This window comes from Achromobacter kerstersii (assembly GCF_902859595.1).
GTDB classification, from domain to species: Bacteria; Pseudomonadota; Gammaproteobacteria; order Burkholderiales; family Burkholderiaceae_B; genus Achromobacter; species Achromobacter kerstersii.
In genome coordinates this window covers 56,323-112,169 of record NZ_CADIJQ010000004.1, presented here as the reverse complement: position 1 = coordinate 112,169, position 55,847 = coordinate 56,323, and the positions used below count along the sequence as shown (strand labels likewise).

Genomic DNA, 55,847 nt, shown 5'->3' with positions numbered 1-55,847 from the left:
TGAACGCATGAAGATCCCGGTTTTCCACGATGACCAGCACGGCACCGCCATCACCGTGTCGGCGGCCTTCATCAACGGCCTGAAGGTCGTGGGTAAAGACATCAAGAAGGTCAAGGTTGTGACCTCGGGCGCGGGCGCCGCTGCCTTGGCTTGCCTGGACCTGATGGTGGACCTGGGTCTGCCGCTGGAAAACATCTGGGTGACGGACATCGAAGGCGTGGTCTATGAAGGCCGCACCGTGCTGATGGACCCGGACAAAGCGCGCTTTGCGCAGAAAACCGACGCCCGCAAGCTGGCCGAAGTGATCCAGGACGCCGACGTGTTCCTGGGCCTGTCGGCAGGCGGCGTGCTGAAACCCGAGATGGTTGCCGCCATGGGCACGCGCCCGCTGATTCTGGCGCTGGCCAACCCCACGCCGGAAATCCTGCCGGAAGTGGCGCACGGCGTGCGCGACGACGTGGTCATGGCCACGGGCCGTTCGGACTACCCGAACCAGGTCAACAACGTGCTGTGCTTCCCGTACATTTTCCGTGGCGCGCTGGACGTGGGCGCCACCACCATCACGCGTGAAATGGAAATGGCGGCGGTGTACGCCATTGCGCAACTGGCCGAAGAGGAACAGAACGAAGTCGTGGCGGCCGCTTACGGCACCTATGACATCTCGTTCGGCCCCGAATACCTGATCCCCAAGCCGTTCGACCCGCGCCTGATCGTGCGCATCGCCCCGGCCGTGGCCAAGGCCGCCATGGACGGTGGTGTCGCCACGCGCCCGCTGGCCGACTTGGAAGCCTACGCAGAGCAGTTGCAGCAGTTCGTGTACCACTCGGGCGCGTTCATGAAGCCGCTGTTCTCGGCTGCCAAGCGCATCGTGCGCGGTGGCGGCAAGTCGCGCATCGTGTTCACCGAAGGCGAAGACGAACGCGTGCTGCGTGCGGTGCAAGTGATTGTGGACGAAGGCCTGGCGCGTCCCATCCTGGTCGGCCGCCCCGCGGTGTTGCTGTCGCGCATCGAGAAATTCGGCCTGCGCCTGCGTCTGGGCGAAGACGTCGAAGTCACCAACCCGGAATACGACGAACGCTTCCATCAATACTGGACGACGTACTGGGAACTGATGTGCCGTCGTGGCATCACCAAGGAAATGGCGCGCGTGGAAATGCGCCGCCGTCTGACCTTGATTGGCGCGATGATGGTGCACCTGGGCGACGCCGACGGCATGGTCTGCGGCACGGTGGGCGCGTATCACGACCACCTGCGCTTCGTGGATGAAGTGATCGGCCGCCGCCCGGGCCACAACGTGTACGCCGCCATGAACATCCTGCTGCTCAACGAGCGCACGGTGGTGCTGGTGGACACGCACGTGAACGACGAGCCCACGGCTGAGCAGATCGCTGAATTCACCGTGATGGCCGCGCACGAAATGGCCCGCATGAATCTGGCGCCGAAGGTGGCGTTGCTGTCGCGGTCGAACTTCGGTTCGGGCAGCTCGGCCTCGGGCGCCAAGATGCGCCGTGCGCTGGAACTGGTGCGCGAAGCGGCGCCCGAAATCGAGATCGACGGCGAAATGCACGGCGACTGCGCGCTGGACGAAGCGCTGCGCATGCGCATCCTGCCGTCGTCCACGTTGAAGGGCGAAGCGAATCTGCTGGTGTGCCCGAACGTGGACTCCGGCAACATCGCCTACAACCTGCTCAAGACGGCAGCGGGCGGCAACGTGGCGGTGGGCCCGTTCCTGCTGGGCGCGAATGCGCCGGTGCACATTTTGACGTCGAGCTCGACGGTGCGCCGCATCATCAACATGACGGCCATGACCGTGCTGGACGCCAACCGGGTGGACGCTGCCGTCTAAGACCCAGGCACGCGGCGCGCAACGCGCCCGCCAGGCATCAACGCCCCGACAAGCCGCACACGCGTGCCGCTTGCCGGGGCGTTTCTTCATGCGCGCGCCGATGCGGCGGGCGCTAGTATTCAGGGCAGGTGGGGCAGCAGCCGCTGGGGCAGCGAATAGTTGTCGATATGGTCGCGGAACGCGGTAATGAACAGGTCCTCGGCCGCGCTGCGGTGCGCATCCCCGTGCCAAAGCAGATGCAGGTCGGCGGCGCACACGCCTTCGCCCGGCGGCAAACGCCATAGGCGGCCTTCCGCCAGATCGGCCTGCACGCTGTGTTCGGGCAGGCAGCCGATGCCGAAGCCCGCCACCAGCAGGCGCTTCACCTCGTCATGCTGTGAGGACGTGGCGATGATGCTGCCCGAAAACCCGCGCTGATCGCGAAAGATGGTCAAGGGCGACAGGCTGTCGCCCAAGGCGTCGCTGGCGAACGAGACAAAATTCTCGTTCAGCAGATCTTCCATGCGGATGTCCGTGCGCCCGAACAGCGGATGGTGCTTGCCGCAGAACATGGCGTAGCGCTGTTGCAGGAATAGCTTGTGTTCCAGCCGCTTTGGAATTTGCCGGCATAGCGCGATGCCGGCCGTCGCGCCCCGCTGTTGCAGCACGTTCGCGATCTCGCTGCTGGGCAGCACGTCCAGCTGGACTTCAATGCGCGGGTGCGCGCGATGAAAGCGCACCCAGAACTCGTCATACACCGCCGAATGGATGCGGCTGGCCACCAGCAGATGGATTCGGCCCACCGTTTCTTCTTCCGCCTGCGCCACGTCGCTGACCAGCTGCGACACGTTTCCATGGATGGCCAAGGCGGCTTGGCGCACCTCTTCTCCGGCCGGGGTGATGGCGAATTTGGAGTGATGCCGCTCGATCAGCCTGCGGTCCAGCTGTTGTTCAAGCCGGCGCAGCGCCTGGCTGACCGCCGACTGGGTCAGGTGCAGCTTGATAGCAGCGCCGCTAATGCTGCGCTCTTGAGCGATCACCAGAAACGTCCGCAGAAGATTCCAGTCCAGGCGGTCGCCCACGCGTGCAATCGTCGTTGGGGCAATCAATGGTTCCTTCATAACACCTTGATCGATAAAGAATTGGTGGGCGGCGGGCGGCCGGCAAGGGCACCGCCGGCCATCATAGCGCAACATTAATTTAATTTAAGTCGATGATAAGAAATCAGAAATTGACCACCCCCACGGGCCCGGGCGATAAAGCCGCCATCAAATCCAAAAATCCAAGGAGAAAACATGTCGGCCCCCGCCCGCTCATCCGCCACCAGGCAGCCCGTGCGCGCCGCTGCCGCGGCATTCATCGGCACCACCATCGAGTGGTACGACTTCTACATTTACGCCACGGCCGCCGCGCTGGTGTTCGGCAAGGTGTTCTTTCCCACCGCCGATCCGTTTGTCAGCACGATGGCGTCCTTTGGCACGTTCGCGGCGGGCTTTCTTGCGCGGCCATTGGGCGGCCTGGTGTTCGGCCATCTGGGCGACCGTGTCGGACGCAAGAATGCGCTGATGGCCACGTTGATCATCATGGGTGTGGCCACCGTGGGTATCGGCCTGTTGCCCAGCTATGCGCAGGCCGGCATGCTCGCGCCCGCGCTGTTGTTGTTGCTGCGTCTGGCGCAAGGCCTGGCCGTGGGCGGCGAATGGGGCGGCGCAGTGCTGATGGCGGGCGAACACGCATCACAGCGTCGACGCACCTTCGCCGCGTCCTTCGCACAGTTGGGCAGCCCGGCGGGTTTGATTCTGTCGCTGGTGGCGTTTCGTCTGATCACGACCCTGGACGAAGCCGACTTTCTGGCCTGGGGCTGGCGTATCCCGTTCCTGGTCAGCGCTGTGCTGCTGGGGGTGGGCTATTTCATCCGCGTCGGGGTCAGCGAATCGCCTGACTTCGCCAAGGTGCTGGCGCAGCAGGAAACGTCCGAAGTCCCGGCGCGTGAAGTTTTGCGCACCGCCTGGCGAACGGTGTTGCTGTGCATGGGCGTGTGCACCGTGGCGATCGGCGGCATCTACTTCACCAACACATTCATGCTGGCCTACACCACGCAGACGCTGGGCCTGGACCGCGCGATGATCCTGGACTGCCTGTTCGCCGTGGCCATCATCCAGCTGATCGTGCAACCGCTGGCCGCCTGGTTCGCTGAATCGCTGGGCACGTCGCGTGTGTTGATGATCGCGGCGGCGTGCTCGGTAGTGGCGCCGTATCCGATGTTCGTGTTGGTCAGCCACGCCACGCCGCTCAGCATCGTTGCCGGCATCGCGATCGTGCTGGTGTTCATGGCGACCATCTATTCAGCCATGGCCGGCTTCATCAGCGCGGCTTTCGAGACCCACGTGCGCTACTCGGGAATTTCGCTGTCGTATCAGCTGTGCGGCGCTGTCGCGGGCGGCTTCACGCCGTTGATCGGCACCTGGCTGTCGCATCAGTATCCCGGCCAATGGCTGCCGCTGGCGCTGTTCTATTCCGCGCTGTCGGCCATCACGCTCGTTTCGATATGGGGCCTGGCCAACCACAAGCCGCGCCACGCTACTACCCCTCGCGCCGTGACGCCCGCCGCCTGAGGCCGCGCCCGACGTTCACTTCAAGGAGACATCATGGATACCGCTCACCCCCCCGCCGCACTGACGGCCGAACAGACGCGCCGCATTTTGCAGGCGGTGGATGACCGCTTCGATGCGCAGTTGGCTTTCACGCAGGATCTGGTGCGCTTTCCCTCGCTGCGCGAGCAGGAGCACACCGCGCAGGACTTCTTGTACGAGGCGATGCGCCAACGCGGCTTTGCGATGGACCGCTGGAAGATCGACGTCAAGGACATCGAGTCCCATCCGGGCTTTGGTCCCGTCACGGTCTCATACGAGAACGCATTCAATGTGGTCGGCACCTACCGGCCCGACGTGCAGACCGGGCGGTCGCTGATCTTGAACGGGCATGTGGACGTGGTGCCCACGGGGCCGCAGGACATGTGGAGCCGTTCACCCTGGGACCCGGCCATCATCGACGGCTGGATGTATGGCCGCGGCGCCGCCGACATGAAGGCCGGCCTGGCCGCCAATCTGTTCGCCTACGACGCCCTGCGCGCGGCGGGCTACGCACCGGCAGCGCCGATCTATTTCCAATCGGTGGTCGAAGAGGAATGCACGGGTAACGGCGCGCTGGCTGCGCTGTTGCGCGGTTACAAGGCCGATGCGGTCATCATTCCCGAACCCGAAGAAAACATGCTGGTGCGCGCCAACGTGGGCGTGTTGTGGTTCAAGGTCCGCGTGCAAGGCCACCCCACGCACACACGCGAAATGGCCAACGGTTTCAACGCCATCGACGCCGCCTACGCCACCATCGAAGCGCTGCGCAAGCTGGAAACCAAGTGGAACGGGCAGCACCACTGCCACCGCCATTTTGAACACCTGGACCACCCCATCAACTTCAACATCGGCAAGATCGAAGGCGGCGACTGGCCCTCCACCGTGCCGCCGTGGTGCGAATTCGATGTGCGTGCCGCCATCTACCCCGGCACGACGGCGGACGAAGCGCGCGCCGAGATCGACGCCTGCCTGCGAGACGCCGTATCCGACCCCCGCCTGGGCGGAACGCCACCCACCGTCACATACACCGGCTTCTACGCCGAAGGCTACGTGCTGGAAGAAGGCTCCGACGCAGAAAACACGCTACGCGAGTGCCACCGCCAGGCGTTTCAAAGCGAACTGCAAAGCTTCACCACGCCAGGCTATCTGGACGCCCGCGTCTTCGTCATCTATGGCGATATGCCCACCTTGGTTTACGGCCCCAAGTCACTGGACATCCACGGCTTTGACGAACGCGTGCATCTTGAATCGGTACGCCTCATCACCAAGACCATCGCGCTGTTCATCGCGCAATGGTGCGGCGTGCAGGGTTGAGGTAAGCGGGGACACTTCGTGTGGCCCTTTCGCGTTGCAGTAATAAAAATGGCCCCGCTGGGGGCCATTTTCTTGGCGAACGATTCGCGTCAACACCTTATCAAGTGCTGCTGGCCTTCCAGGTGCCGTCGGGCATTTTGCAGAACCAGAATTGCCATTTTTCCGTGGTGCTGGTGCGCGCGAAATCTGCCACCAGGAAGCGGCACGTGCGGTTGTCCTTGACCGTCGACGTTTGCGTCGGCGTGAGCTGCACGGTGATCGGCGCGGCCCGCTTGGGCTGAGTCTTGCTGGCCCATTCGGTGCGCTGGCCGTCGGCCGAGCTGTTCAACGCTTGCGCGATAGCTTCGTGGAACGAGGTCCGGTCGCCCTTGGGAATCTGAGTGATGAGCGAGTTGTTCAGCATCACCGGCGGCGCGGCGACCGCCGCTGCCGACATACCGCCTGCGACGAGCAGGGCGGCAAGAACGTGGGTATATCTCAAGATAGGCTCCCTTCTTATTGACCAGATTGTTATGCGTGCAATGGAGCCGATAGTACGCCAAGCCATGCGCCACGTAAAAAAAAGGCCGCCAGATTGCCGGCGGCCAAGGTACAACAAGGGGAGGGTAAATCGCGGTAATCGTGAGGCCGGGGCGCGTGGCCCCGGGGCAGATCAGTTGCTGTGATAGACGCCCGCGAATGGCATGTCGTTCGGTTCAACGTTGGACACTTGGCCTGCGGCCTTGGCGGCGGCGAGTTCAGCCTGCACATCGGCGCGGGTCTTGCCCGATTGGGGCGCGCCGTAAACGCCTTGGAAGGGCACGTTGTTCGGTTCGACGTTGGTGACCAGGCCAGCGGCCTTGGCGGCAGCCAGTTCGGCTTGCACCTGGGCGCGGGTCGGGCCTTCGTACTGGGTGCCGTAAACGCCTTGGAACGGCACGTTGTTGGGTTCGATGTTTTGCGATGCGTAGGCGCCAGCGCTCAGGGCGGCCAAGGACAACATCAGTGCGGTAGCGAGGGTCTTCTTCATGGTAAATCTCCGATTTCAAGAGCCTGGGGGCGAATCCGGCGGCCTATCCGTCGTGGTTCGTTGCTGTTTCCCGATGACTGAATTCTGCGCCGAGTCAGGCTAGGGATAAACCCGGATATCGGTAAAAGATATTTCCATCAATGGAAAGATATCGTTCGATTTATTCGATAGTCTCCATTCATGGAATCGATAGCGTGCCCTCTGTCTCCTGGAAACTGGCATGGAAAAGGTCCATCTGACACGTGAAAAAGCCACGCTGCTGATCACGCTGTTTGCCAAGGCAGAAGAAAGCCGCCTGCCCGATTCCCTGTTGCAAGACCGCTACGCGGCCGACGCTGTGGCGCGGATCGACCACGACTTTTCCGCGTTGCGCATGCGCCGCGACGAGATGATTGGCTTGGCGATGCGGGCGTATTCGCTGGACGGCTGGGTGCGCGAGTTCATCGCCGCCCACAACGGCGCCACGGTGCTGCATCTGGGATGCGGGCTGGACAGCCGGGTGTTTCGGGTGGACCCGCCGGCAGACGTCAACTGGTTCGACGTGGACTACCCCGACGTCATCGCCCTGCGGCGTGCGCTGTACCCGTCGCGCCCCGGTTACGCGCTGATTGGTTCGCCACTGTCGGATCTGGGCTGGCTCGCGCAGATTCCCACCGACAAGCCGGCGCTGGTGGTGGCCGAAGGCCTGTTCCTGTACTTACAAGAGGAAGAGGTGCTGCAACTGATGCGTGTGGTGACCACGCAATTTCCCACCGGCGAGATCGCGTTCGACGCCTATAACCGGCTGGGCTTGGCGCTGGCGCGGCGCAACCGCATGTTCCGGGCGACGGGCGCCGTGATGCGCTGGAGCCTGGAAAATCCGCAGAACCTGGAGGCCCAGGTGCCGGGCATGCGCCTGCGCATCGAGCAGGGGATGGAAGAAGCCAGCGATAGCAGGCAGCTGGCCAGGCTGAGCTGGCGTGCGCGCATGGGGTTGTGGTTGATGCGGCGGGTATTGCCGCTGCGCCGCTTGGGGCGGTTGCTGCGGTACCGTTACTAGCGTGGCGTCAGGCGTGCAGGGGCAGCAGCGTGACGTCGGCGTTGGAACGTCGGCGTTTGAACGTCAGCGTCGGAACGTCGGCGTCAGAACGTCTGCGTCTGAACGTCAGCGTCAGAACGTCAATAATGCGGCGGCAGTTCGTCGCGCAGGCTGCGAAAAGGCGCTGCGCCTTCCGGGGCCTGCTGGCGCAGGTCTGCCACTTCGCGCTGTAGACGGTCAATTTGCTGTTGCTGCCGCACGATGATCTGGTTCAGCTGTTCCAGCAGGTCGTCCGAGAAGCTGGACTTGACCTCCAGTTCGAGCAGGCGGCGTTCGATGTCTTGCATGGGTTCCATGGCGGCTATTAGAACCTATTCCCGCCCGGGATTTCCAATGGGGCGGGCCAGACTTTTTGAGTACGGGAGAAGGATTTGACGGAGCGGGCGGATCGGCGCGCGGCATTGCGGCCGAGGAAGGTGCACCAAGGGCTGCGATGGCTCGCGCGCGGGTCGCTGGCGGTGGGGATGGTTAACGGCGCCTGGGCGCAAGAGGCCGAGTCCACGCTGTCCCCGGTAGTCGTTACCGGTACGCGCCTGGATACATCGGTACTGGATACGCCCGCCTCGGTGGATGTGGTCGACGGCGTGGCGATGCGTCGCGGGCAGCCTCAGATCAATCTGTCGGAAGGGTTGGCCGGCGTGCCGGGGTTGCAGATCCAGAACCGGCAGAACTACGCGCAGGACTTGCAGATTTCCAGCCGGGGATTCGGCGCGCGCTCGACCTTTGGCGTGCGCGGGGTGCGGCTGTACGTGGACGGCATCCCCGCGACGATGCCGGACGGGCAGGGGCAGACCTCCAATATCGACATCGGCTCCATCGACCGCGTTGAAGTGTTGCGCGGCCCGTTTTCCGCGCTGTATGGCAATTCCTCGGGTGGCGTCATTCAGGTCTATACGGAAGACGGCGCGGCGCCGCCATCGCTTGCGGCCAGCGCGTGGGCGGGCAGTTTCGGCACGTGGCGTTACGGCGCGAAAGCCAGTGGCGTCACCGGGACGGGCGCAGGGGAACTGGATTACGTGGTGGACCTGACACGCTTTACGACAGACGGCTATCGCGACCACAGCGCCGCCCGCAAGAACCTGGCCAATGCCAAGCTGGGCCTGCAACTGGACGACGCCAGCCGCCTGACCATCGTCGCCAACAGCGTGGACCTGAAGGCGCAGGACCCCTTGGGCCTGACGTATCAGCAGTTTCAAGACGACCCGCGGGCCGCGCCCCTGGCGCAGCAATACGACACCCGTAAAACGGTGCGGCAGACGCAGGGCGGCGTGGTCTACGAACGGCAGGTGGATGGCCGCAACACCTTGCGCGTGATGGCGTATTACGGCCAGCGCGACACCACGCAGTACCAATCGATTCCCCCGGCCGCGCAATTGGCGCCCACGCAGGCGGGCGGCGTCATTGATCTGGCGCGCCAATACGGCGGCGCGGACGTGCGCTGGACGTCGGAACTGGACATGGCGGGCCGGCCGCTGACGCTCATCGGCGGCTTCTCTTACGATTCCCTGCGGGAAGACCGCAAGGGCTATCAGAATTTCACCGGCACAGGCGCCAATCAACAGCTGGGCGTGCAGGGCGCGTTGCGGCGCGACGAGACCAACACCGTCTACAGCGCCGACCCGTATGTGCAGGCCTCATGGAAGGTGTCGCCGCGCTGGACCTTGGATGCCGGGCTGCGGTACAGCACCGTGCGCTTCGATTCCAACGATCATTACATCGTGCCCGGCAACGGCGATGACAGCGGCGACGCCCGCTATCGCAAAGCCTTGCCCGTGGCCGCCGTGCGCTATGCGGTCAGTTCCGATGTGAGTGTTTATGCCTCGTATGGCCGGGGCTTTGAAACCCCGACACTTAACGAGATCTCGTACCGGCCCGGCGGCCAGCCTGGCTTGAACTTCGGCTTGTCGCCCGCGCTCAGCACCAATCTGGAGGGTGGCGTCAAAGCGAGGTTGGCCGGTGGGCTGGCGACGGCAGCGGTGTTCCACACCCGTACCGACGACGAAATCGTGTCGGCGGGCAGCTCGGGCGGGCGCACCAGTTACCAGAACGCTGGGCGCACCCGGCGCGACGGCGTGGAGCTTGGGTGGACGGGCGAATTCGCGCCGCATTGGCGCACGCAGTTTGCCTATACGTGGCTGAACGCGCGCTACGCCGACGATAGCGGGGCAGACATCCGCGCCGGCAACAAAATCCCTGGCATCGCGCGCCAGGCCGTGTTCGCGTCGTTGGCCTGGGCGCCGCCCGAAGGCTGGCAGGCGTCGGTGGAAGGGCGCGCGCTTAGCAAGATCTATGTGAACGATGCCAATGATCAAGACGCGCCCGGCTACTTCGTGGCGGCGGTGAGCGCGGGTTACGTGAAGCGGCTGGGGCCGTGGGAGCTCAACGCCTACGCGCGTGTGGATAACCTGTTCGACAAACGCTACGCGGGTTCGGTGATCGTCAATGAAAGCAATGGACGCTATTACGAACCGGCCGCCGGGCGCAGCGCCGGGATCGGGGTGGGCGCGGCCTACCGGTTCTAGCTGCGCGGTGGGCGTGAGCGCGGCCTACCGGTTCTAGCTATGGGGCGGGCGTGAGCGCCCCGTACTGGTTCTAGCTGCGGGCAGCTCAGTCCGGCGTGTCCGTGTAGCAGACGTCGTAGTCTTCGCAGTTGGGGCAGCCGGGCGCGGCCGATGGCGGCAAGCCCGCATGTTCGCAGGCGGAATAGGCCAGGAATTTCTTCCAGCGCAGGTTGCGCACGTTGCGCACGACCAGCCCGGGGTAGTGGCGCGCCAGCAGAAACGTGACGTCTTCGCGGCCAGACAAACCCAGGTCGCGCCACAGATGATCGGGCCGCAGGCAGGCATGCACCAGCACGCCCGTGACCCACGGCGTGGTTTCCGGTTCTGGCGCGCGATAGGCATCCAGCAGCACCCGCAACAGCAAGGTAAAGCCAGGTTTCGGATCGCCCCGGCCATACGTGACATAGCCCGCGTATTGCTCGGCCAGCGCGGCCAGCCGGTCTTCGCCCGAGGCCAACGCGCCGGGGAACAGGTGGCCTAGCAGCTCGGTCAGCTCTTGCGGGCACAGGCCGCTGCGCGATAAATCCTGATGCGCCAGGCTCGTGCCGATGACGGTGGCGAAGAATCCCGCATCGGGGTGGCCGGGCGGTGCGTGATGCAGCAGGGCGCGCGCAAACCGTTGGGCCGGCTTGACAAGGTCAGCCTGGGCGGGGGATGGGGTCAGCACGGCGTCCATGGGGGTAGCGGCAGTCGCGAAATGGTTAAGCTGTTAATGAAGTCGTTATGTTTCGAAATATATAACGGAACACAGACCATTCTGGCGATATTGTGGACAAAATTTACTCAGGACATACCCGGGGATATTTGGCGCGAGGGGTATCATCAGCGTCCCCGATTCCCTGGTATTCCCGCCCCGCATGCAGCGCTTTCATCCCACAGTTTCCCGTTTGTTCGGCGCCGTTCTGGTCGCGCTGGCTGGCATGGCGGCCACGCCGCAACCCGCCGTGGCGTCCGATATCGGCGCCGTGATCGAGTCCGTTCGGTTGTCGCGCTACCCGCTGCGCGAACCGGAACGCCGTGCCTGGGGTACCGAGAACGTCAAGGACGCCGTCGTGGTCGGGCAGATGGAAAACCGGTTGTACCTGTACCGGTATACGCGCGGCGCGGGCAAGGAATTCAGCCTGGATTTCCGTTCGCAGCCGCTTGCGATCGACCCGGCCAAGTGGAGCGCTTCGCGGGAAGAACGGGTGGTGGTCCGCACCCCGCGCAACGCCGAAACGGTTTACTGGGTGGGCTATTCCTATAGCGGTTCCGACGACACGCAGGCCGATGGCTTCCTGGTGGATGCCCAGGGCGTTGCCGCCTCGGTCCATGCCGATGCGGGGTTGGCCGTCGTGACCGCTGATCGGCCCTGGGACGAGGCCAGGAAGGCGCAGGCGCTTGTCACCTTGCGCGCGGCCCTGACCGATTACCCCGTGCGCATGAAGGCGTTTCCTGCCGAAGTCCGTTTCGAATATCAGACGCCCGTCGACATAACCGCCACGTTCCGCACGCTGCATCAAGTTGCGCGCGCCATCCCGCGCGCGAAGACGGCCGAGTTCAATCGCGCGCTGGCAGACTTGCGCCGCTTCGTCATGGAACAGGACTACCGCGAGATCGATCCCACCGGCAAGGATGCCGACCTGCTCACTGCGTTGAACGACTATGGTTTCTGGCTGGCCGAATCGGGCGACACGGCGCAAGCCGACCGCATCTTGACCGAGGTGCTGCGCCGTGACCCGTCGCGCACGGCGGCGTACCTGAACCGTGCCGACGCACGCTGGAAGCACGGCGAAAAGACGCGTGACAAGCGTGACTATTTTCAAGCCCTGGCTCGCGAGGACTACCGCCTGTACTGCTCGCGCCGCCTGACGGCCAAGGAACCCATTCCCGCCAACATCGCGACCCGCATCGGTGTTGCCTTGAACGAAGCGACGCTTACCGCCGACGTCTGCCGGCCGCGGCTTGCGATCTTCAAGGCGATCCAGGCCGACGACCTGAACGCCGTGCGCGCCGAACTCTCAAGCGGGCAAGACCCGAACGGCGTGAACGAGAACGGCACGTCGGCGCTGGCGGTGGCCGTATCGCGCAAGCAGCTGGATACGGTGCAGCTGTTGTTGGCGGCGGGCGCGCGCGCCGACGGCGCGAACAACGGCTATGTGCTCTTGGCCAGCGCGCTGCCCGATGGCCGCGACACGCGTCCCGCCGCAGAACGCTATGCGCTGGCCGATGCCTTGATCGCAGCGGGCGCGCCGATGGATGTGCTGGATTCCAGTGGCACGCCGCTGCTGATACGGCGCATTTCGTACTACAGCGAAGACAAGGACGCGCTGAACTATCTGCTGGCCAAGGGCGCCAACCCGAACGTGCGCGAAAAGAATGGGCGAACTGCGCTGCATGCGGCCATGCAAAGCCCCAAGACCCTGTGGTTTGCCGACGCGCTGCTGGCCAAGGGCGCCGACATCAACGCCGCCTACATCCGCATGTACTACGGCAACCAGGGCATGTGGGAAACGCCATTGCTGGAAGCGTTGCGCGGGGCTATCAACGGCGAGTTCACGCCGACGGTCGTGTATCCCATACCGGAACGGGTTACTTACGCGCTGGCCCATGGCGTGGACCCGGCGGTGGGCGGCTACAGCGCCAGCAAGACGCCGGAACGCAATGGCCTGAACGAAGCGCTGACGCTAGCCGCGCGCATGATGCAGCCGGCGCTGGTGGACCAGTTGGCGCAAGCTGCCCGATCGCCACAAGCGCCGTTGACGCCCGAATCGCTGTCCAGCCTGCTGGCGGTGTGGAATCAGCTGGAGATCCGTTCAACCATCAAGCAGAACAGCGCCGAATGGGATGGCCAGCGCGCCAAGCTGCGCGCCACGGCGGATCGGCTCTTGGCCGCCGGTGTGCCGCTGACCCGCGCCAATGATGCAACGGGCATCGCCAACAACATGATTGCGCCGCTCAGCCTGCCGTGGCTGCCTGACGATCTTTACCAGCAGTGGCTGGAGCAGGGCGCTGACGCCTCGGACCGCACGGACCCCAGCGTGCGGATCGATGGCGTGGTGGACGCCGACGCCTTGCCGCTGGTGACCATGTTGCGGCTGGGCAAGGAAGCCAAGGCCAAGCTGCTGCTGGAGCACGATGCGGGGCTGTACCGCACGCCGTGGCGTTGCGGCATGGCGGTGGCCGACATGCTGGCCTGGCAGTTGAGCGACAGCGGCCCCATCAGCCCGATGGGCGCGCGGGCGATTCGGCAGGTCATGGAAGGGGCGCAGGGCGCGGCCAGTTGCGATTTGAATCAGGCGTCGCGCGTGCAGCCTTTCGTGGGGGTGACTGCCCGCGAGCTGGCCGCGCGCGCCAATGTGACGCTCAATGTAAAGGCGCCAGCACAGTAGACGCGCTAGCCCCGGGGGCTACGCCGGGCGACCCCAGGACCAATCCCGGATCAATCCCGGATCAATCCGCAAAACAAAACAGGCGCCCGAAGGCGCCTGTTTTTTTTGCATTGACGCGTGCAAACCGCGTCAACGGCAAACCGTCATTACATGGCGTGGCCCATGTTGACGTTCATGTTGTACAGCACCCATGCCGAACCGCCGACGATGATGGCGATGATCAGCACGGTGAAGACGAACGCGGCGAGGTTGTCGCGTGCCGACTTCGACGCGCCCATGTGCAGGAAGTACACCAGTTGCACCAGCAACTGGAGCACGCACAGGGCAACGACGCCGACGATGGTGATGGTGTGCGACAGCGCACCGTGCATCACCAGGCCGAACGAGCCGAAGGTGAGCAACAGCGAGAGCACGAAACCGATGATGTAGGACTTCAGGCTGCCGTGGTCGGCGGCGTGATCGTCGTGGCCGTGTGCGGCCGCAGCGGAGTGCGACATCAGATGGCTCCCATGAGATAGACGAAGGTGAAGACGCAGATCCAGACGATGTCCAGGAAGTGCCAGAACAGGCTCAGGCACGCCAGACGACGCTTGTTGATCGAGTCCAGGCCATGGCGGCGGATCATGTCCAGCAGCACGATGATCCAGATCAGGCCGAAGGTGACGTGCAGGCCGTGCGTGCCGATCAGCGTGAAGAACGCCGACAGGTAAGCACTGCGGCCGGGGCCGGCGCCTTCAGTGATCAGGTGATGGAATTCCCAGACTTCCATCGCGATAAAGCCCGCGCCGAACAGGAACGTCACCATCAACCAGCCCATTGCGCGGGACTTGTTGTTGGCGTGCACGTTCAGGTTGGCCATGCCGAAGGTGAAGCTGGAGAACAACAGCAACAGCGTTTCGACCAGCACGAACTTCAGATCGAACAGTTCCTTGCCCGTGGGGCCGCCCGCGGTGGCGTTGGACAACACCGCGAACGTGGCGAACAGCACCGAAAAGATCAGCAAATCGCTCATCAGATAGACCCAGAAACCGAAAACGGTTTTGGACCCATCGTCGTGATGCGCGTGATCGTCGTGACCCGCGTGGGGGTGAGTGGCTACGGCTTGAATCATGGCTCAGGCGGCCTTCTGCATTTTGTCAAAGTGAGCGTTTTCGATGCGTTCGACTTCCGCGGCCGGGACCCAGTAATCGACGTCGCGGTCGTAGGCACGGGCGATGAACGCACCGATCATGCCGACGAAACCGGCGGCGGCGAGCCACCAGATGTGCCAGATCAGCGCGAAGCACATCACCAGGCCGAACAAACCGATGTAGACGCCAGCGCCGGTGTTACGCGGCATGTGGATGTCTTCGTACTTGGCCGGGCGCTTGTAGGCCTTGCCGCTTTGCTTGTCTTCCCAGAACTGGTCCAGCTCATCAACGTGAGGAACGTGGGCGAAGTTGTAGAAAGGAGCCGGCGACGAAATCGACCATTCCAGGGTACGGCCATCCCAGGGATCGCCCGTGACGTCCTGGTTTTGCTTGCGTTGGCGAACCGACACAAACACTTGCTGCAGCAGGAACCAGATGCCCAGCATGATCAGCGCGGCGCCAGCCAGCGCAACCAGCAGGTACGGCTGCCATTCGGGGTTGTCGTAGTGGTTCAGGCGACGCGTCATGCCCTTGAAGCCCAGGATGTACAGGGGCATGAAGGCCATGAAGAAACCAACGAACCAGCAGTAGAACGAGTAGCGGCCCAGGCGCTCATTCAGCGTGAAGCCGAATGCCTTGGGGAACCAGTACGTCATACCGGCGATACAACCGAACACCACGCCACCGATGATGGTGTTGTGGAAGTGGGCGATCAGGAACAAGCTGTTGTGCAGCACGAAGGACACGCCGGGGATGGCCAGCATCACGCCGGTCATGCCGCCGATGACGAAGACGATCATGAAGCCCAGCGTCCACAGCACCGGCGTCGTGATGCGCAGGCGGCCGCGGTAGATGGTGAACAGCCAGTTGAAAATCTTCGCGCCCGTCGGGATCGAGATAATCATCGTTGCAATGCCGAAGAAGGCATTGACGTTGGCCCCCGCACCCATCGTGAAGAAGTGGTGCAGCCAGACCAGGAACGACAGCACGCCAATGGCGGCCGTGGCGTAAACCATGGACTTGTAGCCGAACAGCGTCTTGCGGGCAAAGGTGGCAACCACTTCCGAATACACGCCAAACGCCGGCAGCACCAGGATGTAGACCTCGGGGTGACCCCAGATCCAGATCAGGTTCACGTACATCATGACGTTGCCGCCCATGTCGTTCGTGAAGAAGTGCGTGCCCAGGTAGCGGTCCATCGTCAAGAGCGCAAGGGTTGCGGCCAGGACGGGGAAGGCGGCGACGATCAGCACGTTGGTGACCAGCGAGGTCCACGTGAAAATCGGCATCTTCATCAGGCTCATGCCCGGTGCGCGCATGCGCAGGATGGTCACGATGAAGTTGATACCGCTAAGTGTTGTGCCCAACCCTGATATCTGGAGCGCCCAGATGTAGTAGTCCACCCCGACGCTTGGGCTGTAGTCCAGCCCAGACAACGGCGGATAGGCGAGCCAGCCGGTCGCGGCGAATTCGCCCACGAACAGCGAGATCATCATCAGCGCGACGCCAGCACCGAACAGCCAGAAGCTCAGCGAGTTCAGGAACGGGTAGGCCACGTCGCGGGCGCCGATTTGCAGCGGCACCACGATGTTCATCAGCCCGGTAATGAAGGGCATCGCCATGAAGAAAATCATGATGACGCCGTGGGCGGTGAAGATCTGGTCGTAGTGATGGGGTGGCAAGAAGCCGGCGGAGTCAGCGGATGCCACCGCCAACTGGGTACGCATCATGATGGCGTCGGCAAAGCCGCGCAGCAGCATGATCAGCGCGACGATGATGTACATCACGCCGATGCGCTTGTGGTCGACGGAGGTCAGCCATTCCGTCCACAGGTACTTCCACTTGCCGAAGTAAGTGATGGCGCCGAAGACCGCTAGGCCTCCCAGGCACACGGCGGCCAGCGTAACCATGACGATAGGTTCATGGTACGGAATGGCCTCGAGGGTGAGTTTCCCGAGCATTGTTAGTTAATTCCTGCGATCAGATTGTTCGACGTGGACGTGCACGTGGCGGAGTCCACACCGGCCATCTTGGACATGGTGCTGCCCAAGACGAAATCAAACATGGCGGGAGGCGCCGAGGAGTACTTGACGACCGGGTTGCGCTCGCTGCGCTTGGTCAGTTCCGCATACACCTCGGGGGTCAGCGCCGTGGGAGAAGCCTTGGCTTCCTTGACCCAGTTGTCGAACCCTTCTTGCGGCATCGCGATGGCCTTGAAGCGCATGCCGGAGAAACCGGCGCCGCTGTAGTTGGCCGAGATGCCGGCATAGGTGCCAGCTTCGCGCGCATTCAGGTGCAACTTCGTCTCCATGCCGGCCATCGAGTAGATCTGGCTGCCCAGCTGGGGGATGAAGAACGAATTCATGACCGATGCCGACGTGATCCGGAAGTTGACCGGAACGTCCACGGGGAACGCAATCTCGTTCACTGTGGCGATGTCGTACTCGGGGTAGATGAACAGCCACTTCCAATCCAGCGACACCACCTCGATGGTGACGGGCTTGTGTTCGGAAACGAGCGGCTTGTAGGGGTCCAGCGCGTGCGTGGAGCGCCAGGTGATCACGGCGAGAATCGCCACGATGATACAAGGAACGGTCCAAACTACGACTTCAATCGCCGTGGAGTGGGCCCACTTGGGCTGGTAGTCAGCTTTGGTATTGGATGCGCGATATTTCCACGCAAACGCCACGATCATGAACAGTACTGGAATCACAACGATGAGCATCAGCCCCGTCGCCGTGAACAGCAAAGTCTTTTCCTGGGCGCCAATGTCTCCCTTGGGAGAGAGAATTTCCATGTTGCAGCCGCCAAGCAGCATGACCGCGCCGACGCCAAAAATGCGCGTTAGGGTCGCAAGGAGGGGGTGTTTCACGTACAGCCTTGGATGGATGGTTGGAAATGCTGCGTAGCAGCAGACTGGAATGCTGCTAGGCAGCAACGTCCATCCTATCGGCTTGATATCCGTCAAGCATGCGACACATGGTCGCATTGCCTGGGAGGAATCTGCCCCCATCGGGGCAGATACAGGGTTTTCCTAGGGGAGCAACTGCCCCGGGAGGGGTGCAGGGGGTGCGACGATATGTCGCACCTGCACATGGGGTGTTGTAAAGATGTGTCGCACCCGCACAAATCAGTCGACGAGCACTTCGCGTTCCGGCCCTGGTTTTTTTGCCAGCTTGCGCTGCAATGACCGCCGGTGCATGCCCAGAAGACGCGCCGCCGCGGAAACATTACCGCCGGTTTCGTGCAGCGCCTGATGAATGTGCTCCCATTCTAGGCGGTGCAACGGCGTCATGGTCGTTTCGATCGTAACGGATTCTGGCTTCACCAACCCCAGCGTGCGCAGGATCATCGGCGCGGTGGCGGGCTTGGGCAGGTAGTCGTCCGCGCCGCGCTTGATGGCTTCCACGGCGGTGGCCACGCTGGCGTAACCGGTGACCAGCAGGATGCGCATGTCGGCACGCAGCGCGCGCAAGGGGCGGATGAGCGTCAGGCCGGAGTCTTCGCCCAGGCGCAAATCCACCAGCGCGAAGGCCGGCCGGATTTCCTCGGCCACGCGCAGCGCTTCGGCGATGCCCGTGGCGGTTCGGGTTTCCAGACCGCGACGCGACAGGCTGCGCTGCAAGGTGCGCACATACAGTTCGTCGTCGTCGATCAAGAGGCCAAGGTCGGTAGGGTTCATCACAATCAAATTCCGGGGTTGCCCAGGGGCAGGTAAAAGCGGATGCGGGTGCCTCCCCCAGCAGCGGCGGTCATGGTCATTTCGCCGCCCAGTTGTTCCACGGTGGCGTGCGACAGCGCCAGGCCCACGCCCAGCCCTCCCGGTTTGCCACTGTTGAACAGGCTGGTTGCAGGCAGCAGGGTCTGGTCGGGGTCGAAGCCCCGTCCGTAATCCCGCACTTCGCCGCGCAAGGCGCCATAGCCATATTCCAGATGCAGGTCCACGCGGGGGGCCTCGGCGGCTTCGCCCGCGTCGGCCGCGTTGTTCAGCAAGGCCTGCAACAAGTGGGCGATGGCCGGGTCCACCCGCAAGCTGGTGGGCAGCGTGCCCGAGCGTTGCAGGTCGATCGTCGGCCGGATCAGCCGCCATTGACCCACCACGCGAACCAGATCAACGGCAGTTGGGACCGCCAGATTGCGGATGCGTTCCCGGCACAACGCCAGGAGTTGGCTCAAGGTGGCCACGTCTTCGCGCACGTCTTCGTCCTTGACCTCGGCGGCGATTTCGTCGGTCAGCAGGGTCATGGTCGCAAGCGGCGTGTTCAATTCGTGCGCCATCGCGGCGGCGTGGGTCGCCAGGGCCACGATGCCTTCGTTACGCGTGAAGCGTTCGCGCAGGCGGGCAAGTTCGCGCTCGCGGGCGCGCAGGTCGGCGGCCAGCCGGGTCGAAAACACCAGCACCACCACGACCGAAATCAGGAAATTCGCGCCCAGGCCCCAGAGCAGCAGGGAATGCGTGTCCACATCCCCGCGCAGGGGCTGGCCGAAGATGGCCGCCGCCGCATAGCCCGAAATGCCGGCCACCGCCGCCGCGAACGCCCAGTTGCGCGGCAAGGCCAGCGCCGCCAGCGCGGTCAGGATCAGGAACATCATGCCGAACGGGTTGCTGATGCCGCCGCTCCATCCGATCATCCAGGACAGCGCCGCCATGTCCACCAGCAAATGCCCGAAGGCCGTGATGTGGGACAAGTCGCGGGGGTGGCGCAGCCGCAGGCTGGCGTAGGCGTTGAAACCGATCAGCACACCCACGCCGATCCACAGGGGCTCAAGCGGCAGGTCCAGGCCCAGCACGCTGCTGGCCAGCAAGATGGTGGCGGCCTGGCCCGCGATGGCGAGCCAGCGCAGGCTGCATAAGGTACGCAGGAATGAAAAAGCGGAACTACCGGGCATATCCAGACACGTAGGTGCCGGCGGCCCGCCGGCGGGTCAAGCGCCCGGCGGCGCGGAACGCAGGCGTCCGGCGCGCGGCCAAAGGGGCCGGCTGCCGCCGGGCCCGAGTGGGGCGCCGACGGTGGACGTGCAGGCATTGTATGGTGATTCAGCGCAGCACGCTGGCATCGGGGCGGATATGTGCGTCCCCAATATTCGCTGAAGATGGCGGCCCGTCAATGAATGTCAGACATGCCGCTGTGGGCCATGGCCGGGGGCGGGTAGTCTTCCTGGTCGGACGCCATCTGGCCCTGGGTTTGCGCCTGCTGCAATTCCTGTTCGACCTGGGCGCGGCTTTCGCTGGCGGTCGACACGGCGGGGGGCGGGTAGTCTTCCTGGCCGAATGTGTATTGGCCATTGGCTTTCGCCTGCGCCAATTCAGAGGCCACCTGGTCCGAGCTCTTGGCGGTGGGGGCGGAGTAGGTGACGCGCCAGTCGCCATACAGATCGCGCTTGTACTGGGTGGACGGGGCGGGGGATTGAACTGCGGATTGCGCCTGGGCGGCGCCCGCGACGGCCAAGCCGGCGCATAGCAACACGGTGGTGGTGAAGGTCTTCATGAAACGCTCCTGGCAAACATAGCCTGCGGCCAACCTGGCCGCGCCGTCGTCCGCGATGTGGCCAGCGGACGATTTCCTGAATGCGGAACTGCCTGACCGGGGCGTGAAAACGGCGCACGTCCGGCCTTTTCAATTCGACCGGGCGTGCGCCGTGGTGTTGCAGGTAAACCGGCTTCAGGCGCCGAAAGGTATTTCAGGCTTGAAGCACAGATGTCATTGCGCTGTCAGTGGCCGTGCTGCGCGGGGGCGGCGCCTGCCTTGGCGTTCAGCGCGCGGGCTTCAGCTTGAACCGGCACCCGGTGTTGCTGCTGCTTGGCGTCTTCGACGATCAGCGTCAGCGGCACGTGATCGCCCGGGGTGATCTGCTTGGCCAGATCGATCAGCATCACGTGATAGCCGCCCGGCTTCAATTCCACCGCCTGGCCGGCGGGCAGGTCGATGGCCGGCACCTGGCGCATCTTCATGACGTCGTCCTGCATCGCCATTTCATGCACTTCCACGTGCTTGGCGGCGTCGGATTCCACGCCGACCAGTCGGCCTGCCGTGGGCGAGGTCAGGCGCATGAAGACGCCGGTTGCGTGCTGATTCGGCACGGTGGCGCGCACCCAGACGTCTTCCACTTTCAGGGCGGCGTCTTGCGCCAGCGTGGCGGGCGCGAAGCCGGACAGGGCGCACAGGGTGAAGGCGGCGGCGAAAGATTTGAGCGAGAGGTGTTTCATGAAAGTCTCCTATCTATATATAGAGGTCGTGTGGCGGGGAGCCACTGGCGTCAAAGCACGGTGCGCAGGTCTTCCACGCATTGTTCGGTGCTTTGCTGGTGGCGCAGCGCCAGGCGCAACTTGCCCTGGGCGTCGATGATGTAGGTGAGCGCGGTGTGGTCCATGGTGTAGGACGAGCCGGTGGCAACCTTCTGGTAGAACACCTTGAACGATTGCGCGGCGGCGCGCGTTTGCTCGGCGGTGCCGCGCAGGCCCACGAACCCGGGGTCGAACGCCTGCGTGTAGGCGCGCAGGATCTCGGCGGTGTCGCGCTCGGGGTCGACGGTGATGAACAGCACGCGCAGCTTGTCGGCATCGGCGCCCAGCTGCGCTTTGATCTCAAGCGCGCGGGTCAGCGCGGTCGGGCAGATGTCGGGGCATTGGGTGAAGCCGAAGAACAGCATGATGGGGTGTCCGCGATAGTCAGCCAAGGTCCGCGGCTGGCCGCTGGTGTCTTGCAGCTGGAAATCGCCGGCGGGCATGCCGGACAGGTCCATGCCATGCAGCTTGGGGGCCTCGGGGCCGCAGCCGGTCAGGGCCAGCGGGGCCAGCAAGGCCACCGAAGACAGCAGCAGGCGGCGGCGCAGATCGGGCGCATCGGAGGACGCGCGGGAAGACGCGCAAGAAGACGTCGCGCTGGTGGGCGCGAACAGGGTGGGGTAACGCATGAAAACCTCTTGGGTCGACGTGTCGGCAAGGCGCGCGGCAGGGCCGCGCCATCAGGCGGAGTCAGACCAGCGAGGGTGGGGCGCGAGACCCCAGGGGCGGCCCTTGGGCGGCCAGGGCGGGCAAGGCCTGGTAAACAGGCGGGGGCGGTGCAGACCGGCTGACGGGCAGCAGGATGGGGGTGACGCCGGCAAGCGGCGCGGGGGAAACATGCGCAAGCAGCCCGAAGGGGCATTGAGCGCCCGTTTCGGCGGCGTCATGCGCAGACTTGCCGTCCGGCGGGTTGCCCAGCGCCAGGCTCAGCGTGGACAGGTCGCCCGCAGCCGAGCAGAACGTGACTTCGAGCCGGCCGTCATGCAGCGCGCGGGCGTCGGGCATATAGCCCGTTGGCACCAGGGCGCGCAAGGTCAAGGCCAGAAGCGCCAGCCACAGCACGCCGTGGGCGCGCACGGCGCTCCGAAGACGGAGGAGGCGGGTCAAGTCAGGCATGGCCGCATTCTAGTCCATGCCCGCGGGCCAATATCCCGCCTTCAAGCGCCGCACCAGGGCAATGTGGCGGCGTTGCGCCTGGTCGGCGGGCAGGCCGGACAAGAGCCGCCATGCGGCGTGACGCACCTGTTCGCGGGCATCGGCGCCAGCGGCGGGCGCCGGTGGGGCGTCACCCAGCCGCGCTTGCTGTTCGTAGGCGGTCAGCCGGATCGATACGGCGGCCGAGGGGGCGGCCGGCAGCGAACGCAGTTCGATGATGGCCGCTTCAAAGGCGTCGGGCAAGGCGCTGGCGTCAAGCGCCAGGGTGCTCTCGTCCATGGCGTCGCCCTCGGGCTCCAGCCCGCTGGCGGCGGCCAGCCGGCGCCAGAGCGCATCTTCGCGCTGGGGTTCATCGGCTTTGGAAACGACCTTCGTGATGCTGTGGTTGCGTAAGCGCAGCGTGTGGGTGGACGCGCCGTTGTACAGCCCCGCGCCGTCCTGCACCTGAAAGCGCAGGGGCAGCGCAATCGATCGACCCGACAGCGCAGGCTGGCCAACCTCGTTGACCGCGAAGGTGTTGCGCGAATAGTCCATCAAGCGCGAGAACAAGTTGATCAGCGCCCCGCGCCCTTCGTAGACGCCGCTGATGGGGTTGTCGCCTTCTTCGGTCCAGACCACGTCCTCGGCAAACAGCGGGAACAGCGTTTCGAATTCACCGGCCAGCAGCGAGCCCCGGTACGCCTCAAGAATGCGTTCGATGTCGGCGGCGCCCATGGGGGCCGCGCGCCCGGCTGCGCGGGGCGATTGCACGGCAGCCGGGTCGCGGTCCATGAATTGCAGCACGGTTGCGGCCACCAGATCGCGGTCATTGTCCACGCAGATCATGTGATAGCTGTTGTTCAGCAGCACGAGCTGGCTGCCCGCGATGGCGTCGTGCAGCAGTTGCGCCGAACGCACCGAAGTGAGTTCGTCTTCGTGTGCATGCATGATCAGCGTGGGGCAGCCGATGCCGTCCAGCCCCTGACGCACGGCCGCGCGCAGCCGGTCGACTTCGCGCACGCAGGCCAGGGGCACCCAGCGGTAGTGGAAGTTCTCGCCCCGTTCGAACTTGGCCTTGACGATGGACCGGACCAATTCGTTCTTGATGCCGTAGGGCTCTTCCTCTTCGACGCGCATGCGCGCCGCCAGGCCAGGGATGCGGTAGACCAGCCGGCGCAGACCCCGATACCAGGGCGTGCTCCAGCCATCAATGAAGACGGGGGCGGCCAGCGACACCAGCTTGCCCTGCTTGTGGCCCACCCGCTTGCACAGTTCCACCGCCAGCAGCGCGCCCAGGCACATGCCCATGACGTGCAGCGTCTCGTAGCGGGCGGCCACCTCGTGATATTTGGCCGTCACGGCGTCCAGCCAGTCTTCCATGCGCACGGACAGCAGATCCTCTGGCGCTCCGCCGTGGCCGGGCAGCGTCAGGCTGTGCGTCTCGATGCCGGCGCGCTTGAGGATCTTGTGCATGGACCCCAGGTCGTACTCGGTCCCGCCGAGCCCGTGAATGAGCAGGGCGCCTGTGCCGGCGCGAACGGGTAAGTTAGTTGACATTGGCCGGCTCGACCTCGATGTCGCCTAGCCGCCACATGCCGGCCACGACGGCGACGCTGCCATCGAAGTCGGACAGGGGCGAGCCTCGGTCACTGATCACCCGCCAGCCGCCCGCCGCGTGGGCGACGCGAAACAGCAAGGGTGTGCGGTCTTGGGCGCCCGCGCGGCGGGCCGCCCAGTGCAAAGACAGGCGTGCACGGTCGTCCGGGTGCGCGTGGGCGATCAGCGCTTCCAGGTTCGCGATGGCGGAAGGCGGCAGGCCGAAGGCGTCTTGCACGTCGCCCGCCAGTTCCAGCGTGCCGTCATAGGGGTTGTAGCGGTACATCAACTGGTGGCTGCCCGCCAGCGCCAGATCAAAGCGGCCCCGCCATTGCTCGGCGTTTTCCAGCGCTTGCGCCCGCGCGCCGCGCAAGGTGTTGACCAGCAACAGCAGCAGCGCCGTGACCACCAGATAGACCTGCGTGGCCAACAGCACTTGCCAGGGGTCATTGGCTTGTAGGAAGGGGCCTTCGCCCTGCGCGCTTTGGTACAGCGCCATCAGCATCAGCGTCACCATGGCCAGCGTGCCGCCCGGTGTACCCCAGACCAGCGCGATCAGCACGGCGAACACCAGGGGCAGATAGGTCAGCTCGAACGACACGACGTAGGGCAGGTGCTGGATCATGTCGCCGTCGAACGTCATGAAGGTCGAGACGATCATCAGCACATAAGCCACCAGGCCGATGACCAGTTCACGCAGGCGCGCGCCACCGGAGCGGCGCGGCCGGAATTGCGACCAGCCGGTGAGCGCCGGCGCCAGGATCAGCACACCCGCCAGATAGGCGGTGACCCAGGTGCGCAAACGGACCGCCGCATGCGCTTCCTGCGTCAGCCACAGCCAGCCGCCGCCCAGCAACGCGCTGGCGGCGGCGCCCGCCACCGCGCCGGCCAACAGGGCGGCGACGAAACCCAGCCCTTCGGAGCGTGGTGACAAACGTTGCACGGTCCAGGCGGCCAGCAGCGACGAGACGGTGCCCGTCACCGCAAACACGATCGCCGTGGCGGGCTGTCCGCGCCAGATCAGCGTCAGGACGAGTTGCGCGGCGAAAAAGCCCAGCATCAGCAGCAGCCAATTGCGGCGCGGCGTCAGCAGATAGGCCGCGACCGCCACGCCGGGCGGCAGCCAGACGAACAAGGCGTGGCTGACCGGATCGCTCAGCAGGTGCGAGAACACGCCGCACAGCAGGTACGGAATCGTCCAAAGCAGGCAGAGCGGATTTCTTCTAACTGTGTCGGTCTTCACCATAATTGTCCTTGCAAGCGCATGGTTTCGTGGCGCCACGGGGGCGTCTTGATGAGCGGGTTATACACGCCTCAGGCGCGGGTGCGAAATGGGTGTGAAGCATTCGCGCACTACGGCGCGCGAAAATCTTGGTACCCTTGAACGCACTTCCATCCAACCGCCAACTCAGTGCCCCAGGTTTCAGTGCTTTCCTTGCCCGCCCCGACCCTGCCTCAGTCCGCCCGCGCAACCGCCTCTGGCCCGATCCGGCTCCGGCCGCTTGGCCGATTCTGGATGCTGGCTTGCATCGTGGCCTTGCTGGCGTTGTTGTCCGCTTGCGGCACCACCAAAGTCCAGCCCGGCTATTACCGGGTGCAGTCGGGCGACACGCTGACGCAGATTGCGCGCAAGCAAGGCACCAGCGTCAGCAATCTGGTGCGGTGGAACAAGTTGTCGAATTCGAATTCGATCGAAGTCGGACAAGTCTTGCGGGTGGACCCGCCGGACGGTCAAGCCAGGACGTCCACGCCCAGCAAGGCGGCATCAAAACCCGCTGCAACGTCGCGCGCATCGTCCTCGTCTTCCGGCAAGCGGCGCACGGCGCCGCCGGGTGCGATTTCATTGGTCTGGCCCGCACAAGGCAAGGTCACGCGCGGCTACGACGGCGGCGGCTCGAACGGCATCGTCATCTCGAATTCCGCAGGCACGCCCGTGGTGGCCGCGGCAGGCGGCACCGTGGCGTACTCGGGCAGCGGACTGCGCGGCTACGGCCACCTGGTCATCGTCAAGCACAACGCCAGCTTCCTCAGCATCTACGCGCACAACAGCAAGCTGTTGGTCAAGGAAGGCCAGAGCGTGAAGCAGGGCCAGAAGATTGCCGAAATGGGCAACAGCGACAGCAAGCAGGTGGGTCTGTATTTTGAGCTGCGCTATGACGGCCAGGCCGTCGATCCAGCGGGGAATTTACCGCCGAAATGATCAAAGGTGTCTGAAGAGGCCGATTAAAAATGGGGCGTTGCTGGCGCGGTGGGCGCGCGTGAAGCGGGCTACGACCCCAGCGGCGGGCTACGGCCCCAGCGGCGGGCTACGGCCCCAGCGCTGCGTCCTGCGTCAGCGTCGAGATAAACGTCGCCGTGCGGGGATCAGCCGGCCGCGAAAAGATCGACCGCGATTCGCCCGATTCCACCACCACGCCATCCAGCAAAAACACCACCTCGCGCGACACGCTGGCGGCCAGGCGCAGGTCGTGCGTGGCCATCAGCATCGTCATGCCTTCGGTGGCCAACTGGCGCAGCACGTCGACCACTTCCGCCGCCAGGCCCGGGTCCAGCGCCGACGTCGGCTCATCGCACAGCAAGACGCGCGGCGCGGGCGCCAGCGCGCGCGCAATCGCAACGCGCTGTTGCTGGCCGCCTGACAGATTGGCGGGCCAGGCGTCAGCCTTTTCCGACATGCCCACTTTCTTAAGCAGCTCTTCGGCGCGTGCGCGGGCCCGGTCCAGCGGCCATTTCTGCACGGTCAGCAAGCCTTCCATGACATTGCCCATCACCGTCTGATGCGGAAACAGCTGGAAGTTCTGGAACACCATGCCGGTTTGTTTGCGCACGCGCTGCACCTGATCGCGCGACAGCTTTTTGCCTGGCTCGAATTCAACCGTTTCCGGCCCGATGGCCAGCGTGCCGCGGTCCGGCACTTCCAGCAGATTCACGCAGCGCAGCAAGGTGCTCTTGCCGCTGCCCGATGGGCCGATCAGTGCGGTGACGCTGCCTTCGGCGATGCTCACATCCACCTGCTTCAGCACGGGATTGCCGCCGAAAGATTTCTCGATTTTTTGCAGGCGGATCATCGGCTTTTCTCGGAAAACACGGCGTGCTGGCCAAAGCGCCGTTCCAGGCGGACCTGCGCGGCCGACAACACGGAACTGAACACCAGATAGATCAGCGCGGCCTCGGTATAGAGGATCAGCGGTTCATACGTGACCGCCGCGATGCGCTGCGCCGCCTGGAAGATTTCGGGCACGGTCAGCACGGCCGCCAGCGACGTGTCTTTAACCAATGCAATGAACGAGTTCGACAACGGCGGCACCGCCACGCGGGCGGCTTGCGGCAGGATCGTGCGGCGCAGCGCCTGGCCGCGCGTCATGCTCAGCGAGTACGCCGCTTCCCACTGGCCCTTGGTGATGGACTCGATGGCGCCCCGGATCACTTCCGAGTTGTACGCGCCCACGTTCAGCGTGAAGCCGATCAGCGCAGCGGGCAGCGGGTCCAGCACAATGCCCACGCTGGGCAAGCCGTAGAAGATCACGAACAGCTGCACCAGCAATGGCGTGCCGCGGATCAGCCACACATAGAAGCGCACCACGGCCACCAACGGCGCGGGGCCAAACAAGCGGATCAGCGCCACCACGAACGCCAGCGCCAGCCCCAGCGCAAACGACATCAGCGTAAGCGGTACGGTGAACACCAAGCCGGCATGCAGCAATGGCCAGAACGAATCGGCCATCAACTGCACCCAGGCTGGCACCGTCCACGACCCGATTTGCGCCAGCAGCCAATCGGGCATGACGGCTTGCAGCCAGGAAGGGAGCGTCATGAGCGTCTCCGCCGCTTATTGCGCCGACGACAGGTCCGTGCCGAAGTATTTGACCGAAATCGTCTTGTAGGTGCCGTCGGCCTTGATGTCGGCCAGCGCCTTGTTGATGGCCGCTTGCAGCTCGGGGTTGCCCTTGCGGATCAGCACGCCGGAATTGCTGAATTCAGCAGTCTTGTCAGTGGCGGCGATTTTGACTTTGGCGTTGGGCTTTTGCTTCTTGAAGTCCAGGAACGACAGGTTGTCGTTCACCGTGGCTTCCACGCGGCCGGACGTCAACAGATCAATGGCTTCGTTGAACCCTTGCACCGCAACCACTTCCGCGCCATGGCTTTGCGCCAGCTTGCCGAAGTTGCTGGTCAGCGTGTTGGCCGACTTCTTGCCCTTCAGATCGGCAAACGACTTGATGCTGGTGTTGTCGTCGCGCACGATCAGCACGGCGGCCGATGAGATGTACGGATCAGAAAAGTCGTATTTTGCTTTGCGCGCTTCGGTGATGCCGACCTGGTTGATCACGGCGTCGTAGCGCTTGGCGTCAAGGCCGGCAATGAGGCCGTCCCATTTGCCTTCGACGAATTGGGCCTTCACGCCCAGGCGTTCGGCGATGGCGCGGCCAATGTCCACGTCAAAACCGGTAAGCTGGCCCGATGCGTCGTGGAAGGTGAAGGGCGCGTACGTGCCCTCGGTGCCAATCTTGAAGGTGCCGGCGGACTTGATCTGGTCCAGGCCCGATTGGGCGTGCGCGGCGGAAAGGGCTGCGGCCTGGATAAGGCCGGCGATGAACAACGAGCGGAAGAGTTTCATGGCAAGGCTCCACGGATGATCGGTGTCATTCTTGAGAGCATGGGGATGTGCAATGCCCTCAGACGTAGCCGCACTCTATCAACGCGCCTATTTTTCCACAAAGCATAAGGAATAGTAAAAATATAACTGCCAGTCAAAACTTGCCCTCGTTTGGCGGCCAGCCGGCGGGGGTTTCATTCAATCGGCAACGGGACGGAGATCGGTGTGGAACAGCAATGGAACAGGCGGGCTTTCATGATGGCGGCGGCAGGGTCGGCGGCGTTTGCGGGCGTGATGCCGGCGCAAGGCGCCAGCGGCTTGCGGCTGACCCCGGGCGGGGGCAGCATCACGCAGGTGTCGGGCTTGCGGGTGGGCCATTACACCGATACCCGCCGCCCCACCGGCTGCACGGTCATCATTGCGGAAGCGGGCGCAACCGGCGGGGTCGATGTGCGCGGGGCCGCGCCCGGCACGCGTGAAACCGATCTGCTGAATCCCGTGAACATGGTGGAAAAGGTGCACGCCATTGTGCTGTCGGGCGGCAGCGCGTTCGGGCTGGATGCCGCAAGCGGCGTCATGCGCTATCTGGAAGAAAAGAAGATTGGTTTTGACGTGGGCGTGGCGCACGTGCCGATTGTGCCGTCGGCCATTCTGTTTGATCTGGGCGTGGGCGATGCATCCATCCGCCCGGATGCGGCGGCGGGCTATCAGGCGTGCAAATCCGCCACCACCGATGCGCCCAAGGAAGGTAACGTCGGCGCAGGGGCGGGCGCCACCGTCGGCAAGCTTTATGGACCGCAGCGCGCCATGAAGGGCGGCATTGGCAGCGCGTCGCTGACCGTGGCGGGCGTGACGGTGGGCGCCATCGTTGCCGTCAACGCGGTGGGCGACGTGCTGGACCCGGCCACCGGGCGCATCCTGGCGGGCGCACGCACGGCCGACGGCAAGCATCTGCTGGACACGCGCGCAGCCATTCTTGCGGGCGATCTGCCCAAGTCGATGCGCGCCGGCACCAACACCACCATCGGCGTCGTGGCCACCGACGCGCAATTGACGAAGGCGCAGGCGCAGAAAATTGCGGGCATGGCGCATGACGGCCTGGCCCGCACGATCAACCCGATACACACCATGATGGACGGCGACACGATCTTCGCGCTTGGCACCGGCACGTCCGGCAAGCCGGGCAACGTGATGCTGCTGGGCGTCATGGCGGCCGAAGCCATGGCCATTGCCGTGCAACGCGCCATTCTGGCGGCGCGTGCGGTGGAAGGTTTTCCCGCGGCGGTGGATTTCATCGCCTGACCTCCGGTCGCCATTGCGGCCTGGCGTGAGCCATTGACGTCAGATGCGGCCATGGGTGTTGGCCTCTGACGTCAGCTTGTCACAGGCCGGGCCCAAGATGGCAGACGCCGGCGGTTCGCCGGTGTCCAAGGAGGACGTATGTACAAAGGCGAGCGCTTCAACGGCGCCACGCATCTGGCGGGGCTGGCCTTGGCGGTGGCCGCCTCAAGCGTGCTCATCACCCGGGCGGCCGAACTGAACGTCGCCACGCGCCAGATCATCTCTTGCGCCGTATTCGCGGCGTCGATGATTGCCGTCTATGCCTCGTCGGTGCTCTATCACTGCACGCGCGGCCCGAACAAGGCGCGCTGGGCCAAGGCCGACCATTGCGCCATCTATCTATTGATTGCCGGCACGTATACGCCGCTGGCGTTTGGCCCGGTGCAGCACGCCTGGGGCGGCGTCATGGGCGTGGCGATCTGGGTGCTGGCCGCCATCGGCATCAGCCGCGAACTCTGGTGGGCGCGCGGCGCGGCGCCCGCCTTGCCGCTGTATCTGGCGATGGGCTGGCTGGGCGTGATGTTCGCCGCGCCGATTGCGGGCGCCTTGTCCTCGGCGGGGTTGGCCTGGCTGCTGGCGGGCGCGGTGGCCTACACCGTCGGCACACTGTTCTACGTCAACGACAAACGCTGGCGGCATGCCCACGGCATCTGGCATTTGTTCGTGATGGGCGGATCAGCCTGCCATTTCGTGACGGTGTTTGGGTTTTTGCGCTACGGCTCGGCGGCTTGATGCCTAGGGCAGGCCCGCTTAGCGCCAGCTGGCCAGCGGCAGCATGCCGCCGCGGTCTTTCACTTTCCGCATGACGATATGCGAGCACAGGTCGCGCACGCCCGCGATCTTGCTGAGCTTGTCTTCCACGAACTGCGAAAACGCCGATAAATTGCGTGTGCGCACGGTCAGGATGTAGTTCGACGCGCCGGTCACGATGCTGGCCTCGGTGATTTCGTCATGCGCGGCGATACCGGCCAGGAACGCTTCGTGCCAGCCCGGGCGCGACTGGTCCAGTGACACATGCACAATGGCCTCAAGCTCAAAGCCCAGCTTGTCGGCGTCCAGCACCGCCCGGTAGTTGCGAATGAACCCCGCTTCCTCCAGCGCCCGCACGCGGCGCAGGCAGGCCGAGGGCGACAGCGCCACCTGTTCGGCCAGATCCTGATTGCTGAGCTGCCCGTTTTCCTGCAAGCGGTACAGGATGCGCTGGTCAATCGCGTCTAAAAGCATCGTGCAATCCAATTCGAATATTTTGATATGGAAGCAATTTACTGCGAAAACTTAGGGTAAGCCACGCCCGGGTTTGCAATTTTCAGGCCTGACCACGCTGCTATCCTGTTTGTTGAATTTTGCCCCGAAGGAGCATTGCATGACTACCCGCGAAGATTGCGTCGCCGCCGACCGCAACGACCCCCTGGCCCCCCTGAAAGACCGCTTCGAGCTGCCGCCCGGCGTGCTCTACCTGGACGGCAATTCCCTGGGCGTCATGCCGAAGACTGCGGCCGCCTGCGCAGCCGGCGTCATCAAGAACGAATGGGGCACTGGCCTGATCCGCAGCTGGAACACGGCCGGCTGGTTTGAACTGCCCGCCCGTCTGGGCGACAAGCTGGGCGCGCTGCTGGGGGCGCGCGAAGGCGAAATGGTGGTCACCGACACCACCTCGCTGAACATCTTCAAGGCGCTGGCCGCCGGCTTGCGCATTCAGCAAAAGCAGCAACCCGCACGCCGCGTCATCCTGTCCGAGCGCGACAATTTCCCGACCGATCTCTACATGATCCAGGGCATGATCGACCTGCTCGAGCAGGGCTACGAAATGCGCCTGATCGACGACGACCTGCCGCTGGACAAGGCGCTGGACGATTCCGTCGCCGTGATGCTGCTGTCGCATGTGAACTACCGCAGTGGCCAGATGCACGACATGGCCGCCGTGACCGCCCTGGCGCACGAGCGCGGCGCGCTGACCATCTGGGACCTGGCGCATGCGGCCGGCGCGGTGCCGGTGGATCTGAACGGCGCCAACGCCGACTTTGCCGTGGGCTGCACCTATAAGTACCTGAACGGCGGCCCGGGTTCGCCCGCCTTCATCTGGGTGGCGCCGCGCCACACCAAGGACTTCTGGCAGCCGCTGTCCGGCTGGTGGGGCCACACGCGCCCGTTCGACATGGCCGTGGCCTACGAACCGGCGGGCGGCATCCGCCGCTACCTGTGCGGCACGCAGCCCATCGTGTCCTTGTCGCTGGTGGAATGCGGCCTGGACGTCGCTCACGCCGCCGACATGGCGCAAGTGCGCAGCAAGTCGCTGGCCTTGGGCGACCTGTTCATCGCGCTGGTCGAAGAACGTTGCGAAGGCCATCCGCTCACGCTCGTCACGCCGCGCAACCACGCCGAACGCGGCAGCCACGTCAGCTTCCGCCATCCCAATGGCTACGAGGTGATGCAGGCCCTGATCGCACGCGGCGTCATCGGCGACTACCGCGAGCCCGAAGTCTTGCGCTTTGGCCTCACGCCGCTGTACTTCGGCTACGCCGACGTATGGGATGCTGTGGATATCCTGAAAGACGTGCTGGACAGCCGCGCCTGGGACGCGCCCGAATTCAAGCAACGGTCTGCCGTGACCTGAACGGCTAAGCGTTGCCTTATCGCGCAGGCCCTATCGGCCACATATCTATAAATACAGAGAGCGCAGGACAGGAGGAGACAATGCAAAAACAACAAGGATTCGGCAAGATCGCCGAACGTGAACAGGGGCTCAAGCGGCGCTTGACCTCGGGCCAGATGAGCATGATCGCCATTGGGGGCGCCATTGGCACGGGCCTCTTTCTGGGCAGCAAGTTCGCCATCGGCTTTGCCGGCCCCAGCGTGATCATCAGCTACGCCATCGGCGGGCTGATCACGCTGTTGCTGATGGGGTGCCTGGCCGAAATGACCGTGGCGCATTCCACCTCGGGTTCATTCGGCGCCTACGCCGAGCACTACATCGGCCCGCTGGCGGGCTTTCTGGTGCGCTACGCCTACTGGTCGTGCGTGGTGCTGGCGGTGGGCACCGAAGTCACGGCGGTGGCCGAGTACATGAGCTTCTGGTTTCCGGACGTGCCCGGCTGGCAATGGGTGTGCGTGTTTTCGGGGGCGCTGATTGTCATCAACGCCATGAGCGTCAAGGCGTTTGGCACCATCGAATACTGGTTCTCTACGATCAAGATCACCGCCATCGTGGCCTTCATCATCCTGGGCGCGTATGTGGTCTGGGGCAATCCGCAATATGGCGTCGCGCAGTACACGTCGCATGGCGGCTTCTTCCCGAATGGCCTGTGGGGCATGTGGATTGCGGTCGTGATTTCGATCTTCAGCTACCTGAGCGTAGAGATGATCGCGGTGGCGGCGGGCGAAGCCGAAGACCCCGAACGCGCGGTGAAGCAGGCGTTTCGCGCCACTATCGTCCGGCTCGTCGTCTTCTATCTGCTGACGCTGGCGCTGATTCTGGCGATTGTGCCGTGGAACGAAGCGGGCAAGGAAGGCAGCCCTTTCGTGAAGGTGATGCTGGCGCTTGAGATTCCGGGCGCGGCGGGCGTCATCAACTTCATCGTGCTGGTGGCGGCGCTGTCGGCCATGAACAGCCAGCTCTACATCACGACGCGCATGATGTTCAGCTTGTCGCGCGCCGGTCACGCGCCGTCGCTGTTTGGCCGCCTGACGCGTAGCGGCACGCCGTTGAACGCGCTGCTGTTGTCCACCAGCGGCATTGCAATTGCCGTGGTGCTGAAGGTGCTGTATCCCGACACGGCGTTCACGCTGATGATGGCCATCTCGATGTTCGGCGCGCTGTTCACATGGATGATGATCTTCATCACGCACTACTTCTTCCGCCGCCGCTGGGCGCGTGAGGGTGGCGCGGCGCTGTCATTCAGGATGCCCGGCTTTCCGGTGCTGACCTGGTTGGGCGCGGTGGCCATGCTGGCGATTCTGGTCACGACGTACTTCACCAACGTGTTCAAGATGACGCTGGTGTTTGGCGTGCCGTTCCTGCTGATTCTGGCTGCGCTGTATTTCCTGCTGTTCAAGAAGCGCGGCGAAACGGTGATGTTGCAGACGCGCAGTCAGCGGGGCTGACAGCCGGATCGACAGCAAGTTCGACAGCAAGTTCGACAGCACAACGAGCGGGCCGGGGCTTAGCGCCCCGGCCCGCTTATGCTTTGCCGAATGGCCGCCAGCATTGCGCGGGCGCGCGCCGGCAGCGAGCGCGACCCGTACACGGCATGCATCTGCGGCGCGGCGCCTTGCGCCGACGTTACGGTGTAGGCCGGACACACGCGCACCAGCGCGCCGCGGTCAATCTCTGGTTGTGCCGCCCAATCCGCCAGCCGCGCGATGCCCATGCCTTGCAGCACCATCGCCATCACGCCGCTGCCGCTGCTGGCGCGCACCGCGGGCTCGGCATGCAGGCGGACGATGCGTTTGTCTTGCCGCAAATGCCAGTCCTTCAGCACGCGCGGCCCGGTATGCATCACCAACCGATGCTGCTTCAGCTCTTCGGGTTCACGCGGCAAGCCCATGCGTTGCACGTAGTCGGGGCTGGCGCACAGCAGCCGCTCATACGGCCAAAGCCGCGCGCCCAGCAGCTCGCTGGACGCCGGGAAGCCGCCGCGTATGGCAAAGTCCAGGCCTTCGGCGATGGGGTCGATGCCCTTGTCGGTATAGACAATGTCCATGCTGACGCCGGGGTGCGCGTCCGCATAGCGGCGCAACACGGCGGGCAGCAGGGCAACGCCCAGCAGGTCGGGCGCTGAAAAACGCAGCCGGCCTTGCACGCCGCCTTGCGCGTCCTGCAAATCATCACGCGCCTGCGCCTCCAGGCGCAGAAGCTCACGCGCAGACTGAAAATAGCTTTCGCCTTGCGGGGTCAGTACCACGCTGCTCTTGCTGCGCAGTAGCAGCTGTGCGCCCACCTGGCGTTCCAGCGCCTGCACCGCGCGGGTCACGGCGCTGGGTGACGCGCCCAACGCGCGCGCCGCCACGACAAAGCTCTGGCGTTCGGCCACGGCGCAAAACACCTGGTATTCCCATAGCGCGCCTCGTTCCATGCGGGTTCTCCGTGCGAGTTTTCCGTTGCGTTTATCGCAACATGATATTGCAACGCTAATGCGGACGTTCACCCTAGACTGGCGCTTTCCCGTTCCCCTTTGCCTTCATCATGTCCCAGCCTTGCTACGTTGACCCGCTGACCGGCGGCCAATATCCCATTACCGATGCGCGCTGGTGTTCCGACGCGCAAACGCCGTTGATGATGTCGCCGCTGCCGGGTATTTCGCGCGGTGACATCGATACGCGCGAACGTTCGATCTGGCGATATCGCGCGGCCTTGCCCGCCGATATCGCGCAGCCCGTGTCGATGGGGGAAGGCTGCACGCCGATGGTCGAGCGCGCCTGGGGCGGCCTGCGGCCTCATTTCAAACTGGAATGGTTCAACCCGACGTGCAGCTTCAAGGACCGTGGCGCGGCGGTGATGCTGTCGTGGTTGCGGCAGATTGGCATCCACGCCGTGGCGGAAGATAGCTCGGGCAACGGCGGGGCCGCCATTGCGGCGTTTGGCGCGGCGGCGGGCATGGGCGTCACCATTTTTGCGCCGGCCTATACGTCGCAGGCAAAGGTGGGGCAGATACGCGCGTTCGGGGCCGACGTGCGCCTGATCGAAGGCCCGCGCGAGAACTCGCAGACCGAAGCCATACGCGCGTCGCAAGCTATCTTCTACGCCAGCCACAACTGGCAGCCATTTTTCCTGCAAGGCACCAAGTCGATCGCCTACGAGATGTGGGAAGACTTCGGCTTCGAGGCCCCTGACAACGTGGTCATCCCGGCGGGTGCCGGCAGCAATGTGCTGGGCTGCGCCATCGGTTTCGCCGAGCTGCTGGCGGCCGGGCAAATCCGCCGCCTGCCCAAGCTGTTCGTGGCGCAGCCGTTGAACTGTTCGCCGGTGGACGCCAGTTTTCAGGCGGGCGCAGACGGCGCGGTGCCACGCGAGGTCTTGCCGACGGTGGCGGAAGGCACGGCCATCAAGCATCCCGTGCGCTTGCGCGAGGTATTGCAGGCGGTGCGCGCCAGTGGCGGCCAGACGGTGGCGGTGCCGGAAGCCGACATCGTGGCCGCCGTGAAAAAGCTGGCGCTCTCGGGCCTGTATGCAGAGCCCACCAGCGCCACGGCCGCCGCGGCCCTGGACGTGCTGCAAGCACGCGGCGCCATTCAGGCCCGTGAACGCACGGTGGTGCTGCTGACAGGCACCGGCATCAAGTCCACGCAGTTCATGACGGACTTGTTTTCAGCAGCGGCTTGATCGAACACGCGGGCTCGTGCGCCATGGGACAAGCCCGCGTTGGCGTTACGCGGCGTAGGCGGCTGCGGCGCGTTCGTTGGGTTCTGCGGGGGCATTGGCCGGGGCCGGCGAGAACACACGCAGCCGATGCCCGTCCGGGTCCAGCGCCACAAACGTGCGGCCGAAATCCATATCGGTGGGCGCTTGCAGAATGGGCAGCCCGCGCAGGCTCCATTCCAGATGACGCTGGTTGACGGAGTCGGCATCGGCAACCGAGAAGGCCAGTTCGGATGCGCCGCCGCGACCGGCCGCCGCCGGCTCCACCGTGTAGCGTGACCACAAGCCCAGCTTCAGGCCGGAGTCCAGCACAAAGAGGGCAAACGTGGGCGAGTTTTCAACCGGCTGGCGTTGCAGCAACGCACTGTAGAACGCCGCGCTGGCTTGGGGCTTTTCGACGTAAAAAAGGACGTAGTTCGATTCGGACATGATGCGCTCCTGGTGGGTAATGCGCTCATGGTAGGCAGGGGTACTGTCAGTTTTTGGCAGTAGTGTGCATCAGCATTTCTTGGGCTCGTGATTGATCGCGCGCCACTCTTTCAACAACTGGTGGCGGCGTCGCGGATAGCGCTCGCTGGCGGCAAGGGATGCGATGCGGTCGGTGCGGAAATGGCGGAAGTCGCCGCGCAGTTCGCACCAGGCCATGACGATGCGCACGCTATCGAAAAACCCCAGCGCAAACGGCCAGATCACGCGCGCGGATTCCGCGCCCTTGTCATCGCGATAATTGATTTCAAGCTTGAGCTCCGAGCGAATTGCCTGACGGATCAGCGCCACATCGACCCGGTCGATCACTGCATAGGGGCTAGGGGCCACCAGCAAGGGAATGGCGTCCAGCTCGTCGCGCAGCTCTTGCGGCAGCACGGCGCCAATCTTCGCCAGCGCATTGCGCGCCGCCAGCCCCAGCCGTTCGTCCGTGCGGCCCGCCACCCAGCGCGTGCCCAGCACCAGCGCTTCGATCTCTTCCGTGCTGAACATCAGCGGCGGCAGCATGAAGCCGGGCCGCAGCACATAGCCCACGCCCGGCTCGCCTTCGATTTCAGCGCCCTGGCATTGCAGCGTGGCAATGTCGCGATACAGCGTGCGCAGGCTGATCCCCATTTCCGTCGCCAACCGCTGCCCGCTGACGGGCAGGCGGTGGCGGCGCAAGGTCTGGAGCAAGTCCAGGAGACGTTCAGTGCGGGACATGGGGCGGGGCGGGCGGACAGCGCCCGTGCAGTCAGAGAGAGGATTCGCGCAATGCTGCCATAAAGTGGCAGCTGACGGGAAGCCGTGCGCCTCGCCCGCGCCCGGGGACGTTAGCCGCCGACCTTCTTGCCGGTGGCCACATCAATGGCCGAGCCGTCTTCCAGGCTGACGCGGTAGATCTCACGCACCACGTTACCGGCAAAGCCGATCTCGACGATGGACACGTCCTTGAAGGTGGTGTTGATGCCTTCAGGCAGCACGGCGTTGAACTTGTCGGACTCCTGCTTCATGGCGTCCTGCAGGCGGGTGTCGTACATCGCCATGCTGTAGACGAGCGTGGTGTGCGGGTTGTGGGCGCGCACCTCTTTGCCGTCCTGCATGATGTTCACGCCGCTGACACCCATCGTCTTGACCAGGTCCTTGCCCGCGTCGCTCATCTTGGCGTAGACGGGGCCGGTCACGCGCGGCAGAGGGCCGTCGCGCAAGGGGGCCAGCGCCGCGGTGGTCACGGTGTTGTAGCGCATCATGTCTTCAAAACCCTGGCCGCTTTTGACGACGCCCAGGTCCAGCCACCACGGATGGCCCGCGCCCTTGGCGGCTTCGGTCGGGTAGAAGGTTTTCAGCGTCACCTGCAACGGGGCGGGCGGCTTGGGCAGCGCCTTCAGCATGCGGGCGGGTGTTTCCGGGTCGGCGCTGTGCAGGTGCATCACGGTCACGTGCGGCATGTTGGGCGTTTCGGCCTCGGTCTTCAGGCCCAGCGCCAACAGGTCTTGCTTGAGCGTGCCGTTGATCTTGGCGTCCAGCACGGCGTTGACGTCTTGCGGCAGGCGGTAGACCACGCCATAGGTCGCCTTGTGGGCGCGGAACTCGGGTTTTTCCAGGGCGCTGTTGTCGATAGGCGCGGCGGCGTGGGCGGCGAACGAGGTGGCGAACAGGCCGAGGGCGGCCAGGTGCAATGCACGTTTGATCATGGGGAATCCCTTATCGTTGTTGACGTGACCCGCGAGAGTCATCCGCAGTGTGGGTGCCGCGGATGTACGGGGTATTGCACCAGTCAAAAGAATTCCGATACCAGCCGCCACTTGGCCGATAGCTGGCCGGCGCGGCTGGTATCCGGCTAGGCCAGGAAGGCGATCGCCACGATGGCGATGCCCAGGATCAGGTTCACGCCCACCCAGCGGCGGATGCCGGCCATGGCCTGGCCGCCTTTGGGCCAATCAGACGCGGCCACCGCGGCGGCCAGGCGCTTGTACAGCGCAAAGCGGATGTGGCCGAAGATCACCATCATCACGATGCCGCCACCGGCCATCAGCGTCCAGCTGCGCGGCATGAAGAACGTGCCGCCAGACTGTGTGGCCATGCTGCCTGCTTGGCCGATCATCGACATGCCCGTCAGCAGGATCAGCACGATGGCCACCAGCACGGCGTTCAGAAAGGGGCCAAGCACGGACGCCATCAGCTTCAAGCGCACGGGCGGTTCCAACTTCGCGGCCGCCGGCCGCAGGAAACAGTGCGCGAACAGCATGCCGCCAACCCACAGGATCACGGCGATCACGTGGATGAATTTCAAGACGCTATAGAACATGGCGAGGTCCGGGTAGTGAATGGCCGCGGATTGCGGCCGGTCTGTCCCCATGATATCGCCGCAACACAATCCCGCGCGGACTTGACCAGAATCATGGTTTTGCATTTAGAATGAGATTGATTGCTATTTGTATTTTTGCGTTCCGGGAGCCTGTCGTGTCTAACCCTGTGCTCGCTTCAGGCGACACCGTGCAACTTTTGTACCGAAGCCACCATGGGTGGCTTCATAACTGGTTGCGCGCCAAACTCGGCAACACCTTCGACGCGGCGGACCTGGCCCAGGACACGTTCGTGCGGGTGCTGCGCCATCGCCACGAGCTGGACGCGCTGCGTGAACCGCGCGCCTACCTGACAACGATCGCCAAGCGGCTGCTGATGAATCACCATCGCCGCCGGTCGGTCGAAAACGCGTATCTGGAAGCGCTGGCGCTGATGCCCGAAGCGGTGGCGCCGTCGGCCGAGCAACGGCTGATCATTCTGGAAACCTTGCAGGAAATCGACGAAATGCTGGCGGGCTTGACCTTGCCCGCGCGTCAGGCGTTTCTGATGGCGCAGCTGGAAGGCCTGAGCCATGGCGAAATCGCGCAGCGGCTGAACGTGTCGTTGCGGTCGGTGCACCGCTACATCGCCCGGGGGTTCGAGCAATGCATCATGGCGGTGACGTGAGCACGCAGACGGGCGAGCTGCCCGCCGTTGAACGCAATGTGGCGCGCGTTGCCGCGCGTTGGCTGTTGCGGCTGAGTTCCGGCCGCGCAACCGATGCCGACGTGCATGCCTGCGATCAATGGCGCGCCAGCAAGGCCGAGCACGAAACCGCCTGGCAGCGCGCGCAACGCGTGAATGAACGCTTCGGCCTGATCCCCACGGCGCTTGGCATGGCGACGCTGAACCGGCCCGAACTGACGCAGCGCCGCGCGGCCTTGAAGGCGTTGGTGGCGCTGGTGGTGGCAGGCCCGGTGGGCTGGGCCGCCTGGCGCGCAGACCCGTTGAACTGGACGGCCGACTATCGCAGCGCGGCCGGCGAACGGCGCGACGTGATGCTGGCCGATGGATCGTCTTTGCACCTGAATACCGGCAGCGCGGTGGATGTGGCGTTTGACGCGACGACGCGGCTGGTGCGTCTGCGCTCGGGTGAGATCGCCGTCCACGCCGTGGCCGAGGCATCGCTGCATCCGCGGCCCTTCGTCGTGCGCACGAGCCTGGGCGACATTGAAGCCCCGCCGTCGCGTTTCTGCGTCCGGCAAATGGGTGGGCAATGCCACGTCAGCGTCCAAGAAGGGCAGGTTCGCCTTGCAAGCGGCGCGCACCCCGGGCGCATGCTGAGCCTGTCGGCGGGCGAGCAGGGCAGTTTGACCGAGGCCGGTGTCTCGGACGCGGCGCCCGCTGACCCGCACGCCAGCGACTGGATGCGCGGGGTGCTCTACGCCAATCAACTCCGGCTGGATGCGTTCGCGTCTGAGCTTGGGCGTTATCGCCCGGGCGTCCTGCGCTGCGACCCCGAGATAGCGCACCTGCGCATCTCGGGCGCATTCCAGCTAAGCGATACCGACGCGGTGCTGGCGGCCTTGCCCGCCACCTTGCCGGTGCAAGTGCGCACCCGCACGCCGTACTGGGTCACCATCGGGCCGCGCGCGTCAGCGGCATGATTTTTTCGCCGTTACAAAAAACCTGCATCGAAGCTGTCCGATTCGCGAATCACGAGGGTCATGGTCTGTATAGGCAAACGAATGCCGATACCCGTTGGATCGAAAGGACGACCATGGCTTATCTCCCCGCCGGCCGCGCAAGCGGCTCCCGAACCTCCCCGGACGCGCAGCCGCGCTTGACCCGCCTGAGCGGCGCGGTGCATGCCGCGCTGGCGCTTGCCGCCGTCTCCGCCGTGATGCTGCCGCTTGCGGTGGCGCAGGCGCAGGCTTCGCCCAGCGCACAATCGGTCAGCCAGGGCGCGGCGCGCAGCTATCGCATTCCGGCCGGCACGCTGGCGGAAGCCCTGCCGCGCTTTGCCGACAGCGCGGGCGTGACGATTCTGTTTGACGCCCGGCTGGTGGGTCAACGCCGCACGGCAGGGCTGGATGGCACGTACTCGGTGGGCGAGGGCTTTACGCGCTTGCTCGATGGCAGTGGCCTGGCGGTGCAACAGCGCAGCGCCGGCGTGTTCGTTCTGCAAGCCGCGCCGCAGCCGGGCGTGACGCAGCTGGCGCCGGTGAAAGTGGAAGGCGAGGGCGCGGTCGTGACGCCCGCTTGGGAAACCAGCACCGACCGCAAGCGCTTGGACGATCTGCAAATCCGCAACTGGAGCGATCTGGGCAAGCGCGCCGAACCCGGCGTGAGCTTCAACCGGTCAAACAACAGCATCAACATCCGCGGCCTGGATCAAGACCGCGTGCTGACCCGCGTGGATGGCATCCGCCTGCCGTGGCTGGATGACGGCGCGCGCGGCGTGAAGGGCGGCCTGGAATCCGTGGACTTCAACAGCCTGTCGCGGCTGGACATCGTGCGCGGCGCGGATGCGACGGGCGGCGGCTCCGGCGCCATCTCGGGCATTGCCGACCTGTATACGCTGGACCCGTCCGACCTGCTGACCGACGGCAAGACGTTCGGCGCACTCGCCAAGACCGACTACGATTCCGCCGACGCCAGCTGGGGCGCGAACGCAGCGCTGGCGGGCCAGATTCACAGCAATACGTTCTGGCTGGTGCAAGCGGGCGTGCGCAACGGGCACGACCTGGACAACCGTGGCGACGTGGGCGGCTATGGCCCCAAGCGCAGCCAGCCCAGCCCCGAAGACTACGACCAGCAAAGCTTCCTGTTGAAGTTGCAGCAGCGCGCCGACGGCGGCCACCGCTTTGGCCTGACGGGCGAATACTTCAAGCGCCGCGCCGACATCGACAACATGTACGAACAGGGTGCTGGCACGTCCTACCTGTACGGCGAAAACAGCACGAAGAAAGAAACCGAGCGCGAGCGCGTGTCGTTCGACTATTCGTACAAGGCGCCCAGCGAAGGCGGCCTGATCGACACCGCCACCGCCGTCGTCTATTGGACGCGGCTGCGGCTGGACAACGCGCTGGATGGCGTGCGCAGCGTGGATTCGCGCGCTTATGCGATTCCTGGCGATCCCTTCAAGTACGGCTATCCCAGCGGACCCTACGGCCGCAGCAACTCCATCCAACAGACTTTGTTCGGCGTGAACGGCGAACTGACCAAGCGGCTGGGTGGCGAGTCCGTGTCGCAGGTGTGGACGGTGGGCGGCGAGTGGTATGGCAACAAGACCGAGCAGAACTCCACCGGCTATGACAACTGCCCTGCCATTCGTCCGGGTTTGCCCGCGCCGTTTGGCCCGCGCTCGTGCGACATGCTGCACACCAACCAGGCTGACGTGCCAGAGTCCAAGGGCAACCAATGGGCGTTGTGGGTGCAAGACGAATTCAGTTTTGCCGACGGCCGCTACACGCTGACGCCAGCGTTGCGCTACGACCACTACGAACAAAAGCCGCAGTCCACCGCCAGCTACGAAAGCAATCCCAACGCTGGCGCCTTGCCGCCGTCCAATAGCGGCAGCCGCTTCTCGCCCAAGCTGCTTGGCACGTGGAAGGCCATGGAATCGCTGAGCGTCTACGCCCAGTACGCCTACGGCTTCAAGGCTCCTAGCGCCAGCCAGCTCTACACCAACTACGGCGGCCCAGGCACCTATCTGCGCGTGGGCAATCCCTACCTGAAGCCGGAAACCAGCAAGGGCTGGGAATTGGGCGCCAAGATCGGTTCCGACGACCTGGGTGCTGCGGTATCGTTGTTTGATAATCGTTATCAGAACTTTATCGATAGCAATCAACCGCTGGACGCCAATTCGCCGCAGTGGCAGCCCGGTTGGGCGGGGCAATATCCGTTGGGCATTACCGGCAACGTGAACCGCGCCAAGGTCCGCATCTATGGCGCCGAAGCCAGCGCACACTGGAAGTTCTCGCCGGGTTGGCGCACGTGGGGCTCGCTGGCATGGGCCGTGGGCAAAGATGAAAACACCGGGCAATACCTGAATTCGGTGGCGCCGCTGAAAGCCGTGCTGGGCGTGGGTTACAGCCGCGATGTGTGGGGCGTGGACGCCATGCTCACCACCGCCTTGAAGCGTGACAAGGTTGAATACCCCGATGGCCCGCCGGCCGCCGGCTATGCCGACTTCCAGGCGCCGGGCTATGGTGTCGTGGACGTGATGGGCTATTGGCGCCCCGCCGCGGTGAAGGGGCTGCAAGTGCAGGCTGGCGTGTTCAACCTGTTCGACAAGAAGTACTGGGAGGCCATCAACGTGCCGACCGCAGGCTCGATCGCGCTGCCGCGCACGGTGGATTGGTACACCGAGCCGGGGCGCAGCGTGCGCGTGTCGCTGACCTACCAGTATTGATCTCGCGCCGCCGCCGCCCGGATAGGTTCCGGGGCCGGCGGCGGCTTCACTGAAGAACCCATTGGCCGGAGGCCTACGATGACGAATCTTGATTTCAACAGCCGCGCTGAAGCCCTGCGCACCCGCAACGACGCGCTGGCCGCGACGCAACCGAATCTGCGTGCGCGCAATCTGGCGCAGGCGCTGGGCGTGTCCGAAGCGGAGTGGATTGCCGCGGGCTGTGCCGGTGTGAAGTCCACGGCGCTGCATGGCACGCCGCAAGAAATTTTCCGCGAGCTGGGCACGTTGGGCGACGTGATGGCGTTGACGCGCAACGACTGGTGCGTGCACGAGCGCCATGGCGCTTACCTGGACATCCAGGCCGACGGCCCGGTGGGCATTGTGTTGGGGCCCGACATTGATCTGCGCGTGTTCTTCACCGCGTGGAAATCAGCGTGGGCGGTTGAGCAAGACGGCCGCCACAGCCTGCAATTCTTTGATGCCGCGGGCGTGGCCGTACACAAGGTCTACCGCACCGACGCCACCGATGCGGCCGCCTACGATGCGCTGGTCGCAAAGTTTGCGGGCGACGCGCAATGGCCCGAATCCACCGCGTATGCCCCCGCCACCGACGCCGATCACGTCGGCGACGCCGCTGCATGGCGCGAGGCGTGGCTCGGTATGAAGGACACGCACGAATTCTTCCCGCTGCTGCGCAAGTTCAAGGTGTCGCGCCTGGCGGCGCTGGCTGCGGCCGGTGAAGACCTGGCGCAGCCGGTGCCGGCGGACGCCGTTGAACGCATGCTGCAATCGGCGGCGGAGTCGGGCCTGTCCATCATGTGCTTCGTGGGCAACCGCGGCATGATCCAGATTCACACCGGCCCCGTTGAGCAGTTGCGCCGCACCGGCCCTTGGTTCAACGTGCTCGACCCGACGTTCAACCTGCACCTGGACACCACCGCCATCGCCTCGGCCTGGGTGGTGAACAAGCCCACGTCCGATGGCTGGGTGACGTCGCTTGAGGTCTACGCGGCCAACGGCGACCTGATCGTGCAGTTCTTCGGCGAGCGCAAACCGGGCAAGCCGGAGCTTGCCGGTTGGCGCGAGCTGATGGTCAGCTTGTGCGACGCGCCGCTGGCGGCCTGAGAAATCTTCGGGAATCTGCGATGAAAAAATGGTTGGCAATTGCGTTGGGCTGGGCGATGGCGGCAAGTGTGCACGCCGCCGAACCCAGCCGGGTGGTGACGCTGGGCGGCAGCGTGACGGAAATCGTCTATGGCTTGGGGCAGGGCGACAGGCTGGTGGGGGATGACCAGTCCAGCCTGTACCCCGAAGCCGCCACCAAGCTGCCACGCGTGGGCTATTACCGCGCCGTGCCGGTCGAAGGCGTGTTGTCGCTTAAGCCAGATCTGGTGCTGGCGTCAGAGCAGGCCGGCCCGCCCGAGGCGCTCAAGCGGCTGGCGGGCGTGGGCGTGCGCGTTGTCACGGTGTCGGACGCGCCATCGGTGGATTCCCTGAAGTCGCGTATCCGCGCCATTGCCGGCGCATTGGGCGTGGCGGCGGCCGGCGAGCGCATGGTCGAAGACGTTACGCAAGAACTCGCGCGCGCCGAGGCCATTCCGGCCACGCGCGCGCGGGCGCTGTTGCTGATCAACCGCACGGGCTCGCCGCAAGGCGCAGGCCGCGACACGGCCGCCAACGAAGTCATGCATCTGGCTGGCTTGGATAACGTGTTGCACGACCAGCAGGGCTACAAGCCCTTGTCGGCCGAGGCCATGGGCGCGCTGGCGCCCGACCTGATCGTGGTGACGCAGGCGTCGTTGGAGGCGGGTGGCGGCATGGAGAAATTCCTCAGCCTGCCCGGCATCGCCTCGACGCAGGCGGCGGCCAAGCGCCGCGTGGTGGTCATGGATGACCTGCTGATTTTGGGCATGGGGCCGCGCCTGCCGTTGGCGCTGACCCAACTCAAACAGGAGGTTGCGAATGTCATGGCGCGTTAGCGCGCCCTTGGCATTGGGGCTGTTGACGGTGGCGTTGGCGCTGGCGATGTTGGCCGCCACCGCCAGCGGCGCGGTCAGCATTCCGTTGCGCGAACTGCCGTCGCTGTTGTGGGGCGCGCCCACGCCCGACAACGCGCTATGGCGCAACGTGCTGATCGACATCCGTCTGCCACGCGTGCTGTTCGCCGTGGTGACGGGGGCGGGGCTGGCGATATCGGGCGCGGCCATGCAGGCGCTGTTTCGCAACCCGCTGGCCGAACCCGGCTTGATCGGTATTTCGGCGGGCGGCGCGCTGGGGGCGGTGGCCGCCATTGTGCTGACCTCGGGCGGCTTCTGGATCACGGCGCCATCGGCCTTCGCCGGTAGTCTGATTGCGACGCTATGCGCCTACGCCGTGGGCCGGCGCGTGCCAGGCGTGGCCGGGTTGCTGCTGGCTGGCGTGGCCATCACGGCGATGTCGTTCAGCCTGATCGGCCTGTTCACGTTCGTTGCGACCGATGCGCAGCTGCGCGACCTGACCTTCTGGAACATGGGCAGCCTGGGCGGTGCAAACTGGAAAATGCTGGCGTTCCTTGGCCCTTGGGTATTGCTGATGAGCGCCTGGCTGATCAGCCAGTGGCGCGTGATGAACGCCCTGCTGCTGGGTGACCGCGAGGCCCAGCATCTGGGCTATTCGCTTGCGCGCGTGCGGGCGCGGCTGGTGCTGGCCAGCGCGCTGATTGTCGGGCCGCTGGTCGCAGCAACGGGCACCATCGTCTTCGTCGGGCTGGTGGTGCCGCATCTGGTGCGCATGACGCTGGGCGCGAACCACCGCTGGCTGTTGCCGGCCACCGTCATTGCGGGCGGTTTGGCGCTGGTGCTGGCGGATTGGGCGGCGCGTACCGTCGTCGTGCCAGCTGAATTGCCGATTGGTTTGGTGACGGGCTTGGTGGGCGGCCCATTTTTTCTGTGGCTGTTGGCCCGGGGCCGGAGGATAGGCTGATGCTTGCCGCACAGAACCTGACGTTATCCCGAGGCGGCAAACGCATTCTTACCCAGATATCGCTTGAGGTCCGCCCAGGCGAAGTCGTCGGTTTGCTGGGCGCCAATGGCGCAGGCAAGTCCACGTTGCTCAGCGCGCTGGCGGCCGAGTTGTCACCCGATTCGGGGCAGGTGCATCTGGGCGGCGAGCTGCTAGCGGGCATGCCGTTTCGGGAGCAGGCGCGCCAGCGCGCCGTGCTGCCGCAAAAGCCCGGGCTGACCTTTGACCTGGATGTGAATGAAGTGGTCGCCATGGGCGCCTATCCGTTTCCAGAACTGCCGCCCGCCGCCGTCGATGCGTTGGTCGCCCAAGCATTGTCGCTGGCCGATGCCGCCCATCTGGCCGGACGCCGCTATCCGGAATTGTCGGGCGGCGAACAGCAGCGCGTGCAGTTTGCGCGCGTGCTGGTGCAGTGCCATGCCGCGCGGCAAGCGGGCGAGGCACGCTACCTGCTGCTGGACGAGCCCACCGCCAGCCTGGACCCGAAGCATCAGACCGACCTGCTGCGCCGCGCCTGGGAATTGGCGCATGCCGGCAATACGGGCGTACTGGTGATTCTGCACGACATGAATCTGGCCGCGCGCTGGTGCGACCGCCTGCTGCTGCTTAGCGGCGGCGCCACCACGGCGCTGGGTACGCCCGAGCAGGTGCTGACGCCCGCCAATCTGTACCTGGCTTATGGCATTGATGCGCAAGTGATCCCGCATCCGCTGCAATCGAGCCGGCTGCTGGTGCTGACGTCATAACGCGGCAGGCAACCGCACGCGCCCGCCGGGTCGGTAAAATAGGCGAACTTATGGTTTCGCCTATTTCATTCATCCCCCTACAGGACCCGTGTCATGCCTACTTTTGACGTCGTCTCCGAAGTCGACAAACACGAACTCAGCAACGCCATCGACCAAGCCAACCGCGAACTGGCCACCCGCTTCGACTTCAAAGGCACCGACGCCAAGTTCGAACTGGAAGGTTTTGTCGTGACCCAGGTTGCCTCCAGCGCGTTCCAATTGAAGCAGATGCTCGACATCTTGCGCGGCCGCCTGTCGGCGCGCGGCATCGACGTGCGCTGCCTGGACGTGGCCGACCCCCTGGAAAACCTGGGCGGCGCGCGCCAGAAGGTCACCATCAAGCAGGGCATCGAGCAGCCGGTGGCCAAGAAGCTCATCGCCGCCATCAAGAACGCCAAGCTCAAGGTGGAATCGCAGATCAACGGCGACAAGCTGCGCATTACCGGCAAGAAGCGCGATGATCTCCAAACCGCTATTGCGCTGTTGAAGAAGACCGACGTCGACCTGCCCTTGCAGTTCGAAAACTTCCGCGACTAATCCCCGGCCCGCCGCCATGGGGCATTCCAGCGAACTGCAACTGGTGGTGGAACTGGCGCGCGCCGGCGGCATGTCCGCCGCCGCCCGCCAGCTGGACGTGACCCCGGCAGCCGTCAGCAAGCGGCTGGCGCAGATCGAAGCGCGCCTGGGCGTGCGGCTGTTCAACCGCAGCACGCGACGGCTGAGCCTCACTGCCGAAGGCGAGGTCTACCTGGAAAGCGCCCGCCGCATTCTGGGTGAAATCGAAGACCTTGATCAGCTTATCGCCAGCCGCCAGGACAGCCCGCGCGGTCGGCTCAAAGTCAACGCGCCGCTGGGTTTTGGCCGCAGCTACATCGCGCCTGCGATTGCTGACTTCGCGAAGCTTTACCCCGACGTCTCGCTGCAACTGCAACTGACTGACAGCCCTGCGGACTTCGTGCAAGACGCCTTCGACGTGGCGGTGCGCTTTGGCGACCAGCCCGATACGCGTTTGATCGCCCGCAAGATTGCGCCGAACCGCCGTCTGGTGTGCGCATCCCCCAGTTATCTGAAGACCCATGGTGTGCCGGTCACCCCGCACGACCTGACGCGGCATCAATGCATCGTGTTGCGGCAGAACGAAGACGCCTACAGCTTGTGGCGCTTCACCAAGGGACGCCGCAGCGAAACCGTGAAGGTGCGCGGGGCCTTGAGCAGCAACGATGGTGAAGTGACGCTGACGTGGGGGCTGGCGGGGCTGGGCATCTTGCAGCGCGCCGAGTGGGACCTGGCGCGCTATCTGCGCAGCGGCCGGCTGGTGCGCGTGCTGGAAGACTATGCGCTGCCACAAGCGGATATCTATGCCGTGTTTCCGGAACGGCATCACCTGTCGGCCAAGGTCCGCGTCTTCGTGGATTTTCTCGTCAACTACTTCCAGCAGGACGCGGACGCGCGCTGGTAGCGATCCTTAGCGCGATCCCTAGCGCGGCCCATGGCGCGGCCCATAGCGCGGCCCATGGTGCGGCCCATGGTGCGGCCCATGGTGCGGCCCATGGCGCCGCCGATCTCTCCGCCCCTGTTAGCGTTCAGCCCGCCGACCACAGATGCTGCGCAGCATACGCACGCCACGGCCGCCACGACTCCGCACGCGCCAGCAATTGCGCGGGCGTGTACGCGCGCGATTCCAATTTCTCCAGCGCGCGGATCAGGCCGATGTCGGCGATGGGAAACGCATCCGGCTCGCGCAGGCAGCGCAAGGCGATGTATTGCGCCGTCCATTCGCCGATGCCGCGTATCGCGCGCAGGCGTTTGACCGCGTCGTCCAGGCTGCTGCCGGCGTCAAACAAATGCGGGTCGGCTACCGCGGCGGCGGCCACCGCTGACAACGTGGCGGCACGGCTGCGCGGCATGCCCAGCACAGCCAGCTCCGCCGGGGCCACGGCCTCGGGAGTGGGGAACACATGGGTCAAACCGTCTTCCGGCTGGGCCATGGCGTCGCCATGTGCAGCCACCAATTTTCCCGCCAGCCGAATCGCGGCGGTCACCGTGATCTGTTGGCCCAACACGGCGCGCATGGCGAGTTCGAAGCCATCCCACGCGCCCGGCACGCGCAGGCCAGGGCGCGCGGCGATCAGCGCCGCCATGACCGGGTCGTGCGAAAACTGCGCGGCCAGTGCGACCGGGTCGCTGCCCAGATCAAACACGCGGCGCAAGCGCGCAATGATGGCCGGCAGCGCATGCAGGCGCGGAAAGCGCACGGTCGCTTGCAGCGCGTTGCCGGTGCCGGGTTGCACGCTGACCGTGCCTTGCATGCCGTCCAGACTGATCGTGCGCGTATAGCGGCTGCCATCGATGCGTTCAATGCCGGGAATGGCGCGCAGCCGCAGAAACGCCAGCATGGCCTCCCAGTCATAAGGCGGCCGGTAGCGCAGCAGCAACTGGATTTCACCACGCGGCCCGGCGGGCACATCGGGCTTGCCGGATCGGCGCAGGTCGCCCGGCGTGCGGTCGAACAAAGTCAGAAAGATTTCGTTGAAGCGGCGGATGCTGCCAAACCCCGACGCGAAGGCGATTTCGGCCATGGGCAGGTGCGTTTCGTGGATCAACTGCTTGGCCAACAACACGCGCCGGGTTTGCGCCACAGCCACGGGGGACGCGCCCAAATGCTGGCGAAATTGGCGGCGCAATTGGCGTTCGCCCACGCCCAGCCGGGCGGCCAGCGCATCCACGCCGGCCTCATCCAGCGCGCCCAGCTCAATCAGCCCCAAGGCGCGCGCCACGCCGTCGGGCAAGTCGGGCGCGGGGCCGAGCTCGGGTGCGGTCTCGGGCCGGCAGCGCAGGCAGGGGTGAAAGCCCGCCTCTTGCGCCGCGGCGGCGGTGCCGAAGAAAGAGACGTTCTTGGACAGCGGCGTGCGCGCCGGGCAGACGGGACGGCAATAGATGCCCGTCGTCTTCACGGCGGTGAAGAAGCGGCCGTCGTAACGGGCGTCGCGCACGCTGATGGCGCGGTAGCAGGCATCGTGGTCAAGGTTCATGCCGCCATGCTAGCGCCGCGCCGAGAAGAAAATCTAGCGGTTTTCGGACACTGTTGTTGGCCTGACATTGCTGTCCGAAAACCGCCAGCACGCCGCCGGAACCCGCCCTTATAGTGGCCGCATGCCTTTGCAGCCAATGGAGCTTTCCATGAACGCCACGACGCATCACTTCACGCTTGAACGCGTGCCGACGCCCATCGGCCTGATGCTGGTGCTGACCGATGCACAACAGCGCCTGCGCGCGGTGGACTGGCAGGATTTTGAATCGCGCATGCACACGCTGCTGCGCCGGCAGTACGGCAACGCGGCCATCACATTGCATGACGCCGCACACGCATCTCCCGCGACCCGGGCGCTTCAGGCGTACTTCGACGGGGACGTACACGCCATCGACACGCTGGATGTCGCCACCGGCGGCACGGACTTCCAACGGCAGGTGTGGCAGGCGTTGCGCGGCATCGCGGGTGGCGCGCCCATCAGCTACAGCGGCCTGGCGCAACGCATTGCGCGTCCGACCGCTGTGCGCGCCGTGGGGCTGGCCAACGGCGCGAATCCGATTGGCATTGTGGTGCCGTGCCATCGTGTCGTGGGCGCGAACGCGTCGCTGACCGGCTATGGCGGGGGACTGCATCGCAAGCGCTGGTTGCTCGACCATGAACAGAAGTGGTCGCGTATTGAAAACAATTGTGACAGGCCAGAATGACTTTGTAGCGTGTTAGCGGATGCCCGGGCATATGATGCGTTCCCTTTTATGGAGAACAGATGTTTATGTCGCGCCCCTTGTGCATGTCCGCCCTTCTAGCCGCTACGTTGATGCTCGCCGCGTGCGGCGATGACACCGCCAAGCAGGACGCGAAGGCTCCCGAAGCCAGCACCGCCCAGGCCGAGATCGTCAAGTACAACCAGTACGTTGATGCGGCCAACGGCATCACGCAGTCGTTTGACGAAACGCTGTCCCAGTACGAGCAGTACATGGTGCCCAAGCTGGCCGACAAGAAGCCCGTGAAGGACTACGTCATCGGCAATGACATCATGGTGTTGCGCACCAAGGAAAAGCTGGACAAGGCGCTGGCGATGAAACCCGCCATTCCCGAGATCGACGCCGCCGCCAAGGATTTTTCGCAAGCGCTGGGTACGCTGGCCCCGCTGAGCACCGAGCTGCAAAACTACGCTGCCGCCAAGACCTATGTGTCGGATAACGGCGCGCTGGCGCGTGAAAAAAGCCCTGCCTATGTGTCGGCGCTGACCGCCGTCGCGAAGGCCGAGAGCGCGTTCTATCACGGCATCTCGGTGAAGGACACGGCCAACACCAAGGAAGCGTTCGAGAAGGCCAAGAAAGACACCGTGGCGTATTACCGCGCCGGCATGGTGTATTACGCCAAATCCACGCTGGATCAGGCGACCGGCATTTTCGACGGCACCGGCCTGGGCGACAAGAAAGAGGCGTTCACGCAGCAGCTGGACAAGCTGAATGAAATGGCGCTGGGCTTTGACAAGAAGACCCGCGAAGCCGATCCCAAGGGTTGCGCAAGCACGATGATGAAGGCCAATTCCCTGCTGGCGGCGGGGCGCAAAGTGCTGGAGAACACCGACAGCGGACGCTACAAGCAAGACGCCGAACGCACGGGCGCGTTCAAGAGCTTGCGCCCCACGATCGTGGACGACGCCTACAGCCTGCGCCAGAACTTCAACAACTTGATCAACAACCTGAACGTGAGCCGCTGCTGATCGCAGCGAGCCGATCTTCAACCTGAAGTTGAAGATGTTGTGAATGGCGCTGCGCGCACGGCGCGCAGCGCTCGGTACATTGCCGACAGACCCTTATCAGCAAGGAACCTGTCGGCCCATGAAAACCTATCGCATCGCAACCATTCCCGGCGACGGCATCGGCAAGGAAGTCATTCCGGCCGGCCAGCGCATCATGCAGGCCCTGGCGCAAGCGGGCGGCCTGCACTTTGAATTCCAGAACTTTGACTGGGGCGGCGACTACTACCGCCAGCACGGCGTGATGATGCCGGCCGATGGGCTGGACGCGCTGCGCGACAAAGACGCCATTCTGTTCGGCTCGGCGGGCGACCCCGACATTGCCGACCACATCACGCTGTGGGGCCTGCGCCTGAAAATCTGCCAGGGCTTTGACCAGTACGCCAACGTGCGCCCCACGCGCATCCTGCCCGGCATTGACGCGCCGCTGAAACGCTGCACGCCTGAACAACTGAACTGGGTGATCGTGCGCGAAAACTCGGAAGGTGAGTATTCGGGCGTGGGCGGGCGCGTGCACCAGGGCCACCCTATCGAAGCCGCCACCGACGTGTCGATCATGACGCGTGCGGGCGTCGAACGCATTCTGCGCTTTGCCTTCAAGCTGGCGCAATCGCGTCCGCGCAAGTTGCTGACCGTCGTCACGAAATCCAACGCGCAACGCCACGCCATGGTGATGTGGGACGAGATCGCGCTGCAAGTCAGCCGCGAATTCCCGGACGTGACGTGGGACAAGGAACTGGTTGACGCCGCCACCGCGCGCATGGTCAACAAGCCGGCGTCACTGGACACCATCGTCGCCACCAACCTGCACGCCGACATCCTGAGCGATCTGGCCGCTGCGCTGGCCGGCAGCCTGGGTATTGCGCCCACCGGCAACATCGACCCCGAGCGCCGCTATCCGTCCATGTTCGAACCCATCCACGGCTCTGCCTTCGACATCATGGGCAAGGGCCTGGCGAATCCCGTCGGCACGTTCTGGTCGGTGGTGATGCTGCTGGAGCATCTGGGTGAACACGACGCCGCAGCGCGCTTGATGCAGGCCATCGAACAAGTGACTGCCACGCCCGCGCTGCATACGCGCGACCTGGGCGGCAACGCCACGACCGATGCGGTGACCGAAGCGGTGTGCGCGCTGTTGACGGCGGGCAAGCAGGTGAAGGCGGCGTAGCAGGCGGGTTGGCAAGACCACCGGAATGCTTGACTGCGGGCATCAGACCCGCAGCGCAATTCCGACCATAGAACAAGAAGCGAAGTTCATTCGTATCCCAAGGAGACAAGCATGTTCAAGCGAATTTTCCGCGTGCGCACGTGGGCGGTTGCCTGCGTGTTAAGCCTGCCGCTGGCGGGCGGGGCCATGGCCCAGTCGTACCCGTCCCGGCCGATCAGCCTGGTCGTGCCGTTCCCGGCGGGCGGCACCACCGACGTGCTGGCGCGCGCGCTGGGGCAGGAACTGGCCAAGAGCCTGGGCCAGCCGGTGGTGGTGGAAAACAAACCCGGCGCGGGCTCGACCTTGGGCGCGGACTACGTCGCCAAGGCGGCGCCCGACGGCTACACCCTGCTGATGGGCGCGGTGCATCACACCATCGCCACCAGCGTGTACAAAAGCCTGCACTACGACTTCCAGAAAGACTTTGCGCCGGTGACGACGGTGGCGCTCGTGCCTAACGTGCTGGTCGTCAACCCGAAGCTGGACGCCAAGACCGTGCAAGGGCTGCTGGCCTTGGCGAAAGCCGCGCCGGGCAAGCTCACCTATGGATCAAACGGCATGGGCACCGGCCAGCATCTGATCGGCGCGCAGTTTGAACAGGAAGGGCAGGTGAAGCTGCTGCATGTGCCGTACAAGGGCAGCGGGCCGTTGACGACGGATCTGCTGGGCGGCCAGATCGACATGTCGTTCGACACCATCACGCCCGTGCTGGCGCATATCCAGAGCGGCAAGTTGCGCGCGCTGGCGGTCACGACCAATCAGCGCTCGGCGGCCTTGCCGGACGTGCCGACGATGGAAGAGGCGGGCATCAAGCCGTTCAACATGGGGACGTGGTTCGGCGTACTGGCCCCGGCCGCCGCGCCCAAAGAGGTGGTGGCGCGGCTGAATGCCGAGATGGTGAAGATCATCAAGTCGCCGGATTTCTCGCGCCGCATGGCGGAGATTGGCGCGGTGCCGATTGGCGATACGCCGGACCAGATGCGTGCGCGCATCGGCGCCGACACCGAGAACTACGCCAAGCTGGTCAAGGACGCCAAGGTAGCCATCAATTGATGGCGCGCTACGGATGCTGATCTACGCGCGTATCCAGCCGCGCGCAATCGGCAGCGCCAGCACTTTGCGATAGATGCCTTGCGCCACCAACGTCAACGGCGCGCCAATGCGGTTCCACACCGGAACCGCGATGGCCGCCGCGACGGGCGCCAGGATCAGCCCGCCCACGATATCCAGCGGGAAATGCACGCCCAGGTATACGCGCGATGTGCCGACCACCGCCGCGCCCAACAATGCCACTACGCCCCATGCCGCCCAGCGCCGATCAAAGATCAGCGCAAAGGCGAACGTGGCGATGATGATGGTGTGGTTGCTGGGAAATGACGACGTCGGCTTGTGCGGGAAGAACGTATGCCCCAGCCCGATCACGAAGGGACGCGGATGCGGCAACAGCGCGCCGCACGCATAGCTGGCGACCAGCGCAACGCCGATGCTGGCCAGCACTTTCAGGGCCAGATTGCGCTGCGCTTGCCCGCCCCACAACCACATCGCCGCCAGCGCGCCGGGCACCAGCAGGATCAGCTGATTGGCCACCAGCATGGCGGCATGAATCCGCCATACAGGGGTGGCCGGGTCGGCATTGATCAGAAGAAAAAAGGACTGGTTGAAGCTTTCCAGGAAATCCATGACACGTCATCGCAGCGTAATAATCAATAGCCGCGATGGTAAAGGGGTTTCCCGTCAGTCCGCTTACAAAATGCGGCGGAGTACGCCCTTTTACTTCTGGATGCGTTTGCCGTCGGCGTCGATGACCGCTTCGCCGTCTTCCTTGGTGAACGCGCCTTGCTGGGGCGAGGGCAGAATGTCCAGCACCAGCTCCGACGGGCGGCACAGGCGCGCGCCCAGCGGCGTGGTGACAAAGGGACGGTTCAGCAGAATCGGGTGCTGTTCAATGGCGTCCAGCAGCGCGTCATCGGACAAGCTGGTGTCGTCCAGGCCAAGCTCCTGGTACGGCGTGCCCTTTTCACGCAGCGCGTCACGCACGCTGATGCCGGCCTTCTTGAACAAGGCGTTCAAGGTGGCGCGCGACGGCGGCGTTTCCACGTACAGCACCACCGTGGGCTCAATGCCGGCGTTGCGGATCAGCGCCAGCGTATTGCGGGACGTGCCGCACTTGGGGTTGTGATAGATGGTGACGTCTGACATGGAAGGCTCCTGAATAGCGGTGATTCGTCATGCAAGACGGTGAGCATAGTGCATCTCAGCCGCGCAGCTTCTTGCCAAGCCGCCGCCACCCGATCACTACACCGGTCAGACTCAGCGCCGCCCCGCCCAGGCTCAGGAAAATCAGCAAGGCATCCCAGAGCGGCCGGCGCGACAGCAGACCCGTCCAATCCCAGCTGTGGAGAAAGGCGAACAGCCAGCGGCTGACGCGTCCGCTGCGGTCTTGCCGGCCCTGAATCTGGCCGGTGTGCGGGTCCAGATAAATCCAGGTGGCCTGCGGGTTGTCGTATACCAGCCGCCAGACGGGCAGCGGCTTTTCAACATGGCCCAGCATCGCGTGTTCGTCGCGCGCGTAGTAATACACGTCGTACTGGCGCAGCACCTGCACCTCGCGCAGCGTGGCGCCGGGCAGCAATAGCGTGGCCGCCTGGCGCAGCTTGGCGTCGT

55 protein-coding genes (2 of these 55 only partly in view) are annotated in these 55,847 nt (G+C 64.7%); 25 read left to right on the top strand and 30 right to left on the bottom strand.

Features of this window, described 5'->3' with window-relative positions; genetic code table 11:
• On the top strand, positions 1–1,846 hold the 3' portion of the coding sequence (locus tag HV765_RS14295; protein WP_175170090.1) for an NADP-dependent malic enzyme. It extends 455 nt beyond the left edge of the window; only the last 1,846 of its 2,301 coding nucleotides appear in the window; the start codon falls outside the window, past its left edge; the stop codon is at positions 1,844–1,846.
• A gap of 119 nt (positions 1,847–1,965) precedes the next feature.
• Here HV765_RS14295 and HV765_RS14290 read toward each other — a convergent pair whose 3' ends face one another.
• On the bottom strand, positions 1,966–2,946 hold the full coding sequence (locus HV765_RS14290) for a LysR family transcriptional regulator (RefSeq protein ID WP_175170089.1): 981 nt from the start codon (positions 2,944–2,946) through the stop codon (positions 1,966–1,968).
• 174 nt (positions 2,947–3,120) lie between these two features.
• Between HV765_RS14290 and HV765_RS14285 the strand changes: the two genes are divergently transcribed.
• Together HV765_RS14285 and HV765_RS14280 are read left to right on the top strand one after the other, a co-directional pair.
• Entirely contained in the window at positions 3,121–4,440 is a 1,320-nt protein-coding gene (locus tag HV765_RS14285; protein WP_175170088.1) for an MFS transporter, read from the top strand.
• A 33-nt stretch (positions 4,441–4,473) separates the two neighbouring features.
• Entirely contained in the window at positions 4,474–5,772 is a 1,299-nt protein-coding gene (locus tag HV765_RS14280) for an ArgE/DapE family deacylase (RefSeq protein WP_175170087.1), read from the top strand.
• 100 nt (positions 5,773–5,872) lie between these two features.
• Here HV765_RS14280 and HV765_RS14275 read toward each other — a convergent pair whose 3' ends face one another.
• Both HV765_RS14275 and HV765_RS14270 read right to left on the bottom strand, forming a co-directional pair.
• Positions 5,873–6,253 carry a hypothetical protein gene (locus tag HV765_RS14275; RefSeq protein ID WP_054422660.1) on the bottom strand — a complete coding sequence of 127 codons (381 nt, stop codon included), beginning with the start codon at positions 6,251–6,253 and terminating at the stop codon, positions 5,873–5,875.
• A gap of 171 nt (positions 6,254–6,424) precedes the next feature.
• Positions 6,425–6,781: a DUF4148 domain-containing protein gene (locus tag HV765_RS14270; RefSeq protein WP_054422659.1), complete on the bottom strand. Its 357-nt coding sequence runs from the start codon at positions 6,779–6,781 to the stop codon at positions 6,425–6,427.
• A gap of 220 nt (positions 6,782–7,001) precedes the next feature.
• Here HV765_RS14270 and HV765_RS14265 point away from each other — a divergent pair, with 220 nt between their 5' ends.
• Positions 7,002–7,820, top strand: coding sequence for a class I SAM-dependent methyltransferase (locus HV765_RS14265; protein ID WP_175170086.1), 819 nt, complete (start codon positions 7,002–7,004; stop codon positions 7,818–7,820).
• A 119-nt stretch (positions 7,821–7,939) separates the two neighbouring features.
• On the opposite strand, the gene HV765_RS14260 is transcribed toward HV765_RS14265, so the two are convergent.
• Positions 7,940–8,155: a SlyX family protein gene (locus HV765_RS14260; RefSeq protein WP_054422657.1), complete on the bottom strand. Its 216-nt coding sequence runs from the start codon at positions 8,153–8,155 to the stop codon at positions 7,940–7,942.
• Between the two features lie 168 nt (positions 8,156–8,323).
• On the opposite strand from HV765_RS14260, the gene HV765_RS14255 reads away from it, so the two are divergent.
• Positions 8,324–10,381: a TonB-dependent receptor gene (locus tag HV765_RS14255; protein ID WP_175170085.1), complete on the top strand. Its 2,058-nt coding sequence runs from the start codon at positions 8,324–8,326 to the stop codon at positions 10,379–10,381.
• An 85-nt stretch (positions 10,382–10,466) separates the two neighbouring features.
• Here the strand turns inward: HV765_RS14255 and HV765_RS14250 are convergent, their stop codons facing one another.
• Complete coding sequence (locus HV765_RS14250) at positions 10,467–11,096, bottom strand: nitrogen fixation protein NifQ (RefSeq protein ID WP_054422655.1); 630 nt, start codon at positions 11,094–11,096, stop codon at positions 10,467–10,469.
• 181 nt (positions 11,097–11,277) lie between these two features.
• Here HV765_RS14250 and HV765_RS14245 point away from each other — a divergent pair, with 181 nt between their 5' ends.
• On the top strand, positions 11,278–13,791 hold the full coding sequence (locus HV765_RS14245) for an ankyrin repeat domain-containing protein (protein WP_175170084.1): 2,514 nt from the start codon (positions 11,278–11,280) through the stop codon (positions 13,789–13,791).
• Positions 13,792–13,937: 146 nt separating this feature from the next.
• Here the strand turns inward: HV765_RS14245 and cyoD are convergent, their stop codons facing one another.
• The 12 genes from cyoD to HV765_RS14185 all read right to left on the bottom strand — a co-directional run bounded on the left by cyoD (position 13,938) and on the right by HV765_RS14185 (position 25,183).
• A complete protein-coding gene (gene cyoD, locus HV765_RS14240) occupies positions 13,938–14,288 on the bottom strand; it encodes a cytochrome o ubiquinol oxidase subunit IV (protein ID WP_054422653.1) in 351 nt (116 codons plus the stop codon).
• Entirely contained in the window at positions 14,288–14,902 is a 615-nt protein-coding gene (gene cyoC / locus HV765_RS14235) for a cytochrome o ubiquinol oxidase subunit III (protein ID WP_006222595.1), read from the bottom strand. Before cyoC ends, cyoD begins: the two co-directional genes overlap by 1 nt.
• Before the next feature lie 3 nt (positions 14,903–14,905).
• Positions 14,906–16,882, bottom strand: a complete 1,977-nt coding sequence (gene cyoB, locus HV765_RS14230) for a cytochrome o ubiquinol oxidase subunit I (RefSeq protein ID WP_054422652.1) — start codon at positions 16,880–16,882, stop codon at positions 14,906–14,908.
• A 2-nt stretch (positions 16,883–16,884) separates the two neighbouring features.
• Positions 16,885–17,793 carry a ubiquinol oxidase subunit II gene (gene cyoA, locus HV765_RS14225; protein WP_054422651.1) on the bottom strand — a complete coding sequence of 303 codons (909 nt, stop codon included), beginning with the start codon at positions 17,791–17,793 and terminating at the stop codon, positions 16,885–16,887.
• A 258-nt stretch (positions 17,794–18,051) separates the two neighbouring features.
• On the bottom strand, positions 18,052–18,603 hold the full coding sequence (locus HV765_RS14220; protein WP_006221322.1) for a response regulator transcription factor: 552 nt from the start codon (positions 18,601–18,603) through the stop codon (positions 18,052–18,054).
• A gap of 5 nt (positions 18,604–18,608) precedes the next feature.
• On the bottom strand, positions 18,609–19,811 hold the full coding sequence (locus HV765_RS14215) for a HAMP domain-containing histidine kinase (protein ID WP_054422650.1): 1,203 nt from the start codon (positions 19,809–19,811) through the stop codon (positions 18,609–18,611).
• A 215-nt stretch (positions 19,812–20,026) separates the two neighbouring features.
• The gene (locus HV765_RS14210; RefSeq protein WP_175170083.1) at positions 20,027–20,410 is read right to left on the bottom strand and encodes a DUF4148 domain-containing protein; all 384 of its coding nucleotides are present in this window, start codon (positions 20,408–20,410) and stop codon (positions 20,027–20,029) included.
• Between the two features lie 224 nt (positions 20,411–20,634).
• Entirely contained in the window at positions 20,635–21,129 is a 495-nt protein-coding gene (locus HV765_RS14205; protein WP_054422648.1) for a copper chaperone PCu(A)C, read from the bottom strand.
• A 50-nt stretch (positions 21,130–21,179) separates the two neighbouring features.
• A complete protein-coding gene (locus HV765_RS14200) occupies positions 21,180–21,836 on the bottom strand; it encodes an SCO family protein (RefSeq protein ID WP_175170082.1) in 657 nt (218 codons plus the stop codon).
• 61 nt (positions 21,837–21,897) lie between these two features.
• Entirely contained in the window at positions 21,898–22,284 is a 387-nt protein-coding gene (locus tag HV765_RS14195) for a DUF2946 family protein (RefSeq protein WP_254600567.1), read from the bottom strand.
• Between the two features lie 48 nt (positions 22,285–22,332).
• Complete coding sequence (locus tag HV765_RS14190; protein WP_175170080.1) at positions 22,333–23,898, bottom strand: acyl-CoA-binding protein; 1,566 nt, start codon at positions 23,896–23,898, stop codon at positions 22,333–22,335.
• Positions 23,888–25,183, bottom strand: a complete 1,296-nt coding sequence (locus HV765_RS14185) for an MASE1 domain-containing protein (RefSeq protein ID WP_175170079.1) — start codon at positions 25,181–25,183, stop codon at positions 23,888–23,890. The genes HV765_RS14190 and HV765_RS14185 overlap by 11 nt, the downstream gene beginning before the upstream one ends.
• A 270-nt stretch (positions 25,184–25,453) precedes the next feature.
• Between HV765_RS14185 and HV765_RS14180 the strand changes: the two genes are divergently transcribed.
• On the top strand, positions 25,454–26,137 hold the full coding sequence (locus HV765_RS14180) for a peptidoglycan DD-metalloendopeptidase family protein (protein ID WP_054422644.1): 684 nt from the start codon (positions 25,454–25,456) through the stop codon (positions 26,135–26,137).
• A gap of 106 nt (positions 26,138–26,243) precedes the next feature.
• Here HV765_RS14180 and HV765_RS14175 read toward each other — a convergent pair whose 3' ends face one another.
• The 3 genes from HV765_RS14175 to HV765_RS14165 form a co-directional block, all read right to left on the bottom strand.
• Positions 26,244–27,005 carry an amino acid ABC transporter ATP-binding protein gene (locus tag HV765_RS14175; protein WP_175170078.1) on the bottom strand — a complete coding sequence of 254 codons (762 nt, stop codon included), beginning with the start codon at positions 27,003–27,005 and terminating at the stop codon, positions 26,244–26,246.
• On the bottom strand, positions 27,002–27,682 hold the full coding sequence (locus HV765_RS14170; protein ID WP_054423301.1) for an ABC transporter permease subunit: 681 nt from the start codon (positions 27,680–27,682) through the stop codon (positions 27,002–27,004). Before HV765_RS14170 ends, HV765_RS14175 begins: the two co-directional genes overlap by 4 nt.
• An 84-nt stretch (positions 27,683–27,766) precedes the next feature.
• On the bottom strand, positions 27,767–28,552 hold the full coding sequence (locus HV765_RS14165; RefSeq protein ID WP_175170077.1) for an amino acid ABC transporter substrate-binding protein: 786 nt from the start codon (positions 28,550–28,552) through the stop codon (positions 27,767–27,769).
• Between the two features lie 234 nt (positions 28,553–28,786).
• Here HV765_RS14165 and HV765_RS14160 point away from each other — a divergent pair, with 234 nt between their 5' ends.
• Positions 28,787–29,833 carry a P1 family peptidase gene (locus tag HV765_RS14160; protein WP_054422641.1) on the top strand — a complete coding sequence of 349 codons (1,047 nt, stop codon included), beginning with the start codon at positions 28,787–28,789 and terminating at the stop codon, positions 29,831–29,833.
• Positions 29,834–29,971: 138 nt separating this feature from the next.
• On the top strand, positions 29,972–30,604 hold the full coding sequence (gene trhA / locus HV765_RS14155) for a PAQR family membrane homeostasis protein TrhA (protein WP_054422640.1): 633 nt from the start codon (positions 29,972–29,974) through the stop codon (positions 30,602–30,604).
• Between the two features lie 18 nt (positions 30,605–30,622).
• Here trhA and HV765_RS14150 read toward each other — a convergent pair whose 3' ends face one another.
• Positions 30,623–31,096 (bottom strand): Lrp/AsnC family transcriptional regulator, encoded by a 474-nt coding sequence (locus tag HV765_RS14150; protein WP_054422639.1) that lies wholly within the window; start codon positions 31,094–31,096, stop codon positions 30,623–30,625.
• Positions 31,097–31,235: 139 nt separating this feature from the next.
• Between HV765_RS14150 and kynU the strand changes: the two genes are divergently transcribed.
• Positions 31,236–32,486, top strand: coding sequence for a kynureninase (kynU, locus tag HV765_RS14145; RefSeq protein WP_175170076.1), 1,251 nt, complete (start codon positions 31,236–31,238; stop codon positions 32,484–32,486).
• Positions 32,487–32,566: 80 nt separating this feature from the next.
• Entirely contained in the window at positions 32,567–33,973 is a 1,407-nt protein-coding gene (locus HV765_RS14140) for an amino acid permease (protein WP_175170075.1), read from the top strand.
• Between the two features lie 59 nt (positions 33,974–34,032).
• Here the strand turns inward: HV765_RS14140 and HV765_RS14135 are convergent, their stop codons facing one another.
• Entirely contained in the window at positions 34,033–34,944 is a 912-nt protein-coding gene (locus tag HV765_RS14135) for a LysR family transcriptional regulator (protein ID WP_175170074.1), read from the bottom strand.
• A 110-nt stretch (positions 34,945–35,054) separates the two neighbouring features.
• On the opposite strand from HV765_RS14135, the gene HV765_RS14130 reads away from it, so the two are divergent.
• Positions 35,055–36,191 (top strand): threonine synthase, encoded by a 1,137-nt coding sequence (locus HV765_RS14130; protein ID WP_175170073.1) that lies wholly within the window; start codon positions 35,055–35,057, stop codon positions 36,189–36,191.
• A gap of 45 nt (positions 36,192–36,236) precedes the next feature.
• On the opposite strand, the gene HV765_RS14125 is transcribed toward HV765_RS14130, so the two are convergent.
• The 4 genes from HV765_RS14125 to HV765_RS14110 all read right to left on the bottom strand — a co-directional run bounded on the left by HV765_RS14125 (position 36,237) and on the right by HV765_RS14110 (position 39,000).
• The gene (locus HV765_RS14125; RefSeq protein WP_054422634.1) at positions 36,237–36,656 is read right to left on the bottom strand and encodes a VOC family protein; all 420 of its coding nucleotides are present in this window, start codon (positions 36,654–36,656) and stop codon (positions 36,237–36,239) included.
• Between the two features lie 69 nt (positions 36,657–36,725).
• A complete protein-coding gene (locus HV765_RS14120; protein WP_054422633.1) occupies positions 36,726–37,415 on the bottom strand; it encodes a helix-turn-helix transcriptional regulator in 690 nt (229 codons plus the stop codon).
• Positions 37,416–37,525: 110 nt separating this feature from the next.
• Entirely contained in the window at positions 37,526–38,386 is an 861-nt protein-coding gene (locus HV765_RS14115; RefSeq protein ID WP_175170072.1) for a hypothetical protein, read from the bottom strand.
• Between the two features lie 146 nt (positions 38,387–38,532).
• Positions 38,533–39,000: a CopD family protein gene (locus tag HV765_RS14110; protein ID WP_054423300.1), complete on the bottom strand. Its 468-nt coding sequence runs from the start codon at positions 38,998–39,000 to the stop codon at positions 38,533–38,535.
• A gap of 155 nt (positions 39,001–39,155) precedes the next feature.
• On the opposite strand from HV765_RS14110, the gene HV765_RS14105 reads away from it, so the two are divergent.
• From HV765_RS14105 to HV765_RS14065, 9 genes are all read left to right on the top strand, one after another.
• Positions 39,156–39,665: a sigma-70 family RNA polymerase sigma factor gene (locus tag HV765_RS14105; RefSeq protein ID WP_054422631.1), complete on the top strand. Its 510-nt coding sequence runs from the start codon at positions 39,156–39,158 to the stop codon at positions 39,663–39,665.
• Positions 39,662–40,645, top strand: coding sequence for a FecR domain-containing protein (locus tag HV765_RS14100; RefSeq protein WP_420840119.1), 984 nt, complete (start codon positions 39,662–39,664; stop codon positions 40,643–40,645). The genes HV765_RS14105 and HV765_RS14100 overlap by 4 nt, the downstream gene beginning before the upstream one ends.
• A gap of 113 nt (positions 40,646–40,758) precedes the next feature.
• Positions 40,759–43,395: a TonB-dependent receptor gene (locus HV765_RS14095; protein ID WP_175170070.1), complete on the top strand. Its 2,637-nt coding sequence runs from the start codon at positions 40,759–40,761 to the stop codon at positions 43,393–43,395.
• 78 nt (positions 43,396–43,473) lie between these two features.
• Positions 43,474–44,520 carry a hemin-degrading factor gene (locus HV765_RS14090; protein WP_175170069.1) on the top strand — a complete coding sequence of 349 codons (1,047 nt, stop codon included), beginning with the start codon at positions 43,474–43,476 and terminating at the stop codon, positions 44,518–44,520.
• A gap of 20 nt (positions 44,521–44,540) precedes the next feature.
• Positions 44,541–45,374, top strand: a complete 834-nt coding sequence (locus tag HV765_RS14085) for a heme/hemin ABC transporter substrate-binding protein (RefSeq protein WP_175170068.1) — start codon at positions 44,541–44,543, stop codon at positions 45,372–45,374.
• On the top strand, positions 45,358–46,356 hold the full coding sequence (locus HV765_RS14080; protein WP_175170067.1) for a FecCD family ABC transporter permease: 999 nt from the start codon (positions 45,358–45,360) through the stop codon (positions 46,354–46,356). The genes HV765_RS14085 and HV765_RS14080 overlap by 17 nt, the downstream gene beginning before the upstream one ends.
• Positions 46,353–47,141, top strand: coding sequence for a heme ABC transporter ATP-binding protein (locus HV765_RS14075; RefSeq protein ID WP_175170292.1), 789 nt, complete (start codon positions 46,353–46,355; stop codon positions 47,139–47,141). Before HV765_RS14080 ends, HV765_RS14075 begins: the two co-directional genes overlap by 4 nt.
• A 93-nt stretch (positions 47,142–47,234) precedes the next feature.
• On the top strand, positions 47,235–47,717 hold the full coding sequence (locus tag HV765_RS14070; RefSeq protein WP_054422625.1) for a YajQ family cyclic di-GMP-binding protein: 483 nt from the start codon (positions 47,235–47,237) through the stop codon (positions 47,715–47,717).
• 16 nt (positions 47,718–47,733) lie between these two features.
• The gene (locus HV765_RS14065; protein WP_054422624.1) at positions 47,734–48,639 is read left to right on the top strand and encodes a LysR family transcriptional regulator; all 906 of its coding nucleotides are present in this window, start codon (positions 47,734–47,736) and stop codon (positions 48,637–48,639) included.
• A 124-nt stretch (positions 48,640–48,763) separates the two neighbouring features.
• Here the strand turns inward: HV765_RS14065 and HV765_RS14060 are convergent, their stop codons facing one another.
• Positions 48,764–50,212 (bottom strand): AlkA N-terminal domain-containing protein, encoded by a 1,449-nt coding sequence (locus HV765_RS14060; protein ID WP_175170066.1) that lies wholly within the window; start codon positions 50,210–50,212, stop codon positions 48,764–48,766.
• A gap of 148 nt (positions 50,213–50,360) precedes the next feature.
• On the opposite strand from HV765_RS14060, the gene HV765_RS14055 reads away from it, so the two are divergent.
• The 4 genes from HV765_RS14055 (at position 50,361) to HV765_RS14040 (ending at position 54,236) form a co-directional block, all read left to right on the top strand.
• Complete coding sequence (locus HV765_RS14055; protein ID WP_217483367.1) at positions 50,361–50,915, top strand: methylated-DNA--[protein]-cysteine S-methyltransferase; 555 nt, start codon at positions 50,361–50,363, stop codon at positions 50,913–50,915.
• 83 nt (positions 50,916–50,998) lie between these two features.
• Positions 50,999–51,940 (top strand): DUF3829 domain-containing protein, encoded by a 942-nt coding sequence (locus tag HV765_RS14050; RefSeq protein ID WP_245636303.1) that lies wholly within the window; start codon positions 50,999–51,001, stop codon positions 51,938–51,940.
• A 118-nt stretch (positions 51,941–52,058) separates the two neighbouring features.
• On the top strand, positions 52,059–53,144 hold the full coding sequence (locus tag HV765_RS14045; protein WP_175170065.1) for a tartrate dehydrogenase: 1,086 nt from the start codon (positions 52,059–52,061) through the stop codon (positions 53,142–53,144).
• Between the two features lie 111 nt (positions 53,145–53,255).
• Positions 53,256–54,236: a Bug family tripartite tricarboxylate transporter substrate binding protein gene (locus tag HV765_RS14040; protein WP_175170064.1), complete on the top strand. Its 981-nt coding sequence runs from the start codon at positions 53,256–53,258 to the stop codon at positions 54,234–54,236.
• 21 nt (positions 54,237–54,257) lie between these two features.
• Here HV765_RS14040 and HV765_RS14035 read toward each other — a convergent pair whose 3' ends face one another.
• The 3 genes from HV765_RS14035 to HV765_RS14025 all read right to left on the bottom strand — a co-directional run.
• Positions 54,258–54,863 (bottom strand): phosphatase PAP2 family protein, encoded by a 606-nt coding sequence (locus HV765_RS14035; RefSeq protein ID WP_175170063.1) that lies wholly within the window; start codon positions 54,861–54,863, stop codon positions 54,258–54,260.
• Positions 54,864–54,953: 90 nt separating this feature from the next.
• Positions 54,954–55,382, bottom strand: a complete 429-nt coding sequence (gene arsC / locus HV765_RS14030) for an arsenate reductase (glutaredoxin) (protein ID WP_175170062.1) — start codon at positions 55,380–55,382, stop codon at positions 54,954–54,956.
• A 55-nt stretch (positions 55,383–55,437) separates the two neighbouring features.
• On the bottom strand, positions 55,438–55,847 hold the final stretch of the coding sequence (locus HV765_RS14025) for a PepSY domain-containing protein (protein ID WP_175170061.1). The gene runs 1,237 nt beyond the window's last position; 410 of the gene's 1,647 nt are visible here — the last part of the coding sequence; its start codon lies beyond the right edge, outside the window; its stop codon occupies positions 55,438–55,440.

Excerpts from the sequence above, each read along its gene's own strand:
- HV765_RS14095 (WP_175170070.1), top strand. The coding sequence starts at position 40,759 with ATGGCTTATCTCCCCGCCGGCCGCGCAAGCGGCTCCCGAACCTCCCCG.
- HV765_RS14070 (WP_054422625.1), top strand. The coding sequence starts at position 47,235 with ATGCCTACTTTTGACGTCGTCTCCGAAGTCGACAAACACGAACTCAGC.
- HV765_RS14115 (WP_175170072.1), bottom strand. The coding sequence starts at position 38,386 with ATGATCAAACGTGCATTGCACCTGGCCGCCCTCGGCCTGTTCGCCACC.
- HV765_RS14215 (WP_054422650.1), bottom strand. The coding sequence starts at position 19,811 with ATGCCCGGTAGTTCCGCTTTTTCATTCCTGCGTACCTTATGCAGCCTG.
- HV765_RS14060 (WP_175170066.1), bottom strand. The coding sequence starts at position 50,212 with ATGAACCTTGACCACGATGCCTGCTACCGCGCCATCAGCGTGCGCGAC.
- HV765_RS14090 (WP_175170069.1), top strand. The coding sequence starts at position 43,474 with ATGACGAATCTTGATTTCAACAGCCGCGCTGAAGCCCTGCGCACCCGC.
- HV765_RS14120 (WP_054422633.1), bottom strand. The coding sequence starts at position 37,415 with ATGTCCCGCACTGAACGTCTCCTGGACTTGCTCCAGACCTTGCGCCGC.
- trhA (WP_054422640.1), top strand. The coding sequence starts at position 29,972 with ATGTACAAAGGCGAGCGCTTCAACGGCGCCACGCATCTGGCGGGGCTG.
- HV765_RS14175 (WP_175170078.1), bottom strand. The coding sequence starts at position 27,005 with ATGATCCGCCTGCAAAAAATCGAGAAATCTTTCGGCGGCAATCCCGTG.
- HV765_RS14265 (WP_175170086.1), top strand. The coding sequence starts at position 7,002 with ATGGAAAAGGTCCATCTGACACGTGAAAAAGCCACGCTGCTGATCACG.
- cyoB (WP_054422652.1), bottom strand. The coding sequence starts at position 16,882 with ATGCTCGGGAAACTCACCCTCGAGGCCATTCCGTACCATGAACCTATC.
- HV765_RS14285 (WP_175170088.1), top strand. The coding sequence starts at position 3,121 with ATGTCGGCCCCCGCCCGCTCATCCGCCACCAGGCAGCCCGTGCGCGCC.
- HV765_RS14150 (WP_054422639.1), bottom strand. The coding sequence starts at position 31,096 with ATGCTTTTAGACGCGATTGACCAGCGCATCCTGTACCGCTTGCAGGAA.
- HV765_RS14280 (WP_175170087.1), top strand. The coding sequence starts at position 4,474 with ATGGATACCGCTCACCCCCCCGCCGCACTGACGGCCGAACAGACGCGC.
- HV765_RS14040 (WP_175170064.1), top strand. The coding sequence starts at position 53,256 with ATGTTCAAGCGAATTTTCCGCGTGCGCACGTGGGCGGTTGCCTGCGTG.
- HV765_RS14035 (WP_175170063.1), bottom strand. The coding sequence starts at position 54,863 with ATGGATTTCCTGGAAAGCTTCAACCAGTCCTTTTTTCTTCTGATCAAT.
- HV765_RS14165 (WP_175170077.1), bottom strand. The coding sequence starts at position 28,552 with ATGAAACTCTTCCGCTCGTTGTTCATCGCCGGCCTTATCCAGGCCGCA.
- HV765_RS14290 (WP_175170089.1), bottom strand. The coding sequence starts at position 2,946 with ATGAAGGAACCATTGATTGCCCCAACGACGATTGCACGCGTGGGCGAC.
- HV765_RS14050 (WP_245636303.1), top strand. The coding sequence starts at position 50,999 with ATGTCCGCCCTTCTAGCCGCTACGTTGATGCTCGCCGCGTGCGGCGAT.
- HV765_RS14260 (WP_054422657.1), bottom strand. The coding sequence starts at position 8,155 with ATGGAACCCATGCAAGACATCGAACGCCGCCTGCTCGAACTGGAGGTC.
- HV765_RS14190 (WP_175170080.1), bottom strand. The coding sequence starts at position 23,898 with ATGTCAACTAACTTACCCGTTCGCGCCGGCACAGGCGCCCTGCTCATT.
- HV765_RS14180 (WP_054422644.1), top strand. The coding sequence starts at position 25,454 with ATGCTGGCTTGCATCGTGGCCTTGCTGGCGTTGTTGTCCGCTTGCGGC.
- HV765_RS14250 (WP_054422655.1), bottom strand. The coding sequence starts at position 11,096 with ATGGACGCCGTGCTGACCCCATCCCCCGCCCAGGCTGACCTTGTCAAG.
- HV765_RS14270 (WP_054422659.1), bottom strand. The coding sequence starts at position 6,781 with ATGAAGAAGACCCTCGCTACCGCACTGATGTTGTCCTTGGCCGCCCTG.
- HV765_RS14245 (WP_175170084.1), top strand. The coding sequence starts at position 11,278 with ATGCAGCGCTTTCATCCCACAGTTTCCCGTTTGTTCGGCGCCGTTCTG.
- HV765_RS14130 (WP_175170073.1), top strand. The coding sequence starts at position 35,055 with ATGTCCCAGCCTTGCTACGTTGACCCGCTGACCGGCGGCCAATATCCC.
- HV765_RS14055 (WP_217483367.1), top strand. The coding sequence starts at position 50,361 with ATGAACGCCACGACGCATCACTTCACGCTTGAACGCGTGCCGACGCCC.
- cyoD (WP_054422653.1), bottom strand. The coding sequence starts at position 14,288 with ATGTCGCACTCCGCTGCGGCCGCACACGGCCACGACGATCACGCCGCC.
- HV765_RS14185 (WP_175170079.1), bottom strand. The coding sequence starts at position 25,183 with ATGGTGAAGACCGACACAGTTAGAAGAAATCCGCTCTGCCTGCTTTGG.
- HV765_RS14205 (WP_054422648.1), bottom strand. The coding sequence starts at position 21,129 with ATGAAACACCTCTCGCTCAAATCTTTCGCCGCCGCCTTCACCCTGTGC.
- arsC (WP_175170062.1), bottom strand. The coding sequence starts at position 55,382 with ATGTCAGACGTCACCATCTATCACAACCCCAAGTGCGGCACGTCCCGC.
- HV765_RS14045 (WP_175170065.1), top strand. The coding sequence starts at position 52,059 with ATGAAAACCTATCGCATCGCAACCATTCCCGGCGACGGCATCGGCAAG.
- HV765_RS14200 (WP_175170082.1), bottom strand. The coding sequence starts at position 21,836 with ATGCGTTACCCCACCCTGTTCGCGCCCACCAGCGCGACGTCTTCTTGC.
- HV765_RS14125 (WP_054422634.1), bottom strand. The coding sequence starts at position 36,656 with ATGTCCGAATCGAACTACGTCCTTTTTTACGTCGAAAAGCCCCAAGCC.
- HV765_RS14210 (WP_175170083.1), bottom strand. The coding sequence starts at position 20,410 with ATGAAGACCTTCACCACCACCGTGTTGCTATGCGCCGGCTTGGCCGTC.
- HV765_RS14160 (WP_054422641.1), top strand. The coding sequence starts at position 28,787 with ATGATGGCGGCGGCAGGGTCGGCGGCGTTTGCGGGCGTGATGCCGGCG.
- HV765_RS14065 (WP_054422624.1), top strand. The coding sequence starts at position 47,734 with ATGGGGCATTCCAGCGAACTGCAACTGGTGGTGGAACTGGCGCGCGCC.
- HV765_RS14085 (WP_175170068.1), top strand. The coding sequence starts at position 44,541 with ATGAAAAAATGGTTGGCAATTGCGTTGGGCTGGGCGATGGCGGCAAGT.
- HV765_RS14080 (WP_175170067.1), top strand. The coding sequence starts at position 45,358 with ATGTCATGGCGCGTTAGCGCGCCCTTGGCATTGGGGCTGTTGACGGTG.
- cyoC (WP_006222595.1), bottom strand. The coding sequence starts at position 14,902 with ATGATTCAAGCCGTAGCCACTCACCCCCACGCGGGTCACGACGATCAC.
- HV765_RS14110 (WP_054423300.1), bottom strand. The coding sequence starts at position 39,000 with ATGTTCTATAGCGTCTTGAAATTCATCCACGTGATCGCCGTGATCCTG.
- HV765_RS14255 (WP_175170085.1), top strand. The coding sequence starts at position 8,324 with ATGGTTAACGGCGCCTGGGCGCAAGAGGCCGAGTCCACGCTGTCCCCG.
- HV765_RS14220 (WP_006221322.1), bottom strand. The coding sequence starts at position 18,603 with ATGAACCCTACCGACCTTGGCCTCTTGATCGACGACGACGAACTGTAT.
- HV765_RS14135 (WP_175170074.1), bottom strand. The coding sequence starts at position 34,944 with ATGGAACGAGGCGCGCTATGGGAATACCAGGTGTTTTGCGCCGTGGCC.
- kynU (WP_175170076.1), top strand. The coding sequence starts at position 31,236 with ATGACTACCCGCGAAGATTGCGTCGCCGCCGACCGCAACGACCCCCTG.
- HV765_RS14140 (WP_175170075.1), top strand. The coding sequence starts at position 32,567 with ATGCAAAAACAACAAGGATTCGGCAAGATCGCCGAACGTGAACAGGGG.